General features: G+C 63.4%; 68 protein-coding genes and 1 tRNA gene (1 of these 69 only partly in view). 55 read left to right on the top strand and 14 right to left on the bottom strand.

Going from position 1 to position 53613, the window contains the following annotated elements:
- From rpsJ to bfr, 30 genes are all read left to right on the top strand, one after another.
- Nucleotides 1-257, top strand: partial view of a 30S ribosomal protein S10 gene (gene rpsJ / locus ACODS9_RS22310; RefSeq protein WP_003186070.1) — the 3' portion only. 55 nt of this gene lie to the left of the window's left edge; only the last 257 of its 312 coding nucleotides appear in the window; the start codon falls outside the window, past its left edge; the stop codon is at nucleotides 255-257.
- An 80-nt stretch (nucleotides 258-337) separates the two neighbouring features.
- Entirely contained in the window at nucleotides 338-973 is a 636-nt protein-coding gene (gene rplC, locus ACODS9_RS22305; protein ID WP_011531887.1) for a 50S ribosomal protein L3, read from the top strand.
- A gap of 12 nt (nucleotides 974-985) precedes the next feature.
- Nucleotides 986-1588 carry a 50S ribosomal protein L4 gene (gene rplD / locus ACODS9_RS22300; protein WP_003255485.1) on the top strand — a complete coding sequence of 201 codons (603 nt, stop codon included), beginning with the start codon at nucleotides 986-988 and terminating at the stop codon, nucleotides 1586-1588.
- Complete coding sequence (rplW, locus tag ACODS9_RS22295) at nucleotides 1585-1884, top strand: 50S ribosomal protein L23 (RefSeq protein WP_003255484.1); 300 nt, start codon at nucleotides 1585-1587, stop codon at nucleotides 1882-1884. The genes rplD and rplW overlap by 4 nt, the downstream gene beginning before the upstream one ends.
- Before the next feature lie 14 nt (nucleotides 1885-1898).
- The gene (gene rplB, locus ACODS9_RS22290) at nucleotides 1899-2723 is read left to right on the top strand and encodes a 50S ribosomal protein L2 (protein ID WP_003255483.1); all 825 of its coding nucleotides are present in this window, start codon (nucleotides 1899-1901) and stop codon (nucleotides 2721-2723) included.
- Nucleotides 2724-2739: 16 nt separating this feature from the next.
- Nucleotides 2740-3015: a 30S ribosomal protein S19 gene (gene rpsS, locus ACODS9_RS22285; protein ID WP_003255482.1), complete on the top strand. Its 276-nt coding sequence runs from the start codon at nucleotides 2740-2742 to the stop codon at nucleotides 3013-3015.
- Nucleotides 3016-3026: 11 nt separating this feature from the next.
- Nucleotides 3027-3359 (top strand): 50S ribosomal protein L22, encoded by a 333-nt coding sequence (rplV, locus tag ACODS9_RS22280; RefSeq protein WP_003103908.1) that lies wholly within the window; start codon nucleotides 3027-3029, stop codon nucleotides 3357-3359.
- A 13-nt stretch (nucleotides 3360-3372) separates the two neighbouring features.
- Nucleotides 3373-4059: a 30S ribosomal protein S3 gene (gene rpsC / locus ACODS9_RS22275; RefSeq protein ID WP_011531889.1), complete on the top strand. Its 687-nt coding sequence runs from the start codon at nucleotides 3373-3375 to the stop codon at nucleotides 4057-4059.
- A 12-nt stretch (nucleotides 4060-4071) separates the two neighbouring features.
- Complete coding sequence (gene rplP / locus ACODS9_RS22270) at nucleotides 4072-4485, top strand: 50S ribosomal protein L16 (protein ID WP_009397508.1); 414 nt, start codon at nucleotides 4072-4074, stop codon at nucleotides 4483-4485.
- On the top strand, nucleotides 4485-4676 hold the full coding sequence (gene rpmC, locus ACODS9_RS22265) for a 50S ribosomal protein L29 (RefSeq protein WP_002555481.1): 192 nt from the start codon (nucleotides 4485-4487) through the stop codon (nucleotides 4674-4676). Before rplP ends, rpmC begins: the two co-directional genes overlap by 1 nt.
- Nucleotides 4677-4678: 2 nt before the next feature.
- Entirely contained in the window at nucleotides 4679-4945 is a 267-nt protein-coding gene (gene rpsQ / locus ACODS9_RS22260; RefSeq protein ID WP_003255478.1) for a 30S ribosomal protein S17, read from the top strand.
- A 23-nt stretch (nucleotides 4946-4968) separates the two neighbouring features.
- Entirely contained in the window at nucleotides 4969-5337 is a 369-nt protein-coding gene (rplN, locus tag ACODS9_RS22255; RefSeq protein ID WP_008089810.1) for a 50S ribosomal protein L14, read from the top strand.
- Nucleotides 5338-5348: 11 nt separating this feature from the next.
- Nucleotides 5349-5663: a 50S ribosomal protein L24 gene (rplX, locus tag ACODS9_RS22250; protein ID WP_023629180.1), complete on the top strand. Its 315-nt coding sequence runs from the start codon at nucleotides 5349-5351 to the stop codon at nucleotides 5661-5663.
- A gap of 20 nt (nucleotides 5664-5683) precedes the next feature.
- Complete coding sequence (rplE, locus tag ACODS9_RS22245; RefSeq protein WP_003255474.1) at nucleotides 5684-6223, top strand: 50S ribosomal protein L5; 540 nt, start codon at nucleotides 5684-5686, stop codon at nucleotides 6221-6223.
- 13 nt (nucleotides 6224-6236) lie between these two features.
- A complete protein-coding gene (gene rpsN, locus ACODS9_RS22240; protein WP_023629181.1) occupies nucleotides 6237-6542 on the top strand; it encodes a 30S ribosomal protein S14 in 306 nt (101 codons plus the stop codon).
- 210 nt (nucleotides 6543-6752) lie between these two features.
- Complete coding sequence (gene rpsH / locus ACODS9_RS22235; RefSeq protein WP_023629182.1) at nucleotides 6753-7145, top strand: 30S ribosomal protein S8; 393 nt, start codon at nucleotides 6753-6755, stop codon at nucleotides 7143-7145.
- A 12-nt stretch (nucleotides 7146-7157) separates the two neighbouring features.
- The gene (gene rplF / locus ACODS9_RS22230; protein WP_038707244.1) at nucleotides 7158-7691 is read left to right on the top strand and encodes a 50S ribosomal protein L6; all 534 of its coding nucleotides are present in this window, start codon (nucleotides 7158-7160) and stop codon (nucleotides 7689-7691) included.
- Between the two features lie 10 nt (nucleotides 7692-7701).
- On the top strand, nucleotides 7702-8052 hold the full coding sequence (gene rplR, locus ACODS9_RS22225; protein WP_023629183.1) for a 50S ribosomal protein L18: 351 nt from the start codon (nucleotides 7702-7704) through the stop codon (nucleotides 8050-8052).
- 3 nt (nucleotides 8053-8055) lie between these two features.
- On the top strand, nucleotides 8056-8556 hold the full coding sequence (gene rpsE / locus ACODS9_RS22220) for a 30S ribosomal protein S5 (RefSeq protein ID WP_046857343.1): 501 nt from the start codon (nucleotides 8056-8058) through the stop codon (nucleotides 8554-8556).
- Nucleotides 8557-8558: 2 nt separating this feature from the next.
- Complete coding sequence (rpmD, locus tag ACODS9_RS22215; protein ID WP_011531895.1) at nucleotides 8559-8735, top strand: 50S ribosomal protein L30; 177 nt, start codon at nucleotides 8559-8561, stop codon at nucleotides 8733-8735.
- 3 nt (nucleotides 8736-8738) lie between these two features.
- Complete coding sequence (gene rplO, locus ACODS9_RS22210) at nucleotides 8739-9173, top strand: 50S ribosomal protein L15 (protein WP_011531896.1); 435 nt, start codon at nucleotides 8739-8741, stop codon at nucleotides 9171-9173.
- A complete protein-coding gene (gene secY / locus ACODS9_RS22205) occupies nucleotides 9174-10505 on the top strand; it encodes a preprotein translocase subunit SecY (protein ID WP_003257108.1) in 1332 nt (443 codons plus the stop codon).
- 30 nt (nucleotides 10506-10535) lie between these two features.
- Complete coding sequence (gene rpmJ / locus ACODS9_RS22200; protein ID WP_011531897.1) at nucleotides 10536-10652, top strand: 50S ribosomal protein L36; 117 nt, start codon at nucleotides 10536-10538, stop codon at nucleotides 10650-10652.
- Nucleotides 10653-10783: 131 nt separating this feature from the next.
- The gene (gene rpsM / locus ACODS9_RS22195) at nucleotides 10784-11140 is read left to right on the top strand and encodes a 30S ribosomal protein S13 (protein ID WP_003255457.1); all 357 of its coding nucleotides are present in this window, start codon (nucleotides 10784-10786) and stop codon (nucleotides 11138-11140) included.
- Between the two features lie 18 nt (nucleotides 11141-11158).
- Nucleotides 11159-11548, top strand: coding sequence for a 30S ribosomal protein S11 (rpsK, locus tag ACODS9_RS22190; protein ID WP_012270237.1), 390 nt, complete (start codon nucleotides 11159-11161; stop codon nucleotides 11546-11548).
- 15 nt (nucleotides 11549-11563) lie between these two features.
- Nucleotides 11564-12184, top strand: coding sequence for a 30S ribosomal protein S4 (rpsD, locus tag ACODS9_RS22185; RefSeq protein ID WP_027917844.1), 621 nt, complete (start codon nucleotides 11564-11566; stop codon nucleotides 12182-12184).
- 22 nt (nucleotides 12185-12206) lie between these two features.
- Complete coding sequence (locus tag ACODS9_RS22180; protein ID WP_003255452.1) at nucleotides 12207-13208, top strand: DNA-directed RNA polymerase subunit alpha; 1002 nt, start codon at nucleotides 12207-12209, stop codon at nucleotides 13206-13208.
- A gap of 42 nt (nucleotides 13209-13250) precedes the next feature.
- The gene (gene rplQ, locus ACODS9_RS22175) at nucleotides 13251-13637 is read left to right on the top strand and encodes a 50S ribosomal protein L17 (protein WP_003255451.1); all 387 of its coding nucleotides are present in this window, start codon (nucleotides 13251-13253) and stop codon (nucleotides 13635-13637) included.
- A gap of 170 nt (nucleotides 13638-13807) precedes the next feature.
- Nucleotides 13808-15247: a catalase gene (locus ACODS9_RS22170; RefSeq protein ID WP_401109628.1), complete on the top strand. Its 1440-nt coding sequence runs from the start codon at nucleotides 13808-13810 to the stop codon at nucleotides 15245-15247.
- 163 nt (nucleotides 15248-15410) lie between these two features.
- On the top strand, nucleotides 15411-15875 hold the full coding sequence (gene bfr, locus ACODS9_RS22165) for a bacterioferritin (protein ID WP_016715322.1): 465 nt from the start codon (nucleotides 15411-15413) through the stop codon (nucleotides 15873-15875).
- 72 nt (nucleotides 15876-15947) lie between these two features.
- On the opposite strand, the gene uvrA is transcribed toward bfr, so the two are convergent.
- Nucleotides 15948-18782, bottom strand: coding sequence for an excinuclease ABC subunit UvrA (gene uvrA / locus ACODS9_RS22160; protein ID WP_046857340.1), 2835 nt, complete (start codon nucleotides 18780-18782; stop codon nucleotides 15948-15950).
- Nucleotides 18783-18911: 129 nt separating this feature from the next.
- Here uvrA and ACODS9_RS22155 point away from each other — a divergent pair, with 129 nt between their 5' ends.
- On the top strand, nucleotides 18912-20306 hold the full coding sequence (locus ACODS9_RS22155) for an MFS transporter (RefSeq protein ID WP_046857339.1): 1395 nt from the start codon (nucleotides 18912-18914) through the stop codon (nucleotides 20304-20306).
- A gap of 9 nt (nucleotides 20307-20315) precedes the next feature.
- Entirely contained in the window at nucleotides 20316-20864 is a 549-nt protein-coding gene (locus tag ACODS9_RS22150; RefSeq protein WP_023629920.1) for a single-stranded DNA-binding protein, read from the top strand.
- Nucleotides 20865-20952: 88 nt separating this feature from the next.
- Here ACODS9_RS22150 and ACODS9_RS22145 read toward each other — a convergent pair whose 3' ends face one another.
- Complete coding sequence (locus ACODS9_RS22145; RefSeq protein ID WP_489094754.1) at nucleotides 20953-21447, bottom strand: GlcG/HbpS family heme-binding protein; 495 nt, start codon at nucleotides 21445-21447, stop codon at nucleotides 20953-20955.
- Between the two features lie 235 nt (nucleotides 21448-21682).
- Here ACODS9_RS22145 and fdnG point away from each other — a divergent pair, with 235 nt between their 5' ends.
- The 7 genes from fdnG to ACODS9_RS22110 all read left to right on the top strand — a co-directional run bounded on the left by fdnG (nucleotide 21683) and on the right by ACODS9_RS22110 (nucleotide 30881).
- Nucleotides 21683-24751: a formate dehydrogenase-N subunit alpha gene (gene fdnG / locus ACODS9_RS22140; protein ID WP_489094753.1), complete on the top strand. Its 3069-nt coding sequence runs from the start codon at nucleotides 21683-21685 to the stop codon at nucleotides 24749-24751.
- Nucleotides 24751-25701: a formate dehydrogenase subunit beta gene (gene fdxH / locus ACODS9_RS22135; RefSeq protein WP_038707246.1), complete on the top strand. Its 951-nt coding sequence runs from the start codon at nucleotides 24751-24753 to the stop codon at nucleotides 25699-25701. Before fdnG ends, fdxH begins: the two co-directional genes overlap by 1 nt.
- Entirely contained in the window at nucleotides 25698-26348 is a 651-nt protein-coding gene (locus ACODS9_RS22130; protein ID WP_046857336.1) for a formate dehydrogenase subunit gamma, read from the top strand. Before fdxH ends, ACODS9_RS22130 begins: the two co-directional genes overlap by 4 nt.
- A 4-nt stretch (nucleotides 26349-26352) precedes the next feature.
- Nucleotides 26353-27279 (top strand): formate dehydrogenase accessory protein FdhE, encoded by a 927-nt coding sequence (gene fdhE, locus ACODS9_RS22125; RefSeq protein WP_489094752.1) that lies wholly within the window; start codon nucleotides 26353-26355, stop codon nucleotides 27277-27279.
- A gap of 153 nt (nucleotides 27280-27432) precedes the next feature.
- A complete protein-coding gene (gene selA, locus ACODS9_RS22120) occupies nucleotides 27433-28860 on the top strand; it encodes an L-seryl-tRNA(Sec) selenium transferase (RefSeq protein ID WP_046857334.1) in 1428 nt (475 codons plus the stop codon).
- Nucleotides 28857-30779 (top strand): selenocysteine-specific translation elongation factor, encoded by a 1923-nt coding sequence (gene selB, locus ACODS9_RS22115; protein ID WP_489094751.1) that lies wholly within the window; start codon nucleotides 28857-28859, stop codon nucleotides 30777-30779. The genes selA and selB overlap by 4 nt, the downstream gene beginning before the upstream one ends.
- Nucleotides 30780-30785: 6 nt before the next feature.
- Nucleotides 30786-30881, top strand: a tRNA-Sec gene (locus tag ACODS9_RS22110).
- 95 nt (nucleotides 30882-30976) lie between these two features.
- Here the strand turns inward: ACODS9_RS22110 and ACODS9_RS22105 are convergent.
- Together ACODS9_RS22105 and ACODS9_RS22100 are read right to left on the bottom strand one after the other, a co-directional pair.
- Nucleotides 30977-31966 carry an asparaginase gene (locus ACODS9_RS22105; RefSeq protein ID WP_367857268.1) on the bottom strand — a complete coding sequence of 330 codons (990 nt, stop codon included), beginning with the start codon at nucleotides 31964-31966 and terminating at the stop codon, nucleotides 30977-30979.
- Nucleotides 31967-32041: 75 nt separating this feature from the next.
- Nucleotides 32042-33484 carry an alanine/glycine:cation symporter family protein gene (locus ACODS9_RS22100; RefSeq protein ID WP_023632679.1) on the bottom strand — a complete coding sequence of 481 codons (1443 nt, stop codon included), beginning with the start codon at nucleotides 33482-33484 and terminating at the stop codon, nucleotides 32042-32044.
- 181 nt (nucleotides 33485-33665) lie between these two features.
- Between ACODS9_RS22100 and ACODS9_RS22095 the strand changes: the two genes are divergently transcribed.
- A complete protein-coding gene (locus ACODS9_RS22095; RefSeq protein WP_023632678.1) occupies nucleotides 33666-34478 on the top strand; it encodes a helix-turn-helix domain-containing protein in 813 nt (270 codons plus the stop codon).
- 41 nt (nucleotides 34479-34519) lie between these two features.
- On the opposite strand, the gene ACODS9_RS22090 is transcribed toward ACODS9_RS22095, so the two are convergent.
- Complete coding sequence (locus tag ACODS9_RS22090; RefSeq protein ID WP_489094750.1) at nucleotides 34520-35359, bottom strand: alpha/beta hydrolase; 840 nt, start codon at nucleotides 35357-35359, stop codon at nucleotides 34520-34522.
- Nucleotides 35360-35540: 181 nt separating this feature from the next.
- Between ACODS9_RS22090 and ACODS9_RS22085 the strand changes: the two genes are divergently transcribed.
- Both ACODS9_RS22085 and ACODS9_RS22080 read left to right on the top strand, forming a co-directional pair.
- Nucleotides 35541-36425 (top strand): sugar nucleotide-binding protein, encoded by an 885-nt coding sequence (locus ACODS9_RS22085; protein WP_038707252.1) that lies wholly within the window; start codon nucleotides 35541-35543, stop codon nucleotides 36423-36425.
- The gene (locus ACODS9_RS22080) at nucleotides 36418-37350 is read left to right on the top strand and encodes an NAD-dependent epimerase/dehydratase family protein (protein ID WP_139668147.1); all 933 of its coding nucleotides are present in this window, start codon (nucleotides 36418-36420) and stop codon (nucleotides 37348-37350) included. Before ACODS9_RS22085 ends, ACODS9_RS22080 begins: the two co-directional genes overlap by 8 nt.
- 30 nt (nucleotides 37351-37380) lie before the next feature.
- On the opposite strand, the gene ACODS9_RS22075 is transcribed toward ACODS9_RS22080, so the two are convergent.
- Nucleotides 37381-37821 (bottom strand): winged helix-turn-helix transcriptional regulator, encoded by a 441-nt coding sequence (locus ACODS9_RS22075; protein WP_489094749.1) that lies wholly within the window; start codon nucleotides 37819-37821, stop codon nucleotides 37381-37383.
- Nucleotides 37822-37919: 98 nt separating this feature from the next.
- Between ACODS9_RS22075 and ACODS9_RS22070 the strand changes: the two genes are divergently transcribed.
- Nucleotides 37920-39143, top strand: a complete 1224-nt coding sequence (locus tag ACODS9_RS22070) for an MFS transporter (RefSeq protein WP_489094755.1) — start codon at nucleotides 37920-37922, stop codon at nucleotides 39141-39143.
- On the opposite strand, the gene ACODS9_RS22065 is transcribed toward ACODS9_RS22070, so the two are convergent.
- From ACODS9_RS22065 to ACODS9_RS22045, 5 genes are all read right to left on the bottom strand, one after another.
- Nucleotides 39131-39814, bottom strand: coding sequence for an OmpW/AlkL family protein (locus ACODS9_RS22065; RefSeq protein WP_046857328.1), 684 nt, complete (start codon nucleotides 39812-39814; stop codon nucleotides 39131-39133). The two genes, ACODS9_RS22070 and ACODS9_RS22065, sit on opposite strands and share 13 nt — an antisense overlap.
- Before the next feature lie 110 nt (nucleotides 39815-39924).
- Entirely contained in the window at nucleotides 39925-40479 is a 555-nt protein-coding gene (locus ACODS9_RS22060) for a DUF3299 domain-containing protein (RefSeq protein WP_046857327.1), read from the bottom strand.
- An 8-nt stretch (nucleotides 40480-40487) separates the two neighbouring features.
- Nucleotides 40488-41753 carry an ABC transporter permease gene (locus tag ACODS9_RS22055; protein WP_367857264.1) on the bottom strand — a complete coding sequence of 422 codons (1266 nt, stop codon included), beginning with the start codon at nucleotides 41751-41753 and terminating at the stop codon, nucleotides 40488-40490.
- The gene (locus ACODS9_RS22050) at nucleotides 41753-42463 is read right to left on the bottom strand and encodes an ABC transporter ATP-binding protein (protein ID WP_110605257.1); all 711 of its coding nucleotides are present in this window, start codon (nucleotides 42461-42463) and stop codon (nucleotides 41753-41755) included. The genes ACODS9_RS22055 and ACODS9_RS22050 overlap by 1 nt, the downstream gene beginning before the upstream one ends.
- Complete coding sequence (locus ACODS9_RS22045) at nucleotides 42464-43033, bottom strand: DUF2796 domain-containing protein (protein ID WP_489094748.1); 570 nt, start codon at nucleotides 43031-43033, stop codon at nucleotides 42464-42466.
- Between the two features lie 134 nt (nucleotides 43034-43167).
- Here ACODS9_RS22045 and ACODS9_RS22040 point away from each other — a divergent pair, with 134 nt between their 5' ends.
- The gene (locus tag ACODS9_RS22040; RefSeq protein ID WP_198743771.1) at nucleotides 43168-43512 is read left to right on the top strand and encodes a hypothetical protein; all 345 of its coding nucleotides are present in this window, start codon (nucleotides 43168-43170) and stop codon (nucleotides 43510-43512) included.
- A gap of 27 nt (nucleotides 43513-43539) precedes the next feature.
- On the opposite strand, the gene trxA is transcribed toward ACODS9_RS22040, so the two are convergent.
- The 3 genes from trxA to ACODS9_RS22025 are packed head-to-tail and all read right to left on the bottom strand — an operon-like array spanning nucleotide 43540 to nucleotide 45571.
- Nucleotides 43540-44427 (bottom strand): thioredoxin, encoded by an 888-nt coding sequence (gene trxA, locus ACODS9_RS22035; protein ID WP_489094747.1) that lies wholly within the window; start codon nucleotides 44425-44427, stop codon nucleotides 43540-43542.
- Between the two features lie 31 nt (nucleotides 44428-44458).
- Nucleotides 44459-45118, bottom strand: a complete 660-nt coding sequence (locus ACODS9_RS22030) for a class I SAM-dependent methyltransferase (protein ID WP_489094746.1) — start codon at nucleotides 45116-45118, stop codon at nucleotides 44459-44461.
- Nucleotides 45119-45571, bottom strand: a complete 453-nt coding sequence (locus ACODS9_RS22025) for a hypothetical protein (protein ID WP_489094745.1) — start codon at nucleotides 45569-45571, stop codon at nucleotides 45119-45121.
- Between the two features lie 105 nt (nucleotides 45572-45676).
- On the opposite strand from ACODS9_RS22025, the gene nrdR reads away from it, so the two are divergent.
- From nrdR to ACODS9_RS21970, 11 genes are all read left to right on the top strand, one after another.
- Nucleotides 45677-46141: a transcriptional regulator NrdR gene (nrdR, locus tag ACODS9_RS22020; RefSeq protein WP_009685710.1), complete on the top strand. Its 465-nt coding sequence runs from the start codon at nucleotides 45677-45679 to the stop codon at nucleotides 46139-46141.
- Between the two features lie 2 nt (nucleotides 46142-46143).
- Nucleotides 46144-47271 carry a bifunctional diaminohydroxyphosphoribosylaminopyrimidine deaminase/5-amino-6-(5-phosphoribosylamino)uracil reductase RibD gene (gene ribD / locus ACODS9_RS22015; RefSeq protein WP_489094744.1) on the top strand — a complete coding sequence of 376 codons (1128 nt, stop codon included), beginning with the start codon at nucleotides 46144-46146 and terminating at the stop codon, nucleotides 47269-47271.
- Between the two features lie 42 nt (nucleotides 47272-47313).
- Nucleotides 47314-47979, top strand: a complete 666-nt coding sequence (locus ACODS9_RS22010) for a riboflavin synthase (protein ID WP_023632720.1) — start codon at nucleotides 47314-47316, stop codon at nucleotides 47977-47979.
- 18 nt (nucleotides 47980-47997) lie between these two features.
- Nucleotides 47998-49089, top strand: a complete 1092-nt coding sequence (ribBA, locus tag ACODS9_RS22005) for a bifunctional 3,4-dihydroxy-2-butanone-4-phosphate synthase/GTP cyclohydrolase II (RefSeq protein WP_046857318.1) — start codon at nucleotides 47998-48000, stop codon at nucleotides 49087-49089.
- Nucleotides 49090-49180: 91 nt separating this feature from the next.
- Complete coding sequence (ribH, locus tag ACODS9_RS22000; protein ID WP_023631199.1) at nucleotides 49181-49657, top strand: 6,7-dimethyl-8-ribityllumazine synthase; 477 nt, start codon at nucleotides 49181-49183, stop codon at nucleotides 49655-49657.
- A complete protein-coding gene (nusB, locus tag ACODS9_RS21995; protein ID WP_046857317.1) occupies nucleotides 49654-50154 on the top strand; it encodes a transcription antitermination factor NusB in 501 nt (166 codons plus the stop codon). Before ribH ends, nusB begins: the two co-directional genes overlap by 4 nt.
- 18 nt (nucleotides 50155-50172) lie before the next feature.
- Entirely contained in the window at nucleotides 50173-51129 is a 957-nt protein-coding gene (thiL, locus tag ACODS9_RS21990) for a thiamine-phosphate kinase (protein WP_489094743.1), read from the top strand.
- A complete protein-coding gene (locus tag ACODS9_RS21985; protein WP_023632630.1) occupies nucleotides 51126-51629 on the top strand; it encodes a phosphatidylglycerophosphatase A family protein in 504 nt (167 codons plus the stop codon). Before thiL ends, ACODS9_RS21985 begins: the two co-directional genes overlap by 4 nt.
- Before the next feature lie 16 nt (nucleotides 51630-51645).
- Entirely contained in the window at nucleotides 51646-52392 is a 747-nt protein-coding gene (locus ACODS9_RS21980; protein ID WP_401109690.1) for a substrate-binding periplasmic protein, read from the top strand.
- 149 nt (nucleotides 52393-52541) lie between these two features.
- The gene (gene ribA / locus ACODS9_RS21975; protein ID WP_489094742.1) at nucleotides 52542-53159 is read left to right on the top strand and encodes a GTP cyclohydrolase II; all 618 of its coding nucleotides are present in this window, start codon (nucleotides 52542-52544) and stop codon (nucleotides 53157-53159) included.
- Nucleotides 53156-53575 carry a hypothetical protein gene (locus ACODS9_RS21970; RefSeq protein ID WP_023631164.1) on the top strand — a complete coding sequence of 140 codons (420 nt, stop codon included), beginning with the start codon at nucleotides 53156-53158 and terminating at the stop codon, nucleotides 53573-53575. Before ribA ends, ACODS9_RS21970 begins: the two co-directional genes overlap by 4 nt.
- Nucleotides 53576-53613 lie beyond the last annotated feature (38 nt).

Below are 53613 nucleotides of genomic sequence, written 5' to 3'. Positions count from 1 at the left end.
ACCAATCCACCCAGGAAATCGTGGAAACCGCGAAACGTACTGGTGCACAAGTGCGTGGTCCAATTCCACTGCCTACCCGCAAAGAGCGTTTCACCGTTCTGGTCTCCCCGCACGTCAACAAAGACGCGCGTGACCAGTACGAGATTCGCACTCATAAGCGTGTTCTGGACATCGTCCAGCCAACGGATAAAACCGTTGACGCGCTGATGAAGCTCGATCTGGCGGCCGGCGTGGAAGTACAGATCAGCCTCGGCTAAGACTTCGGTCTGGTCGTGTAACGCTCTGAAATGGGCGGCCATAGCGGGTGAAAGCCCCGTACACTCATGAGGTTTACAACATGACTATTGGTGTAGTCGGTCGGAAAGCGGGCATGACCCGTATTTTCACCGAAGAAGGTGTCTCCATTCCGGTCACGGTCATCGAGATCGAGCCGAATCGCGTCACCCAGTTCAAAACCGAAGAAACTGATGGCTACCGTGCAGTGCAAGTCACTGTCGGCGAGCGTCGTGCTTCGCGTGTGACCGCCGCTCAGGCAGGCCACTTTGCCAAGGCCAACGTTGCCGCTGGTCGCGGTGTCTGGGAGTTCCGTCTTGAAGAAGGCGATTTCCAGGCTGGCGATCTGATCAAAGCTGAACTCTTCACTGCAGGCCAGCTGGTAGACGTAACCGGTCAGTCCAAAGGTAAAGGCTTCGCCGGTACCATCAAGCGCTGGAACTTCCGTGGTCAAGATAACACCCACGGTAACTCCGTATCGCACCGTGTCCCTGGCTCCATCGGCCAGTGCCAGACTCCTGGTCGTGTATTCAAGGGCAAGAAAATGTCCGGTCACATGGGCGCTGAGCGCGTGACTGTGCAGTCCCTGGAAGTAGTACGCGTAGACGCTGAACGCAACCTGCTGCTGATCAAGGGTGCCGTTCCAGGCGCTACTGGCGGCGACGTGGTTGTGCGTCCAGCTGTCAAGGCTCGCGGGTAAGGGGAAACTGACATGCAACTTAATGTAAATGACGCTCAGGCGATCGAAGTTTCCGAACTGACTTTCGGTGGCGAATTCAACGAGACGCTGGTACACCAAGCAGTCGTGGCCTACATGGCCGGCGGCCGTCAGGGCACCAAGCAGCAGAAGACCCGTTCTGACGTGGCCGGTGGCGGTAAGCGCCCATGGCGTCAGAAAGGTACTGGCCGTGCTCGTGCCGGTACTACCCGTGGCCCGATCTGGCGTGGCGGTGGTGTAACCTTCGCAGCTCGTCCTCAAGATCACTCGCAAAAGCTCAACAAGAAGATGTATCGCGCAGCCCTGCGCTCCATCCTCGCCGAGCTGGTGCGTAGCGACCGTCTGGTCGTGGTTCAGGACTTCGCTGTTGAAGCACCGAAAACCAAAGATCTGCTGAACAAGCTGAACGGCATGGGTCTGAGCGACGTACTGATCGTTTCGGATGCTGTTGATCAGAACCTGTACCTGGCTGCTCGTAACCTGCCGCACGTCGACGTACGTGACGTTCAAGGTTCCGACCCGGTCAGTCTGATCGCATACGAGAAAGTGTTGATCACTGTCTCGGCCGTGAAGAAATTCGAGGAGCTGCTGGGATGAACCAGGAACGCGTATTCAAAGTCCTCCTTGGCCCGCACGTTTCCGAGAAGGCTACCGTTCTGGCTGAGAAAAAAGGCCAGTTCGTATTCAAGGTTGCTACCGATGCAACCAAGCTGGAAATCAAGAAAGCTGTCGAAGGCCTGTTCAACGTAAAAGTTGAAAACGTGTCGACCGTTAACGTTCTGGGTAAAACCAAGCGTACCGCACGTGGTCTGGGCAAGCGTAATGACTGGAAGAAGGCGATCGTCTCCCTTCAGCCAGGCCAAGATCTCGATTTCAGCAGCAGTGCTGAGTAAGGAAGGGGTGCATCATGGCAATCGTTAAATGCAAACCGACTTCCCCTGGCCGCCGTTTCGTGGTCAAGGTGGTCAACAAGGAGCTGCACAAAGGCGCTCCTCACGCACCGCTGATCGAGAAGAAATCGAAGTCTGGTGGTCGTAACAACAATGGCCGCATCACCACGCGTCACGTGGGTGGTGGTCATAAGCAGCACTACCGTCTGGTCGACTTCCGTCGCAACGACAAAGATGGCATCCCAGCCACTGTCGAGCGTATCGAATACGATCCAAACCGTACTGCTCACATCGCCCTGCTGTGCTACGCAGACGGCGAGCGTCGCTACATCATCGCCCCTAAAGGCGTGAGTGCTGGCGACCAGCTGATCGCAGGTGCCCTGGCCCCAATCAAGGCCGGTAACTCCCTGCAACTGCGCAACATTCCAGTAGGTAGCACCATTCACGGCATCGAACTGAAGCCGGGTAAAGGTGCTCAGATCGCTCGTTCCGCTGGTGCCTCGGCTCAGCTGATCGCTCGCGAAGGTGTCTACGTGACCCTGCGTCTGCGCTCTGGTGAAATGCGTAAAGTCCTGGCTGAGTGCCGTGCGACCCTGGGCGAAGTCTCGAACTCCGAGCACAGCCTGCGTTCGCTGGGTAAAGCTGGTGCCAAACGCTGGCGCGGCGTTCGCCCAACCGTTCGTGGTGTTGCCATGAACCCGGTTGACCACCCGCATGGTGGTGGTGAAGGTCGTACCTCCGGTGGTCGTCATCCGGTATCGCCATGGGGCTTCCCAACCAAGGGTGCTAAAACCCGTGGTAATAAGCGTACCGACAACATGATCGTCCGTCGTCGCAAGTAACTAGAGGGATACGACAGTGCCACGTTCTCTGAAAAAAGGTCCTTTTATCGATCTTCACCTGCTGAAGAAGGTCGAAGTGGCGGTGGAGAAGAACGATCGCAAGCCAGTTAAAACCTGGTCGCGCCGTTCGATGATCCTGCCACAAATGGTCGGTCTGACCATCGCGGTACACAACGGTCGCCAACACGTCCCAGTTCTCGTGAACGAAGACATGGTCGGCCACAAACTGGGCGAGTTCGCCGGTACCCGCACCTACCGCGGGCACGTGGCTGACAAGAAAGCCAAGCGTTAAGGGGTAAGGAAATGGAAGTAGCCGCTAAGTTGTCGGGCGCTCGCATCTCCGCCCAGAAAGCCCGCTTGGTCGCCGACCAGATCCGCGGGAAGAAGGTGGGCGAAGCGCTCAACCTGTTGGCCTTCAGCAGCAAAAAAGCCGCTGAAATCATGAAGAAAGTCCTCGAGTCGGCCGTTGCCAACGCCGAACACAACGAAGGCGCAGACGTTGATGACCTGAAGGTCTCCACCGTCTTCGTCAACGAAGGGCGTTCGCTGAAGCGCATCATGCCACGTGCCAAAGGCCGTGCTGATCGCATCGTCAAGCGGTCTTGCCATATCACTGTCAAGGTTGCGGACAAGTAACGGAGTCGATCAGATGGGTCAGAAAGTACATCCCACTGGCATTCGCCTGGGAATCGTCAAGGAGCACACCTCCGTCTGGTACGCAGACGGCGCGACTTACGCAGATTACCTGCTGAAGGATCTGCAAACTCGCGAGTACCTCCAAGACAAACTAAAAAGCGCGTCCGTTAGCCGTATCGATATTCATCGCCCGGCTCAAACTGCACGCATCACCATCCACACCGCTCGTCCCGGTATCGTTATCGGCAAGAAAGGTGAAGATGTTGAGAAGCTGCGTCAGGACCTGACCAAGCAGATGGGTGTGCCTGTGCACATCAACATCGAAGAGATCCGCAAGCCGGAACTCGACGCTATGCTGGTTGCTCAGAGCGTAGCCCAGCAGCTGGAACGCCGCGTAATGTTCCGTCGCGCCATGAAGCGCGCCGTGCAGAACGCCATGCGTATTGGTGCTAAGGGCATCAAGATCCAGGTGAGCGGTCGTCTCGGCGGCGCCGAGATCGCACGTACCGAGTGGTATCGCGAAGGTCGTGTGCCCCTGCACACCCTGCGTGCCGATATCGACTACAACACCTACGAAGCTCACACCACCTACGGTGTGATCGGTGTGAAGGTTTGGATCTTCAAAGGCGAAGTTATTGGTGGTCGCCAGGAAGAGCTGAAGCCGCAAGCACCAGCGCCTCGTAAAAAAGCTGCTAAGTAAGGGGTACGCCAAATGTTGCAACCAAAGCGTACAAAATTCCGCAAGCAGATGACCGGCCACAACCGTGGTCTGGCACTGCGCGGTAGCAAGGTCAGCTTCGGCGAGTTCGCTCTGAAAGCTGTCGCCCGCGGTCGTCTCACCGCTCGCCAGATCGAGTCGGCACGTCGTGCCCTGACCCGTCACGTTAAGCGTGGCGGCAAGATCTGGATCCGTGTGTTCCCGGACAAGCCGGTTACCAAGAAGCCTCTCGAAGTGCGGATGGGTAAAGGTAAGGGTTCCGTGGAATACTGGGTTGCCCAGATTCAGCCAGGCAAAGTCCTGTACGAGATCGAGGGTGTTTCTGAAGAGCTGGCGCGCGAAGCTTTCGCCCTGGCCGCTGCAAAGCTGCCTCTCGCCACCTCCTTTGTTAAGCGGACGGTGATGTGATGAAAGCGAATGAACTTCGTGAAAAATCCGCACAGCAACTGAATGAGCAACTGCTCGGCTTGCTGCGCGACCAGTTCAATCTGCGCATGCAGAAAGCAACTGGCCAGTTGGGGCAGTCGCACCTGCTCTCGCAAGTTAAGCGTGACATCGCTCGCGTGAAAACTGTGCTCAACCAGCAGGCAGGTAAGTGATCATGGCTGAAGCTGAAAAAACCGTCCGTACGCTGACTGGCCGTGTCGTCAGCGACAAAATGGACAAGACCATCACCGTTCTGATCGAGCGTCGCGTAAAGCACCCGATCTACGGTAAATACGTTAAGCGTTCGACTAAGCTGCACGCGCACGACGAAGCCAACCAGTGCAAGATCGGCGACAAGGTTTCCATCCGTGAAACCCGTCCGCTGGCCAAGACCAAGTCCTGGGCACTGGTTGAAGTCCTCGAACGCGCTGTTGAAGTCTAAGGGCTAGGGGTCGGAGAAATTTTATGATTCAGACTCAATCCATGCTCGATGTGGCCGATAACAGCGGCGCTCGTCGCGTCATGTGCATCAAGGTGCTCGGCGGTTCCCACCGTCGTTACGCCGGTATCGGTGACATCATCAAAGTTACCGTCAAGGAAGCAATTCCTCGCGGTAAGGTCAAAAAAGGCCAGGTGATGACCGCTGTTGTCGTCCGTACCCGTCACGGTGTACGTCGCGCTGACGGTTCCATCATTCGTTTCGACGGCAACGCTGCTGTTCTGCTGAACACCAAGCAAGAGCCGATCGGTACTCGCATCTTCGGGCCAGTGACCCGTGAACTTCGTACCGAGAAGTTCATGAAGATCGTTTCGCTCGCCCCTGAAGTGCTCTAAGGAGATCCGACATGCAAAAGATTCGTCGTGACGACGAGATCATCGTGATCGCCGGCAAAGACAAGGGTAAGCGCGGTAAGGTGCTGAAGGTTCTGGCTGATGACCGTCTGGTCATCGGTGGTGTGAACCTGGTCAAGCGTCATACCAAGCCTAACCCGATGGCGGGCGTTCAGGGCGGTATCGTCGAAAAAGAAGCGCCACTGCACGCTTCCAACGTTGCCATCTTCAACAGCGAAACCAACAAGGCTGACCGCGTTGGCTTCAAAGTAGAAGAAGGCAAGAAAATTCGTGTCTTCAAGTCGACCCAAAAAGCGGTTGATGCTTGAACACTGCTAGGTAGAAGACCATGGCACGACTGAAAGAGATTTACCGGAACGAAATCGCTCCCAAGCTTAAGGAAGAACTTAAGCTGTCGAACGTGATGGAAGTTCCGCGCGTTACCAAAATCACCCTGAACATGGGTCTGGGCGAAGCGATCGGCGACAAGAAAGTCATCGAGCACGCTGTTGCTGACCTGGAAAAGATCACCGGTCAAAAGCCGGTCGTGACTTTCGCTCGTAAATCCATCGCGGGCTTCAAAGTCCGTGAAGGCTGGCCGATCGGCGTCAAGGTGACCCTGCGTAGCGACAAGATGTACGAATTCCTGGACCGCCTGCTGGCGATCTCCCTGCCTCGGGTTCGCGACTTCCGCGGCCTGAATGCCAAGTCCTTCGATGGTCGTGGCAACTACAGCATGGGCGTGAAAGAGCAGATCATCTTCCCGGAAATCGACTACGACAAGATCGATGCTCTGCGCGGTTTGGACATCACCCTGACCACCACTGCTCGTTCGGACGACGAAGGCCGCGCTCTGCTGCGTGCTTTCAAGTTCCCGTTCCGCAACTGATTGGAGTAGGAAAATGGCCAAGAAGAGCATGAAAAACCGCGAGCTGAAGCGTCAGCTCACGGTAGCCAAGTACGCCAAAAAGCGTGCCGAGCTGAAAGCGACCATCGTCAACCTGAACGCCTCTCCTGAAGAGCGTTTCGCTGCCGTTGTCGCCCTGCAGAAGCAACCACGTGACGCCAGCGCTTCGCGCATGCGTAACCGTTGCCGCATCACCGGTCGTCCGCACGGCGTGTATCGCAAGTTCGGCCTCGGCCGTAACAAGCTGCGCGAAGCCGCCATGCGTGGTGACGTGCCAGGTCTGGTCAAGGCCAGCTGGTAATCCCGGTTGGCGTGACCACCGGTGGAAGGGGAGTGATCTTCCGACCGCCGGTGACCTCGCATTGAAACAAGCCCCTATATGGGGCTTGTTTCGTTTCTGCCTTGTGTCTAGAATGACCGGCTCACCTGAGCCCGGGTTTTTTGCCCTGCCTGCTCGGGTGGTTGTGATAGCCGCAAGGCTAATAATTCTTGTATCAGGAGCATCTAGCCCATGAGTATGCAGGACCCGTTAGCGGACATGCTAACTCGCATCCGTAATGCCCAGATGGCTGAAAAGTCTGTCGTAAGCATGCCTTCTTCTACCCTGAAGGTCGCGGTTGCCAAAGTACTGAAAGACGAAGGTTACATCGCTGGCTACGAAGTCAACGGCGAAGCCAAGCCTTCCCTGTCGATCGAACTCAAGTACTTCGAAGGCCGTCCGGTCATCGAGGAACTGAAGCGTACCAGCCGTCCTGGCCTGCGCCAGTACAAGGCCGTCTCTGAGCTGCCGAAAGTACGTGGCGGCCTGGGCGTGTCTATCGTCTCCACCAACAAAGGTGTGATGACTGACCGCGCTGCGCGCGCTGCCGGTGTCGGCGGCGAAGTTCTGTGCACAGTGTTCTAAGGGGAGATAGGCATGTCTCGCGTCGCTAAGAACCCCGTTAAGCTGCCAGCAGGCGTCGAAGTCAAATTCGCCGGTCAGCAGCTTTCGGTAAAGGGTGCCAAGGGCACTCTCGAACTGAACGTTCACTCGTCTGTTGAAGTTACCGAAGAAGCTGGTGAGCTGCGTTTCGTCGCTCGCAACGGTGACCAGCAAGCTCGCGCCATGGCCGGTACCACCCGCGCCCTGGTGAACAACATGGTCCACGGCGTAAGCCAAGGCTTCGAGCGCAAGCTCCAGCTGGTCGGTGTTGGTTACAAAGCTCAGGCCAAAGGCACCGTCCTGAACCTGGCTCTGGGCTTCTCGCACCCAGTGGATTACGAACTGCCAGCCGGTATCACCGCTGAAACCCCAAGCCAGACCGACATCCTGATCAAGGGTATCGACAAGCAGCTGGTGGGTCAGGTGGCCGCTGAAGTCCGCGGTTTCCGTCCGCCAGAGCCTTACAAGGGCAAGGGTGTGCGTTACGCGGACGAAGTAGTCCGTCGTAAAGAAGCCAAGAAGAAGTAGGGCCTAGCAAATGACCGACAAAAAAGTTATTCGACTGCGTCGCGCTCGCAAAGCACGCCTGAAAATGCACGAGCTCGAAGCCGTGCGTCTGTGCGTGTTCCGCTCCTCGCAGCACATCTATGCCCAGGTCATTTCGGCCGACGGCAGCAAGGTTCTGGCAAGCGCCTCGACCTTGGACAAAGAACTGCGTGATGGCGCCACTGGCAACATCGACGCGGCCACTAAGGTTGGCAAGCTGGTAGCTGAGCGCGCGAAAGCCGCCGGTGTATCTCAAGTTGCCTTTGACCGTTCCGGCTTCAAGTACCATGGCCGCGTCAAGGCGCTGGCTGATGCTGCTCGTGAAGGCGGGCTGGAGTTCTAAGTTATGGCAAATAACGATCAAAAGCGCGACGAAGGCTACATCGAGAAGCTGGTTCAAGTTAACCGCGTAGCCAAAACCGTTAAAGGCGGCCGTATCTTCACCTTCACCGCGCTGACCGTGGTAGGTGATGGCAAGGGTCGTGTTGGCTTTGGCCGTGGCAAGTCGCGCGAAGTACCTGCCGCGATCCAGAAAGCCATGGAAGCTGCTCGTCGCAACATGATTCAGGTTGACCTGAAGGGCACCACCCTGCAGTACGCCACCAAGGCCGCCCACGGCGCCTCGAAGGTCTACATGCAGCCTGCCTCGGAAGGTACCGGTATCATCGCCGGCGGCGCAATGCGTGCCGTCCTGGAAGTTGCTGGTGTTCAGAACGTCCTGGCCAAGTGCTACGGTTCGACCAACCCGGTGAACGTGGTTCACGCCACCTTCAAGGGTCTGAAAGCCATGCAATCCCCTGAGTCCATTGCTGCCAAGCGCGGCAAGACTGTTGAGGAGATCCGCTGATCATGGCAACCGTCAAAGTTACGCTGATCAAGAGCGTCTCGGGCCGTATCCCTAACCACAAGCTGTGCGTGAAGGGTCTGGGTCTGCGTCGTATCGGTCACACTGTAGAAGTCCAGGATACTCCCGAGAACCGCGGGATGATCAACAAGGCTTACTACATGCTGAAGGTCGAGGGTTAATCGATGAAACTCAATGATCTGAGTCCAGCGCCGGGTTCCCGTCGCGAGAAGCACCGTCCGGGCCGTGGTATCGGTAGCGGTCTGGGCAAGACTGGTGGCCGTGGTCACAAAGGTCAGACTTCCCGTTCCGGTGGCTCCATTGCTCCAGGCTTCGAAGGCGGTCAACAGCCGCTGCACCGTCGCCTGCCGAAGTTCGGCTTCGTTTCCCTGAAAGCCATGGACCGCGCAGAAGTGCGTCTGTCCGAGCTGGCCAAGGTGGAAGGCGATCTGATCACCGTTCAGTCCCTGAAGGACGCCAACGTGATCGGCCAGCACGTACAGCGTGTGAAAATCATGCTGTCGGGCGAAGTCACTCGCGCAGTCACCCTCAAGGGTATCGCCGTCACCAAAGGTGCACGTGCGGCTATCGAAGCAGCTGGCGGCAAGTTCGAGGAATAAATGGCTAAGCAAGGTGCTCTCTCTTCGCTCGGTAAGGGCGGGATGTCGGAACTCTGGGCTCGTCTGCGTTTTCTGTTCATGGCGATCATCGTCTATCGGATTGGCGCGCACATCCCGGTACCAGGCATTAACCCGGACCGTCTCGCGGATCTGTTCCGGCAGAATGAGGGGACCATTCTTAGCTTGTTCAACATGTTTTCCGGCGGCGCGCTGGAGCGCATGAGCATCTTTGCACTGGGGATCATGCCGTACATCTCGGCATCGATCATCATGCAGCTCATGACCGCTGTCAGCCCGCAGCTGGAGCAGTTGAAGAAGGAAGGTGAAGCTGGCCGTCGCAAGATCAGCCAGTACACCCGCTACGGCACCGTTATCCTGGCGCTGGTTCAAGCCATTGGCATGTCCATTGGCCTGGCCAACCAGGGCGTGGCGTTTTCTGTTGGCCTCGGCTTCCATGTCGTCGCTGTCTCCACCTTCGTGGCGGGCGCGATGTTCATGATGTGGCTGGGCGAGCAGATCACCGAGCGCGGTGTGGGCAACGGTATCTCGATGTTGATTTTCGCAGGTATCGTTGCCGGTCTTCCGAGAGCAATCGGGCAGTCTTTCGAGTCTGCACGCACAGGCGATATCAACATCTTCGCCCTGGTCGCAATCGGTTTGCTGGCAGTAGCGATTATCGGCTTCGTGGTGTTCATCGAGCGTGGTCAGCGTCGTATCGCCGTTCACTACGCCAAGCGTCAGCAGGGCCGCAAGGTCTTCGCTGCGCAGACCAGCCACCTGCCGCTGAAAGTGAACATGGCGGGCGTAATCCCGGCCATTTTCGCGAGCAGCATCTTGCTGTTCCCGGCTTCGCTGGGTGCCTGGTTCGGTCAGTCTGAAGGTATGGGCTGGCTGCAGGACATCTCGCAGTCGATCGCTCCTGGTCAGCCGTTGAACATTCTGCTGTTTAGTGCAGGGATCATTTTCTTCTGCTTCTTCTACACAGCGTTGATGTTCAACCCGAAAGACGTAGCGGAAAACCTGAAGAAGTCCGGTGCCTTTATTCCGGGCATCCGTCCTGGTGAGCAGTCGGCGCGCTACATTGATGGCGTTCTGACCCGTTTGACCATGTTCGGTGCTCTTTACATGATGGCCGTGTGCCTTCTGCCCCAGTTCCTGGTGGTAGCAGCAAACGTGCCGTTCTACCTTGGCGGGACCTCGTTGCTGATTGTGGTAGTGGTTGTGATGGACTTCATGTCCCAAGTACAATCGCACCTCGTTTCGCACCAGTACGAATCCCTGATGAAGAAAGCCAACCTGAAAGGCTACGGCGGCAGCGGTCTGCTGCGCTGATTTAGCCCCTTAAGGTTCGAGGAGTCGGTAATGAAAGTTCGTGCATCGGTGAAAAAGCTGTGCCGCAACTGCAAGATCATTCGTCGCGAAGGTATCGTGCGCGTGATCTGCAGCGCGGAACCGCGTCACAAGCAGCGCCAAGGCTGAGTGTGATCCGCGCTTCAAACCCAGCAGCTAGTGTGCTGCTGGGTTGATTATTCGTTTCTACAGCGATATTATCTCGCGCCCTATTTCTTGGCTTCCGGGGCGTAGGTAGCTGTCAATTGGAGTCCCACTGAATGGCCCGTATTGCAGGCGTCAACATTCCAGATAACAAGCATACTGTTATCTCGCTGACCTACATCTATGGTGTCGGTCGCACAACTGCACAGAAAATCTGTGCGGATGCTGGTGTAAACCCAGCCGCTAAGATCAAGGATCTGAGCGACGAGCAAATCGAAACCCTGCGTGGCGAAGTCGCGAAGTTCACCACCGAAGGTGACCTGCGCCGTGACATCAACATGAAGATCAAGCGCTTGATGGACCTGGGTTGCTACCGCGGCCTGCGTCATCGTAAAGGTCTGCCGGTTCGCGGTCAGCGCACCAAGACCAACGCACGCACCCGTAAGGGCCCGCGTAAGCCGATCCGCAAGTAATCGCCCAGGAATATAGACATGGCAAAACCTGCTGCTCGTCCTCGTAAAAAAATCAAAAAGACAGTGGTTGATGGCATCGCCCACATCCATGCGTCTTTCAACAACACCATCGTGACCATCACCGACCGTCAGGGCAACGCACTGTCCTGGGCTACTTCCGGTGGTTCGGGTTTCCGTGGTTCGCGCAAATCCACCCCGTTCGCAGCACAGATCGCTGCTGAGCGTGCTGGTCAAGCTGCGCTGGAATACGGTCTGAAGAACCTCGACGTGAACGTCAAGGGTCCAGGTCCAGGTCGTGAGTCCGCCGTTCGTGCACTGAACAGCTGCGGCTACAAGATCGCCAGCATCACCGACGTGACGCCAATCCCGCATAACGGGTGCCGTCCGCCGAAGAAGCGTCGCGTGTAATCAGGAGACAGATAAATGGCACGTTACATTGGTCCAAAATGCAAACTGTCTCGCCGTGAAGGCACTGACCTGTTCCTGAAGAGCGGCGTTCGCGCTCTGGAATCGAAGTGCAACATCGAAGCAGCCCCAGGTATCCACGGCCAGCGCCGTGGCCGTCAGTCCGACTACGGTACCCAGCTGCGCGAGAAACAAAAAGTCCGTCGTATCTACGGTGTTCTGGAGCGTCAGTTCCGCGGTTACTACCAAGCTGCTGCCTCGAAAAAAGGCGCAACCGGTGAGAACCTGCTGCAACTGCTCGAGTGCCGTCTGGATAACGTCGTTTACCGTATGGGCTTCGGCTCGACTCGTTCCGAGTCCCGTCAGCTGGTTTCGCACAAAGCGATCAGCGTCAACGGTAAAACCGTAAACATTCCATCCTACCAAGTTCGTCCGGGTGACGTGGTCGCCGTTCGCGAGAAATCGCTGAACCAGCTGCGCATTGTTCAAGCCCTTGAACTGTGCGCCCAGCGTGGCCGCGTTGAGTGGGTAGACGTAGATTCCGCTAAGAAGTCGGGCGTTTTCAAGAACGTTCCTGCTCGCGGCGACCTGTCTGCCGACATCAACGAAAACCTGATTGTCGAGCTCTACTCCAAGTAAGGGCTAGAAAATAGGTGCATCCATGCAGATTTCGGTAAATGAGTTTCTGACACCCCGCCACATTGATGTGCAGGTTGTCAGTCCAACCCGCGCCAAGATCACGCTCGAGCCTCTCGAGCGTGGCTTCGGCCATACCCTGGGCAACGCGCTGCGCCGCATCCTGTTGTCCTCCATGCCTGGCTGTGCAGTAGTCGAGGCCGAGATCGATGGCGTACTCCACGAGTACTCCGCGATCGAAGGTGTACAGGAAGACGTCATTGAAATCCTGTTGAACCTGAAAGGCCTGGCTATCAAACTGCACGGTCGTGACGAAGTTACGCTGACCTTGTCGAAAAAGGGTTCGGGGGTGGTTACCGCTGCCGATATTCAGCTGGATCACGATGTCGAGATCGTCAACCCCGATCACGTAATCGCGAACCTGGCGTCCAACGGCGCCCTGAACATGAAGCTCACCGTAGCTCGTGGTCGCGGTTACGAGCCGGCCGACTCCCGTCAGACCGACGAAGACGAAAGCCGCAGCATTGGCCGTCTCCAGCTGGACGCCTCGTTCAGCCCGGTGCGTCGTATCGCCTACGTGGTCGAGAACGCCCGTGTTGAGCAGCGTACCAACCTGGACAAGCTGGTCATCGATCTGGAAACCAACGGTACCCTGGATCCTGAAGAGGCCATCCGTCGTGCCGCGACCATCCTGCAACAGCAGCTGGCCGCGTTCGTCGACCTCAAAGGTGACAGCGAGCCGGTTGTGGTCGAGCAGGAAGACGAGATCGATCCGATCCTGCTGCGCCCGGTTGACGACCTGGAACTGACCGTACGTTCGGCCAACTGCCTCAAGGCGGAGAACATCTACTACATCGGCGACCTGATTCAGCGTACCGAAGTAGAGCTGTTGAAGACTCCTAACCTGGGCAAGAAGTCCCTGACTGAAATCAAGGACGTCCTGGCCTCCCGTGGTCTGTCTCTCGGCATGCGCCTCGACAACTGGCCGCCTGCAAGCCTTAAGAAAGACGACAAGGCGACTGCCTGATCGTCGTAATCACCGAACGTTGTGTTTGGTAAGGAATGAATCATGCGTCATCGTAAAAGTGGACGTCACCTGAGCCGTACCAGCTCTCACCGCAAAGCTATGTTCCAGAACATGGCTGTGTCGCTGATCGAGCACGAGCTGATCAAAACCACCCTGCCGAAAGCCAAGGAACTGCGCCGCGTTGCCGAGCCGCTGATCACCCTGGCCAAGGAAGACAGCGTTGCCAACCGTCGTCTGGCCTTCGACCGTACCCGTTCGAAGTCCGCCGTTGGCAAACTGTTCAACGACCTGGGCAAGCGCTACGCCACCCGTCAGGGCGGCTACCTGCGTATCCTGAAGTGCGGTTTCCGCGCTGGCGACAACGCGCCTATGGCGTACGTCGAGCTGGTTGATCGTCCGGTCGGTGGTGCTGTAGAAGCTGCCGAGTAAGACGTTCTGTCTGCTACAAGAAACCGGGCCTAGGCCCGGTTTTTTGTTGTCTGGTGAATTGTTATTTTCTATTGATGTAAGTCATCTAATGAATTTGTTCTTGTAACTTCGCTCGACAATACTCTCCTCAAGCCGATTAGCCGGCAATTCAAGACCGATCAGGAGAGCCCATGAGCAAGATTCTCACTACCGCCAGCGGTGCACCCGTAGCCGACAACCAGAACTCCCGTTCCGCAGGCCCCCGTGGCCCACTGCTGCTCGACGACTTCCACCTGCTCGAGAAGCTTGCCCACTTCAACCGCGAGAACATCCCGGAGCGTCGCGTGCACGCCAAGGGCTCCGGCGCCTACGGTACCTTCACCGTCACTCGTGATATCACCGAGCTCACCAGTGCCAGGCTGTTCGAGGCTATCGGCAAGCAGACCGAGACGTTCCTGCGATTCTCCACCGTGGGTGGTGAGCGCGGCTCCGCGGACACCGAGCGAGACCCACGTGGTTTCGCGGTGAAGTTCTACACCGAGGAAGGTAACTGGGACATCGTCGGCAACAATACCCCGGTGTTTTTCATTCGTGATCCGCTGAAGTTCCCCGACTTCATCCACACCCAGAAGCGCCACCCGCAGACCAACCTGAAGAACGCGCAAATGATGTGGGACTTCTGGTCGCATTCGCCCGAGGCACTGCACCAGGTCACCATCCTGTTCTCCGATCGCGGCATTCCCGATGGCTACCGCCACATGCACGGCTTCGGCAGCCACACCTACAGCCTGATCAACGCCCAGGGCGAGCGGAGCTGGGTCAAATGGCACTTCAAGACCCAGCAAGGCATCAAGAACCTGGCGCCGGCCGATGCCGCCCGCCTGGCCGGGAGCGACCCGGACTACGCCCAGCGTGACCTGTTCGAAGCAATCGAGCGCGGCGATTTCCCGCGTTGGACCGTGTGCATCCAGGTGATGAGCGAGGCCGAGGCGGCCAGCCGCGACGAAAACCCGTTCGATGTGACCAAGACCTGGTCGCAGAAGGACTACCCGTTGATCGAAGTCGGTGTGCTGGAGCTCAACCGCAACCCGCTCAACTACTTCGCCGAAGTCGAGCAGGCGGCGTTCGGGCCCAGCAACATGGTCCCCGGGGTTGGCCTGTCGCCAGATCGCATGCTGCAGGGCCGTGTGTTCGCCTATGCCGATGCGCATCGCTACCGCGTAGGCACCAACCACCAGCAACTGCCGGTCAATGCGCCGCGCAGCCCGGTGAACAGCTATCAGCGCGACGGCTCCATGGCCGTCGGCGCATACGGCGGCGCTCCTAACTACGAGCCCAACAGCCATGCAAGCGCGCCGAAGCAATCGCCGCGGCATGCCGAGCCCGCACTGGCCCTGAACGGCTCGGCGGATCGTTACGATCACCGTGAGGACAACGATTACTACAGCCATGCCGGGGCGTTGTTCCGCCTGATGAGCGATGAGCAGCAGGCGCTGTTGATCAACAATATCGCCGGGACCATGGCCGGTGTCAGCGACGATGTCATTCAGCGTCAGCTGCAGTACTTCTTCAAGGCTGATCCGGCCTATGGAGAAGGGATCGCCAAGGCATTGGGTGTGAATCTCGGCTAAGTCGAAGTGATAAGAAGAACCGCCCTCATTTGGGCGGTTTTTCAATGAATATCACTACTGTTTAGCCGATTTTTTGCTTCTAATTGCGCGTTTTTCAGTGACCGCGAGCAAAACCTGGTTCACACTAGGCTCTATTGACGTATTCACACGGAGAAGCAGGGCGATGCAAGGTCACCCGGACGTAATCAACTATCTCGTCACGTTGCTGAAGGGCGAACTGGCAGCACGCGATCAGTACTTCATCCACTCGCGCATGTACGAAGACTGGGGCCTGACCAAGCTCTACGAGCGTATCAACCATGAGATGGAAGAAGAGACGCAGCACGCCGATGCCCTGATGCGCCGTATCCTCATGCTCGAAGGCACGCCGGACATGCGCGCCGACGACCTGGAAGTGGGCAGCACCGTACCGGAGATGATCGAGGCCGATCTCAAGCTCGAGTACAAGGTACGTGGCGCGCTGTGCAAGGGCATCGAGCTGTGCGAACTGCACAAGGACTACATCAGCCGTGACATCCTGCGCGCGCAGCTGGCCGACACCGAAGAAGATCACACCTACTGGCTGGAGAAGCAGCAGGGGCTGATCAAGGCCATCGGCCTGGAGAACTACCTGCAGTCGCAGATGTAAGTTATCCACAGCCCTACGAAAAAGCCCCTGGCACCGACGGTACCAGGGGCTTTTTCATGTCAGCGACTCCACTCAGGCCCGGTCACGTTCCAGCAGTGGCTTGAGGTAGTGGCCGGTGTACGACTGCTTCATCTTGCTGAGCTCCTCTGGGGTGCCACAGGCAATGATCTGGCCGCCCTTGGACCCGCCTTCCGGCCCCAGGTCCACCAGCCAGTCGGCGGTCTTGATCACATCCAGATTGTGCTCGATCACCACCACGGTGTTGCCGTGGTCACGCAGGCGGTGCAGTACATCCAGCAGTTGCTGGATATCGGCGAAGTGCAAGCCAGTGGTCGGCTCGTCGAGGATGTACAGGGTCTTGCCGGTGTCGCGCTTGGACAGCTCGCGGGACAGCTTGACCCGCTGCGCTTCGCCGCCCGACAGCGTGGTCGCCGATTGCCCCAGCTTGATGTACGACAGGCCCACATCCATCAGGGTCTGCAGCTTGCGCGCCAGGGCAGGCACTGCGTCGAAGAACTCGCGGGCATCCTCGATGGTCATTTCCAGCACCTCGTGGATGTTCTTGCCCTTGTACTTGATCTCCAGGGTCTCGCGGTTGTAACGCTTGCTCTTGCATACGTCGCACGGCACGTAGATGTCCGGCAGGAAGTGCATCTCCACCTTGATCAGGCCGTCGCCCTGGCAGGCCTCGCAGCGCCCACCCTTGACGTTGAACGAGAAACGCCCCGGGCCGTATCCGCGTGAGCGCGATTCCGGCACGCCGGCGAACAGCTCGCGGATCGGCGTGAAGATGCCGGTGTAGGTAGCCGGGTTCGACCGTGGCGTACGGCCGATCGGGCTCTGGTCGATATCGACCACCTTGTCCAGGTGCTGCAGGCCATCGACGCTGGCGTGCGGCGCCGCTTCCAGGCTGCTGGCCCCGTTGAGCGCAGTGGCGGCCAGGGGGAACAGGGTGTTGTTGATCAGCGTCGACTTGCCCGAGCCGGACACACCGGTCACGCAGGTCAGCAGGCCGATCGGCACTTCCAGGTCGACGTTCTGCAGGTTGTTGCCGCGCGCGCCCTTGAGCTTGAGCGACAGCTTCTTGTTGCGCGGGGTGCGCTTGGCCGGCACGACGATCTTCTTGCGCCCGGACAGGTATTTGCCGGTCAGCGAGTCGGGATGCGCCATCACCTCCTCGGGCGAGCCCTCGGCGACGATCTGCCCGCCATGCACGCCAGCGCCCGGGCCGATGTCCACCACGTAGTCGGCCAGGCGAATGGCGTCCTCGTCGTGCTCGACCACGATCACCGTGTTGCCGAGGTCGCGCAGGTGGTTGAGCGTCGCCAGCAAGCGGTCGTTATCGCGCTGGTGCAGGCCGATCGAGGGCTCGTCGAGGATGTACATCACGCCCACCAGGCCTGCACCGATCTGGCTGGCCAGGCGGATGCGCTGGGCCTCGCCGCCAGACAGGGTATCGGCGCTGCGGTCGAGGGTCAGGTAGTCGAGGCCTACGTTGACCAGGAACTGCAGGCGCTCGCAGATCTCCTTGAGGATCTTCGCCGCGATCTCGCCACGCCGACCGGTGAGGCTCAGCGCGCCGAAGTAATTGCTGGCTTCGCCGATCGGCAGGTTGGTCACTGCCGGCAGGGTCTTCTCGCCCACCCAGACATGGCGCGCTTCGCGGCGCAGGCGGGTGCCGCGGCAATCAGGGCAGGGCTGGGTGCCGAGGAACTTGGCCAGCTCTTCACGCACGGTGGCCGACTCGGTCTCGCGATAGCGACGCTCAAGGTTCGGCACGATGCCTTCGAACGGGTGCGAGCGCTTGACGATGTCGCCACGGTCGTTGAGGTACTTGAAGTCGACACTCTGCTTTCCGCTGCCTTGCAGGATGACCTTCTGGTGCTCGGCGGACAGCTCGCCGAACGGTTCCTCCAGGCTGAAGCCGTAATGCGCGGCCAGCGAGCCGAGCATCTGGAAGTAATAGACGTTGCGCCGGTCCCAGCCGCGAATCGCGCCTTCGGCCAAGGTCAGCTCGGCGTTGACCAGGCGCTTGGTGTCGAAGAACTGCTTCACCCCCAGGCCGTCGCAGGTCGGGCAGGCGCCAGCCGGATTGTTGAAGGAAAACAGCTTCGGCTCCAGCTCGCTGATCGCGTGGCCGCACACCGGGCAGGCGAAGCGCGCCGAGAAGATCACTTCTTCGCCTTCCTCGTCGTCCATCGGCGCCACCAGGGCGATGCCGTCGGCCAGCTTGAGCGCGGTCTCGAAGGACTCGGCCAGGCGCTGCTGCAGGTCGGCGCGGACCTTGAAGCGGTCTACCACCACATCAATGCTGTGTTTCTTCTGTTTGTCGAGCTTGGGCAACTCGTCGAGTTCGTACAGCTTGCCGTTGACCCGGGCGCGTACGAAGCCCTGGGCGCGCAGCTCGTCGAACACCGCCAGGTGCTCACCCTTGCGCTCGCGGATCACCGGCGCCAACAGCATCAGCTTGCTGCCTTCGGGCTTTTCCAGCACCAGGTCGACCATCTGGCTGATCGTTTGCGCCTCAAGCGGGATGTCATGGTCCGGGCAGCGTGGGGTGCCGACGCGGGCATAGAGCAGGCGCAGGTAGTCGTAGATCTCGGTGATGGTGCCGACGGTCGAGCGCGGGTTGTGCGAGGTCGACTTCTGCTCGATGGAGATGGCCGGCGACAATCCTTCGATGGTGTCGACGTCGGGTTTCTCCATCATCGACAGGAACTGCCGGGCATAGGCCGACAGCGACTCGACATAGCGGCGCTGGCCTTCGGCGTACAGCGTGTCGAACGCCAGCGAGGACTTGCCGGACCCGGACAGGCCGGTGATCACGATCAGCTTGTCCCGGGGCAGGGTCAGGTCGATGTTCTTCAGGTTGTGGGTACGCGCCCCACGGATCAGGATCTTGTCCACTACGGCCTCGCTCGGCGGGCATAAACAAAGCAGTATACGGCGCGCTGCCAGTACGCGGCAAAGCGTCGCGTATATGCCGTCAAGGCGTCGGACTGATAGAATCGCCGCCGGTTCACACGAGGTTAATCCATGCACGACACCCACAACGAGCGCATGAGTGGCAGCGAAACCCGCGCCGCGAGCGGCCTGGCCCTGGTCTTTGCCTTTCGTATGCTGGGCATGTTCATGGTGCTGCCGGTGCTGGCCACCTACGGCATGGACCTGGCCGGCGCCACACCGGCCCTGATCGGCCTGGCCATCGGCGCCTATGGTCTGACGCAAGCGGTGCTGCAGATTCCGTTCGGGGTGATTTCCGACCGCATCGGTCGCCGGCCGGTGATCTATGTGGGGCTGGTGATCTTCGCCCTGGGCAGTGTGCTGGCGGCCCAGGCCGACTCGATCTGGGGGGTTATCGCCGGACGCATCCTGCAGGGTGCGGGGGCAATTTCCGCGGCGGTCATGGCGCTGTTGTCCGACCTGACCCGCGAACAGCACCGGACCAAGGCCATGGCCATGATCGGCATGAGCATCGGCTTGTCGTTCGCCGTGGCGATGGTGGTCGGCCCGCTGTTGACCCGCGCCTTTGGTTTGTCAGGATTGTTCCTGGCCACTGCAGGACTTGCCTTGGTCGGCATCGCGCTGATCGCCTTCGTCGTGCCCAGCTCGCACAGTGTGCTGAGCCATCGCGAGTCCGGTGTCGCCCGCCAGGCCCTCGGCCCGACCCTGCGCAATCCGGACCTTCTACGCCTGGACATCAGTATTTTCGTGCTGCACGCGATCCTGATGGCCAGCTTCGTGGCGCTGCCCCTGGCCTTCGTCGAGCGAGGCGGGCTGCCCAAGGAGCAGCACTGGTGGGTGTACCTGACCGCGCTGCTGGTTTCATTTTTTGCAATGATCCCCTTCATCATCTACGGGGAAAAGAAGCGCAAGATGAAACGCGTGTTGCTCGGCGCGGTCAGTGTCCTGCTGCTGGTGGAGGTGTTCTTCTGGCAGTGGGCTGACAACTTGCGCGGACTGGTGATCGGCACCGTGGTATTCTTTACTGCATTCAACCTGCTGGAGGCATCCTTGCCTTCGCTGGTCAGCAAGGTGTCGCCTGCCGGCGGCAAGGGCACGGCGATGGGGGTGTACTCCACCAGCCAGTTCCTTGGCGCGGCACTGGGTGGCATCCTCGGTGGCTGGTTGTTCCAGCACGGTGGCTTGAGCATGGTGTTCCTCGGCTGCGCTGGCTTGTGCGCCTTCTGGCTGCTGACGGCGTTGCGCATGAACGAGCCGCCGTACGTGACCAGCCTGCGCATGCCGCTGACGCCGGAAGCGGTCCGGGAAGCCGGGCTGACCGAGCGTCTGATGGCCGTGCCGGGTGTGACCGACGCCGTGGTGGTGGCAGAAGAAGCCGCCATCTATATCAAACTGGATACGAAAATTTTGGACCGTGCGACCCTCGAGCGTCTGGTGAACCCAGCCTCTGCGGCGTGCGAAGCCTAGGAGAACGTTATGGCCCGTGGGGTTAACAAAGTCATTCTGGTCGGTACCTGCGGTCAGGATCCCGAAGTCCGCTACCTGCCCAACGGTAACGCCGTGACCAACCTGAGCCTGGCCACTAGCGAGCAGTGGACCGACAAGCAGTCGGGCCAGAAGGTCGAGCGCACCGAGTGGCACCGTGTCTCGCTGTTCGGCAAGGTCGCCGAAATCGCCGGCGAATACCTGCGCAAGGGTTCGCAGTGCTACATCGAGGGCAAGCTGCAGACCCGCGAGTGGGAAAAGGACGGCATCAAGCGCTACACCACCGAGATCATCGTCGACATCAACGGCACCATGCAGCTGCTCGGCGGTCGTCCGCAGGGCCAGCAGGGCGGTGGCGACCAGTACAACCAGGGTGGTGGCAACAACTACAACCAGGGCGGTCAGCAGCAACAGTACAATCAGGCTCCGCGCCAGCAGGCCCAGCGCCCGCAACAAGCGCCGCAGCGCCCAGCGCCGCAACAGCCGGCTCCACAGCCTGCCGCTGACTTCGACAGCTTCGACGACGATATTCCGTTCTGATCCTTGCCTGTGGGCACCAGGTGCCACAGGTGAACGGAGCTGAGACAAGAAACCCGCTTCAGGCATGAAGCGGGTTTCTTTTTGCCTGTCAGCTTTCTTCGAGCGCCGCCTGGGCAAACTGTGCATCTAGCTCTGGTGTTGCTCCGCTGATGCCTATACCGCCGATATGCCTGCCGTTCGCATCCATGATTGGCAACCCGCCTTCCAGCAAAGTGAAGCCGGGCAGCGAAGCGTAGGGATTGGCTGGCAACCCGGCGCTGCGTTCACCCAGTGAGCGGGATGAAAGTGGAAAGCGTGCAGATGTAGCGGCTTTGAGCTGCGCGACCTGGATGCTGCCGCTGCTGGCGCCGTCCATGCGGTGGAAGTGCTTCAGGTTGCCGTGGTTGTCGACGATGCTGATGACGATGGCGAAGCCCTGGGCACGGGCGGCACGCTCGGCGGCGGCGGCCATGCTTCGCGCTTTCTCGGCGCTGATGGGCGAAATGACAGGGGCGTCAGGCCGGTTGGCTGGAGTCGCCAGTGTGGGCGTTACGTGCATCGGGAGGGCGAGCAAGAGCCCGACCATGAAGTGTTTCGTGTTCATTCATACGTGCCTCGTCCATGTGGATTCAGCAACCTAGCAAGCAAAAGCTGGTTTGCGGTGTAGTCCGTTTCTGATCGCGATGTGGGATTGCATTACCTTTCCATGATCCAGATCACCCCACTTCCCAGATTCTTGACTAGGCTTAACAGTTGGCGGTCTCTGTCCACCGCCACCGTGAAGTCCCTGAGGCGCCGGCCAAGTCCCGTGCGCCCGAGAACCTGATCAGGAGTGCACGATGGACCTCAACCGTCGGCAATTCTTCAAGGTCGCCGCCGTCGGCCTTGGAGGCTCGAGCCTCGCGGCGTTGGGCATGGCCCCGACCCCCGCGTTCGCCGAGCAGGTGCGCCACTTCAAGCTGGCGCACACCAAGGAAACCCGTAACACCTGCCCCTACTGCTCGGTCGGCTGCGGCCTGATCATGTACAGCCAGGGTGACGCGGGCAAGAACGTCAAACAGAACATCATCCATATCGAGGGCGACGCGGACCATCCGGTCAACCGCGGCACCCTATGCCCGAAAGGCGCGGGCCTGCTGGACTTTATCCACAGCCCGAGCCGCCTGCAGTACCCCGAGGTGCGCAAGCCGGGCAGCAACGAGTGGACCCGCATCGAGTGGGACGAAGCCCTCGACCGCATCGCCGACCTGATGAAACAGGACCGTGACGCCAACTTCATCGAGAAGAATGCCCAGGGCCAGACGGTCAACCGCTGGCTCACCACCGGGTTCCTTGCTGCGTCCGCCGCTTCCAGCGAAGCGGGCTACCTGACGCACAAGGTGATCCGTGCAACCGGCATGCTGGGGTTCGATAACCAGGCGCGTGTCTGACACGGCCCGACGGTGGCAAGTCTTGCCCCGACGTATGGCCGTGGCGCGATGACCAATCACTGGTCTGATATCGCCAACGCAAACCTGATCCTGGTGATGGGCGGCAACGCCGCTGAAGCGCACCCGTGCGGCTTCAAGTGGGTGACCGAAGCCAAGGCGCACAACAAGGCGCGGCTGATCGTGGTCGACCCGCGGTTCACCCGTACCGCCTCGGTGGCCGATTACTACGCGCCGATCCGTACCGGCAGCGACATCGCCTTCATGGGCGGGCTGATCAACTACCTGCTGAGCAACGACAAGATCCAGCACGAGTACGTGCGCAACTACACCGATGTGTCGTTCATCGTCAAAGAGAGCTATGGCTTCGAGGACGGGCTGTTCAGCGGCTACGACGCGGCCAAGCGCGTGTATGCCGACAAGTCTGGCTGGGGCTATGAGCTGGGCGAGGACGGTTTTGCCAAGGTCGACCCGACCCTGCAGCACCCGCGTTGCGTGTACCAGCTGATGAAGCAGCACTACAGCCGCTACACGCCAGAGCTGGCGAGCATGACCTGTGGCATGCCCCAGGACCAGATGATGAAAGTCTGGGAAGAGATCGCCACCTGCTCGGTGCCGGGCAAGACCATGACGATCCTCTATGCCCTGGGCTGGACCCAGCACTCGATCGGTGCGCAGATCATCCGCAGCGCGGCGATGGTGCAGTTGCTGCTGGGCAACGTCGGCATGCCCGGTGGCGGGGTCAACGCCCTGCGCGGGCACTCCAACATCCAGGGCCTGACCGACCTGGGCCTGCTGTCGAACTCGCTGCCGGGTTACCTCACGCTGGCCGGCGACGCCGAGCAGGACTACGCCACCTACATCGACAAGCGCGCCTCCAAGCCGTTGCGTCCGGGGCAGCTGTCGTACTGGCAGAACTACGGCAAGTTCCATGTCAGCCTGATGAAGGCCTGGTACGGCGCCAACGCCACGGCGGAGAACAACTGGGGCTATGACTGGCTGCCCAAGCTCGACGTGCCGGCCTACGACGTGCTGCGCATGTTCGAGATGATGGGCCAGGGCAAGGTCAACGGCTACATGTGCCAGGGCTTCAACCCGATCGCCGCGTTGCCGGACAAGAACCGCGTCACCGCCGCGCTGGCCAAGCTCAAGTGGCTGGTGATCATGGACCCGCTGGCCACCGAAACCTCCGAGTTCTGGCGCAACGCCGGCCCGTTCAATGATGTCGACACGGCCAACATCCAGACCGAGGTGATCCGCCTGCCCACCACCTGCTTCGCCGAAGAGGACGGTTCGCTGGTCAACAGCAGCCGCTGGCTGCAGTGGCACTGGAAGGGCGCCGATGGGCCGGGCCAGACCCGTACCGACGTGCACATCATGAGCGAGCTGTTCCTGCGCCTGCGCAAGCGCTACCAGGCCGAGGGCGGCGCCTATCCGGACCCGCTGCTCAACATCAGCTGGCCGTACAAGGTCCCTGAGGAGCCTTCGCCGGAAGAACTGGCCAAGGAGATGAACGGCTGGGCGGTCAGTGATCTCACCGACGCCACCGGCGCCACGCTCAAGGCCGGGCAACAGCTCGCCGGCTTCGCCCAGATGAAGGACGACGGTAGCACCGCGTCGGGCTGCTGGATCTTCGCCGGCAGCTGGACCGAGCAGGGCAACCAGATGGCCCGTCGCGACAATAGCGACCCCTATGGCATGCACCAGGTGCAGAACTGGGCCTGGGCCTGGCCGGCCAACCGCCGCATCCTCTACAACCGCGCCTCCAGCGATCCGCAAGGCAAGCCGTGGGACCCGGAGAAGAAGCGGCTGGTGTGGTGGAACGGCAAGGCCTGGACCGGCACCGACGTGCCCGACTTCAAGGTCGACTCGCCGCCGGAAGCGGGGATGAACCCGTTCATCATGAACCCCGAGGGCGTGGCGCGCTTCTTCGCCATCGACAAGATGGCCGAGGGGCCGTTCCCCGAGCACTACGAGCCATTCGAGACGCCGATTGGCATCAACCCGCTGCACCCGCAGAACAAGAAGGCCACCAGCAACCCGGCCGGGCGGATCTTCGATTCGGTGTGGGACACCTTGGGCACCCACGACGAGTTCCCCCATGCGGCGACCACCTACCGGCTGACCGAGCACTTCCACTTCTGGAGCAAGCATTGCCGGCTCAACGCCATCGCCCAGCCCGAGCAGTTCGTCGAGATCGGCGAGGTGCTGGCGAACGAGAAGGGCATCAAGGCCGGTGACCGGGTGCGGGTGTCGAGCAAGCGCGGGCATATCGACGCGGTGGCCGTGGTGACCAAGCGGATCCGCCCGCTGCAGGTCAACAACCAGACCGTGCACCAGATCGGCATCCCGTTGCACTGGGGGTTCACCGGCGCCACGCGGCACGGTTACCTGACCAACACCCTGGTGCCGTTCCTCGGTGATGGCAATACGCAGACGCCGGAGTCCAAGTCGTTCCTCGTCAAAGTGGAGAAACTCTGATGGCCAGCCAAGACATCATTGCCCGCTCGGCCACCACCACCGTGCCGCCTTCGGTACGCCAGCAGCAGGAAGTCGCCAAGCTGATCGACACCACCAAGTGCATCGGCTGCAAGGCCTGCCAGGTGGCGTGCTCGGAGTGGAACGAACTGCGTGACGAGGTCGGCCACAACCATGGCACCTACGACAACCCTCAGGACCTCAGTGCCGAAACCTGGACCTTGATGCGCTTCACCGAGCACGAGCGCGACGACGGCAACCTGGAGTGGCTTATCCGCAAGGACGGCTGCATGCACTGTGCCGATCCGGGATGTCTGAAAGCGTGCCCGAGCCCGGGGGCGATCATCAAGCATGCCAACGGTATCGTCGACTTCAACCAGGACCACTGCATCGGTTGCGGCTACTGCATCACCGGCTGCCCGTTCAACATCCCGCGCATTTCGCAGAAGGATCACAAGGCGTACAAGTGCACCCTGTGTTCCGACCGCGTGAGCGTGGGCCTGGAGCCGGCCTGCGTGAAGACCTGCCCGACCGGGGCAATCGTCTTCGGCAGCAAGGAGGAGATGAAGGTGCACGCCGACGAGCGCATCGTCGATCTGAAGTCGCGGGGCTACGACAACGCCGGGTTGTACGACCCGGACGGTGTCGGCGGCACCCACGTGATGTACGTGCTGCACCATGCCGACACGCCGCGGATCTACGCCGGCCTGCCGGACCAACCGGTGATCAGCCCGCTGGTCGGGCTGTGGAAGGGCTTCAGCAAGCCGCTGGCGCTGCTGGCCATGGGCGCGGCGGTGCTGGCCGGGTTCTTCCACTACGTGCGTGTCGGCCCGCAGCGGGTCGAGGAAGACGAGCATCCGGCACCTGTGGATAACGATGTCCACCAGGTGGACCCGGCGGTGCATGTCTATGATCCGAACCGCCCGGGCGGGCAGGGGGAGCAGCGGCCATGAACGACAACAAGCCTATCCTGCGCTACAACGCCAACGAGCGGAGCAACCACTGGATCGTCGCGATCCTGTTCGTGCTGGCCGGCCTGTCGGGGCTGGCGCTGTTCCACCCGGCGCTGTTCTGGCTCAGCCACCTGTTCGGCGGCGGGCCGTGGACGCGGATCCTCCACCCGTTCATCGGTGTGGCGATGTTCGTGTTCTTCCTTGGCCTGGTGCTGCGCTTCTGGCGCGCCAACTTCATCACCGCCAACGACCGCCTGTGGCTGCGCCGCATCGACCGGGTGATGCTCAACAAGGAAGAGGGCGTGCCGCCGATCGGCAAGTACAACGCCGGGCAGAAGCTGCTGTTCTGGACGCTGCTGGCGTGCATGCTGGTGCTGCTGGTCAGTGGCGTGGTGATCTGGCGCGCGTATTTCAGCCATTGGTTCGGCATCGACGTCATTCGCCTGTCGGCGCTGCTGCATGCCCTGGCGGCGTTCGTGCTGATCCTCAGCATCATCGTGCACATCTACGCCGGGATCTGGATCAAGGGCTCGATCGGCGCCATGCTGCATGGCTGGGTCAGCCGCGCCTGGGCACGCAAGCACCATGAACTGTGGTACCGGGAAGTCACCGGCGATAAGACGCCGCACAGTAGAAAAGAAGGATGAGCGTTTGAGCACGATTCTCGAACCCGGGCAGATCGAAGCGTCGGCGGTAATGCCGCCGTTCCTGCATCTGCCGCCCGCCAACCTGTTCGCGGTGCGGGCCGCGCGCCTGGAGCACCTGGCCGAGGGCAATGCCCTTGGTGAGTATCTGCATCTGGTCGCGCGGCTGTGCCGGATCCAGCAGCAGCTTGTGGATAACCCGCCCGGTGGCTTGCCGGTGGCCGAGGAGCGTCAGCGCCTGTGCATAAGTCATGGCCTGCCACCCCTGGCAGCGGACGGCCTGGTGCGCGAAGGGCAGTGGCTGGTGTGGCTGCAAGCGCTGCTCGATCGCTTCGAACCGGCGCCCGAAGGGCCACTGGCAGTGGCGCTGGGCAGCCTGCGCGAGAGTGGTGACGAGCAGCGCAAGGGCTGGGCCGTCGCGCTGCTCGGTGGCCAGTACGACGCCGTACCGGCGGCCTTGGTGCCCTTCCTGGGCGCGGCGTTGCAGGCCGCCTGGTCGAGCTGGTTGCTGGCGCTGCCAGAGCCTGAGCTCAAGCCCGCTGGCAGCCTGGCCCAGTGCCCGGCCTGCGGCTCGCCGGCCATGGCCGGTGTGGTGCGCAATCGTGGCAAGCACAACGGCCTGCGCTACCTGGCCTGTTCGCTGTGTTCCTGCGAATGGCATGTGGTGCGGGTCAAGTGCGTGTACTGCGAGTCGAGCAAGGACCTGCGCTACACCAGCCTCGAGGATGACCGCCATGCGCCGGGCAAGGCACCGCTGCGCGCCGAGTGCTGTCCAGGGTGCCAGAGCTACCTGAAGCAGAGCTACCTGGAGAACGACGCGGCGGCCGAGCCGTTGGCCGATGACTTGGCGAGCCTGGCGCTGGACATGCGGCTGGACGAGGAGGGCTTCCATCGGCTGGCGCCGAACCTTATGTTGGCGCCGGGTGGTGGGTGAGTGTCTACACTTCGCTATCGAGTTGCCCCCATCTCCGGCAAGCCGGCTCCCACAGGTACAGCGCAAGCCTCGAGTCTGGCGCTGGAGCTGTGGGAGCTGGCTTGCCAGCGATAGGGCCCGAACAGACAACGGATCAGTCACAGGTAGTACCGCATGTCTCCAAGCCCCGCCAGCGACACCCCACGCTTGCCCTCCATCGACACCCTGCTGCGCCATCCGGCCTGCCAGCCGCTGCTCGACCGTCATGGCCGCGACGCTACTCTGGCCACCCTGCGCCAGCTCCTCGACGACTTGCGCGAACCAGCTCGTCTGGGTCAGCTTGGCGCCGTGGAACTGAGCGCCGACGTCCTGCTCGGGCGCACGGGCGAGCGCCTGGCCATCCAGCAACGCAGCCAGGTGCGTCGGGTCTTCAACCTCACCGGCACGGTGCTGCATACCAACCTCGGCCGCGCCTTGCTGCCGGAGGAGGCGGTGGAGGCGATGCAGGTCGCTGCCCGCTATCCGCTGAACCTGGAGTTCGACCTGGCCACCGGCAAGCGGGGTGACCGCGACGACCTGATCGAAGGCCTGATCCGCGAGCTGACCGGCGCCGAAGCCGTCACCGTGGTCAACAACAATGCCGCCGCCGTGCTGCTGGCGCTCAACAGCCTGGGCGCACGCAAGGAGGGCATCATCTCCCGCGGCGAGCTGATCGAGATCGGCGGTGCGTTCCGCATCCCCGACATCATGGCCCGCGCCGGGGTGAAGCTGCACGAGATCGGCACCACCAACCGCACCCACGCCCGCGACTACGAAGGTGCGATCAACCCGCGTACCGGCCTGCTGATGCGCGTGCATTGCAGCAACTACAGCATCCAGGGCTTCACCACCCAGGTACCCACCGCCGAGCTGGCGCGCATCGCCCACGACCATCAGTTGCCGCTGCTCGAAGACCTGGGCAGCGGCAGCCTGCTCGACCTGACCCGCTGGGGCCTGCCGGCCGAGCCGACGGTGCGCCAGGCGCTGGCCGACGGCGCCGACATCGTCACCTTCAGCGGCGACAAGCTGCTGGGCGGCCCGCAGGCGGGGATCATCGTCGGGCGCAAGGAATTGATCGCGAAGATCAAGAAGAACCCGCTCAAGCGTGCCCTGCGGGTCGACAAGATCACCCTTGCCGCGCTGGAGGCGGTGCTGCAGCTTTATCGCAACCCCGATCGCCTGGCCGAGCGCCTGCCCAGCCTGCGCCTGCTGACCCGTGCGCAAGCCGAGATCGCCGCCCAGGCCGAGCGTCTGGCGCCTGAGTTGGCTGCTCGTCTCGGCGCGCAATGGGTGGTGAGCGTCGAGCCGGCCCTGGGCATGATCGGCAGCGGCAGCCAGCCGGTGGCGCGGCTGCCCAGCGCGGCGCTGTGCCTGCGCCCGCAGGTGTCGAAGAAACTGCGCGGGCGTAGCTTGCATGTGCTGGAGCGCGCGTTGCGCGACCTGCCGGTGCCGGTGCTCGGGCGTATCGACGACGATGCTCTGTGGCTTGACCTGCGCCAGCTGGACGACGAGGCCCAGTGGCTGGCGCAACTGCCGGCGTTGCAACTGGGGCCGGTGCAGTGATTGTCGGGACTGCCGGCCACATCGACCATGGCAAGACCGCGCTGCTCCAGGCCCTGACCGGCCAGGCCGGCGACACCCGCCGGGAGGAGCGCGACCGGGGCATGACCATCGACCTCGGTTATCGCTACGCGGCGCTGGCGCAAGGGGCGCCGCTGACAGGCTTCATCGATGTGCCGGGCCACGAGCGGTTTATCCACAACATGCTGGCCGGTGCCCATGGCATCGACCTGGTACTGCTGGTGGTGGCCGCTGACGATGGGGTGATGCCGCAGACCCGTGAGCACCTCTCGATCATCGAGTTGCTGGGCATTCCCCAGGCGTTGGTGGTGATCAGCAAGTGCGACCGGGTCGAGCCGTCGCGGTTGAGCGAAGTCCGGGCCCAGGTCATTGAGCTGCTCGCGCCCGGCCCCTACGCCGGGGCCAGGCAGTTTGCGGTTTCGAGCCTGTCCGGCGAGGGGATCGAGGCCCTGCGCGAGGCTTTGCTGGCGGCTGAAGCGCATGTTCGCCAGCGCAGCGTGCGTGGCGGTTTCCGCCTGGCGGCAGACCGAGCTTTCGCGGTTTCCGGAGCGGGAGTCGTGGTCACCGGCACGGCGCTGGCCGGGCAGGTCAGCGTCGGTGATACCTTGCTGCTGGGCAAGGCCGGCAAAGTGGTGCGGGTGCGTGGCCTGCATGCCCAGAACCAGGCGGCCCTGGTCGCCGCAGCCGGGCAGCGGGTGGCCTTGAACATCAGCGCGGAAAAACTTTCGGCCGAGCAGGTGCATCGTGGCGACTGGCTTGTGCCGCAGTGGCTGCATGCGCCCAGCGTGCGGGTCGATATCGACTTCACCCTGCTGCCGGGCGAAACCCGCGCCTTCGAGCATTTCAGCGCAGTGCACGTGCACCTGGGCACCCAGGATGTCACCGCCCGGGTTGCCTTGCTCGAGGGTGAGCGGCTCGCCGCCGGCCAGCGCATGTTCGCCCAGTTGCTGCTCAATGCCCCGCTGCAGGCGGTGCACGGGGATCGCCTGGTACTGCGTGACCAACGCGCCCAGCGCACGCTGGGTGGTGGGCGTGTGCTCGACCCGTTCGCCCCGAGCCGGCAACGGCGCAGCGAGGCGCGTTTGCGTCAGTTGCAGGTGCTGCGCGAAGCCGACAATCTCGAGCAAGCGCTGTCGGCCCTGCTCGAGGCGGCCCCCGGCGGTCTCGAGCCCCGGCGTCTGGAGCGCCAGTTCAACCGCCTGCGCGAGACCTGGCAGTTGCCGGATTCGGTGCTGGTGATTGCCACCCGTCAAGGTCAGCTGTTGTTCGATCGCTTACAGTGGCAGGCGCTCAAGCGACAGGTGCTGGAGCGTCTGGCGCAGTTCCATGAGCAGGAGCCCGACCAGCTTGGCCCGGACCGGGACCGCTTGCGCCGCTTTAGCGCCTTGCCATTGGAGCGCCCCGCGTTTGTCAGCTTGCTGGATGAGTTGCTGGGCGCAGGCGAGATCAGCAGCAGCGGCCCATGGCTGCACCTGCCGGACCACCGGGTCCAGTTGAGCGCCGCGGACAATGCGTTGTGGGAGCGTCTGCTGCCGCGCCTGCTGGCAGGTGAGTTCGACCCGCCCTGGGTACGGACCCTGGCCAGCGAGGAGGGCTGCGAAGAGGCTGATGTCCGGCTGTTGTTGCGCAAGCTGGCCCGATTGGGCGTTGTGCATCAGGTGGTGCGTGACCTGTTCTACCCGGAGACGACGCTCAGGCGCATGGCAGAGCTGTTGTTGCGCCAGGCTGCGACATCGCCGATAGTGCAGGTCGCGGCGTTTCGCGATGGTTTGGCCATCGGTCGCAAGCGCAGTGTGCAGATCCTCGAGTACTTCGACCGCATCGGCCTGACCCGACGGGTCGGTGACCTGCGGCAGGTTCGTGCTGACAGCGCCCTGGCCCAGCCGCAACACGGGCCCTGATTTCAAGGAAGGCAATCGCGCCCGGTGGCGCGGCCGGGCTTCAAACCCGGTTGGGGACGGCAGCCGTTCCCGGGCAGGTTCGACTCCCGCTGCCTTCCGCCACTTTTCCAGATGCTGAAACGATCGCGGGGCAAGCCCGCTCCCATGGATTTGTGGGAGCGGGCTTGCCCCGCGATGGCGAACGGAAGATCTGCGAGTCAGGCGCGCTCGCCGCACAGGTCCAGCGCGAACCAGTGCTCCGCCGCCTGTACATCCAGCCCCGAGCCCAGCAACGCGAACAGCTTGCCCAGCGCCGCCTCGCGGGTCATGCCGCCGCCACTGACCAGCCCGGTGTCGCGCAGGCGGCTGCCGGCGGCGTAGGTGTCGAATACCACCGAGCCTTCCGGGCACTGGCTGATGGCAACGATCATCACGCCGCCCTGGCGGGCGTCGTGCAGCGCGTCGAGCAGCGCCTGATCATCCGACGGGCCGGTGCCGCTGCCGTAGCACTCCAGCACCAGGCCCTGGATGCCGCTGTCGAACAGGCCGCGCAGGTGTTCGGCCGCAAGGCCCGGGAACACCGGCATGACCGCAAGCTTGACCGGCTGGCGTGGCTGGCGGTAGTCCAGGCGGGTCGGCAGTTCCGGGGCACGCTCGCCATCACGATGGCGCGGCAGCACGGTGAAGGCGTCGAACGCCTCACTGCGCAGTTTCGAGGCGCGGCAGCCGTGCAGCAACTGGCCATGGAAATACAGCTGCACGCCATCTTCCAGGCCGTTTTCGAACAGATTGAGCGCGCCGACCAGGTTGGCCCAGGCATCGCTGTCCGGCGCGCCGGCCGGCAGCATCGAGCCGGTAAGCAGCACCGGCACCGGCAGGCCCAGCAGCAGGAACGACAGGGCAGCGGCGCTGTACGCCAGGGTGTCGGTGCCATGCAGCACCAGCACGCCGTCATGCCCGTCGCGTTCGACCGCCTCGACGATGGCATCGCGCATCGCCAGCCAGTTGGCCTGTTGCATGTTGGCGCTGTCGATCAGCGGATTCAGTTCACGCAGCGCCCATTGCACCTTGGGCGCATCGCCGCAGGCGGCAAAGTGTTCGCGCATGCGCGCTTCGAAGCCACCGGCCGGCGCGAGGCCTTCGGCGGTCTGCAGCATGCCGATGGTGCCGCCGGTGTAGAGGACGAGGAGATTCTTGACTGCACGCATGGGAGTATTCCGTAGCGATGTAGCGAAGGAAAGAGACAGCCGCCCCGAGTGGGGCGGCTGTGGCAGGGCAGGGTGTCAGTGCTGCGCTGGCGCCGGGGCGGCGGCTTTGTCAGCGGCTGTTTCAGCCTGCGGGTTGGCCGGCCAGGCGGCGCGGTCCAGGTCCAGGTCGGCGAACTTGCTGGAGTCGAACACCGGCTGCTTGATCCCCGCCTTGCGTTGTGCGTCGTAGTCGCGCATCACGCGCAGGCCGACCTTGAACAGCATGGCCAGGGCGATCAGGTTGACGAAGGCCAGGCAGGTCATGGTGATGTCGGCGAAGGCGAACACGGTCGACAGGTCCTGGGTCGAACCCCACACTACCAGCGCCAGCACCAGGCCACGGAAGGTCATCAGCACGGCACGGTTGCGGCTGAGGAACTGCAGGCTGTTCTCGCCCAGGTAGTAGTTGTAGAGGATGCAGGTGAAGACGAACAGCGACAGCGCGACGCTGACGAAGATGCGGCCCCAGTCACCAACCACGGCGGCCAGCGAGTTCTGGGTCAGGACGATGCCGTCACCTTCGAAGCCTGGGGTGTAGAAGCCCGACAGCAGGATCAGCAGCGCGGTGCAGGTGCAGATCACGAAGGTGTCGAGGAACACGCTGAAGGCCTGGACCACGCCCTGGGCGCCCGGGTGCTTCACGGCGGCCACGGCGGCCACGTTCGGCGCGCTGCCCAGGCCCGCTTCGTTGGCGAACACGCCACGCTTCACGCCCATGACGATGGCGCTGCCGAGCAGGCCGCCGAACGCCGGGTCGAGGCCGAAGGCGCTCTTGAAGATAGTTTCCAGCATGGCTGGCACGTGTTCGATCTGGGTGCCGATCACGTACAGGGTCACGCCGATGTAGGCCAGGGTCTTGACCGGTACCAGCAGGTCGGACACGGCGGCGATGCGCTTGATGCCGCCGATGAAGGTGATGGCCAGCAGCACGGCGAGGACGATGCCGGTTTGCTTGGGATCGAAGGCGAAGGCGTTCTGCAGCGAGTGGGTCACGGTGTACGACTGCAGACCGATGAAGGCGAAGCCGTAGGTGACCAGCAGCAGGATCGAGAACACGATGGCCATGCTTTTCAGCTTCAGGCCGTGCTGGATGTAGTACGCCGGGCCGCCGCGGTACAGGCCGTCGCCGTCGGCGCGCTTGTAGACCTGGGCCAGGGTGCATTCGAAGAAGCTGCTGGACATGCCCACCAGTGCGGTGACCCACATCCAGAACACGGCGCCTGGGCCGCCGAGGGTCACGGCGATACCGACACCGGCGATGTTACCGGCGCCGACGCGGCCGGCGAGGCTCAGCATCAGGGCCTGGAACGAGCTCAGTTGGCCTGCCTGGCCGCGAAGGGATTCCTTGAAGACGCCGAACATGTGGCCGAAGTGACGGAACTGGACGAACCGCGAGCGGATGGTGAAGTAACCGCCGAGTCCGACGATCAGCACGATGAGGAGTTTCCCCGAAAGGAAATCGTTGAGTGCTTCGAGCATTGGAAAATGACCTCGATTCTTATTCTTCGCATGGAAAGACCAGCGGACGGCAGGCGCACCGCTATTCATTGGGGGCGCATGGTTGGCTATGACAACTATGGTTACAATTTCGCGGGTTGCTCCATTTTGGTGCGAGTTGATGCTAGAATGGCGTCACTCGCATCACCTGGACCCGCGTATCATGGGCGATCATTTCGCTATCAACCTCAAATTGGCCTGCAGCCATTACCGCTCTATCTCCGAGGTTTGCCGGCAGCTGTCGATCAACCGGGCGCAGTTCAACAAGTATCTGAGCGGCCAGAGCCGCCCGACGGCCTACAACCTCAAGCGCATTGGCGACTTCTTCGGTGTGGAGGACTACGAGCTGGGCCTGCCGCCCGAGCAGTTCGCCCGCCTGATCGGCGCACGCAACCAGCAGCAGCCTGTTGGCCCCCAGGACGACCCCATCAGCGAGCTGTTCAAGCCACTGCATAAAGAAGCCGGCAACCTCTCGCGCTATTGCGGCTACTACTTCGAATACTCCAACTGCATGTCGGTGCCCGGTTCGATCCTGGTGTCGCTGGTGCACCTGTGGGAGGAGCGCGGCAGTTTCCTGTTCGAGCGCCAGGAACGCCAGGAGCGCAGCAGCGGCCTCGACCGGCATGCCGAGGTGCGCTGCCGCTATCTGGGCGCGGCGTTCCAGCTGCAGGACCGGATGTTCCTGATCGACTACGAGTCGCTGACCCTCAACGAGATGAGTCAGACCGTGCTCATCCCCAGCTTCAAGAGCCGGATCAGCCGCCTGAACGGCCTCAAGACCGGGGTTTCCAGCGGTGACCGGCGCAACCCGGCCTGCACCCGCGTGGTGTGGGAATACCTCGGCGAGGAGATCAACCGCATCAACGCCTTCCGCCAGATCAAGCTTTACCGCCCGGACGATCCGCGCATCGACGACGATATCCGCGACCGCCTCAGTGCGGGGATGATCAGCAACGGGTTGTTCGAGATCGAGTGAATCAACGTTGATGGCGCATTGACTCGTGGGCGCCCGCAGAACTAGTCGAGAATGAACGCCGCCACCGCATTGGCCACCTGATCCGCCACTTGTGGCCGGTCTCGCAGGTGCGCGGCGATGCCGTGGTCGCAGTCGGTGAGCATCAGGCATTCCACATGGGGCGCCGGCACCGAGCGCAACAAGGCGTGGGTGACTTCCTCGGGGATCGGGCTGTAGCGCTCGACACCCGCCAGGCGCCGGGTCCCGGCCGAGGTCCCGGGGCCCTGGCCGTGGACCTTGGAGTTGAGCCCGTCATATTCGCCGATCACCAGCAGCACTCGGCCCTGGAACTGGCGCAGGAAGGCATAGCTGTCGCAGTCGAGGAACGCAAAAGGCTTGCGAATCGCTTCGCTGAAGGCCGGCCCGAAGGGCGCGCAATGGGCTGCATCGGGATACACCGCCGGGCAGATCAGCACCAGCTTGCGAACGTTGGGGCGCTGGGCGGCCAGCTTGAGGGCGATGGCGGCGCCCAGGCTGTGGCCGACCAGGGTGTCGCTGCGCGCATCCAGATGCTGGTGGAAGCGCAGGGCTTCCTGCAGGTTGCTGGCCAACGACGCGTCCTTTGCACCAGGCTCGCTGGCCAGGCTGTGGCCGGAGAGGTTGCCGGTCAGCGAACCGATCCCCTGCTGTTGCAGGCGATAGAGCAAAGGGTTCAGGCGGGTGAAATCGGAGCGGGCGCCGCCGACAACAAAGACCGTGGGGGCACACTCATGTGCCGGGAGCAGCAGGCGGGCCTGTTGCCGATAACCGTCGAAAGCCTCGTCGATGAAGCGTTCCGGGCCGGGAGCGGGTTCGTCGTATTGCCATCTGGCGCGCAGCGCGGTGTTCGACTCGGCATCCATGTTGATCTCCTTGAACAGGCCATGCGCAGTATAAGTAGCTGTCGGCAAAGGCGGAACACCCGTCCGATCGGTGCCAATAGGCACGCGGCACGCGCCAGGCCTTGCCTGGGTTGGACTTCCCCTGTCGGAAACAGCAAAATGAACCCTTTCCTCCATCGACCAGACCGGACCTGTTGACTCTATGCGTATGCGCCTGATGCTGTTGGGTGGTGGCAATGCCCTCGGGCAAGCGCTGATTCGTCTCGGGGCCGAGGAAGACATCGCGTTCCTGGCGCCTCGCCCTCCGGAAAACGGCTGGGATCCGGCCAGCCTGACCCTGCTGCTCGACGAGCAGCGCCCGCACACCGTGATCAACCTGGCCTACTACTTCGACTGGTTCCAGGCCGAGTCGGTCAGCGAGCAACGCCTGGCCCAGCAGGAGCGGGCGGTGGAGCGGCTTGCCGAACTGTGCCAGCACCACGAGATGATCCTCGTGCAGCCGTCCAGCTATCGGGTGTTCGATGGTTCGCGCGCCACGGCCTACAGCGAGAAGGACGAGCCGGTACCGCTCGGCCTGCGTGGCCAGGCGTTGTGGCGCATCGAGCAGAGTGTGCGCGCCACCTGCCCGCAGCATGTGCTGCTGCGTTTCGGCTGGCTGCTGGATGAAAGCCTCGATGGCGCGCTCGGGCGTTTCCTGACCCGTGCCGAACAGCCCCAGGAGCTGCTGCTGGCCGATGACCGCCGCGGCAACCCGACACCGGTGGACGACGCGGCGAGGGTGATCCTCTCGGTGCTCAAGCAGCTCGATTGCCAGGCGCCGCTGTGGGGTACCTACCACTACGCCGGCAACGAGGCCACCACGCCGCTGGTGCTCGGCCAGGCGATCCTCACCGAGGCCACCCAGTGGCGCAAGCTGGCCGTGCAGGCGCCTACCGCCCAGGCCCACGCCGCCCGCCCGGATGCCAGCGAGGAGCCGCAACACGCGGTACTGGCCTGCAAGAAGATCCTTCATACCTTCGGCATCAAGCCACGCGCCTGGCGCGCCGGCTTGCCGCCCCTACTGGACAGATTCTACCGACATGGCTGACGCCCCCATCCTGATCACCGGCGGTGCCGGCTTCATTGGCTCGCACCTGTGCGATGCGTTGCTGGAGAAAGGCTACGCGGTGCGTATCCTCGACGACCTGTCGACCGGCAAGCGCGACAACCTGCAGCTTGGCCACCCGCGCCTGGAACTGCTCGAGGGCGATGTCGCCGATGCCGCGCTGGTGGCCCGTGCCGCCAGTGGCTGCCAGGCAGTGGTGCACCTGGCCGCGGTGGCCTCGGTGCAGGCCTCGGTGGAAGACCCGGTGAAAACCCACCAGAGCAACTTCATCGGCACGCTGAACGTGTGCGAGGCGATGCGCCTGAACGGCATCCGCCGCGTGCTGTTCGCCTCCAGCGCGGCGGTGTACGGCAACAACGGCGAAGGCCAGTCGATTGCCGAAGACACGCCCAAGGCGCCGCTGACCCCCTACGCGGTGGACAAGCTGGCCAGCGAGCAGTACCTGGACTTCTACCGCCGCCAACACGGGTTGGAGCCGGTGGTGTTCCGCTTCTTCAACATCTTCGGGCCACGCCAGGACCCTTCCTCGCCGTATTCCGGGGTGATCAGCATCTTCTGCGAGCGCGCCACCAGTGGCAAACCGATCACGGTGTTCGGTGATGGCGAGCAGACCCGCGACTTCCTGTTTGTCGGTGACCTGGTCCAGGTAATGGTGCAGGCGCTCGAGCAGCAGGCGGTGGAAGAGGGCGCGGTGAACATCGGCCTCAACCAGGCGACCTCGCTGAACCAGTTGCTCAAGGCGCTGGAACAGGTGGTGGGCGGTTTGCCTGCAATCAGCTACGGCCAGGCACGCTCGGGGGACATCCGCCATTCGCGGGCGGACAACTCGCGTTTGCTGGCACGTTTCGCATTTCCCGAGCCAACGCCGTTTGTCGAAGGTCTGGCCCGCTTGCTCGGCAAAGCTTGAGCCTCTCGCGGGGCTTGCCCCGCGATGACGTCACGAATGCCGGTTCAGCTGTCGCCGGCAATCCTCCGGCCCCAGCACTCGCCCGTCCCGGGCCCGCACCTGCAACGTCTCCAGCCCCTGGCCGCGATCATCGACCAACTGCGAGCGTGACTCTCCTGACGTGAACAGGTACCGCTCCCCCCATTGGCGCAAGCCGATCACGATCGGAAACACCGAGCGGCCCTTTTCCGTCAGCACATATTCCTTGTAGGCACTGCCATCGGATGCAGGCTGCTTTGCCAGTAGCCCGGCCTCCACCAGCAGTTTCAGGCGCGAAGCGAGGATGTTCTTCGCCAGCCCGAGGTTTTTCTGCAATTCGCTGAAACGGCACGGGCCATCGAAGGCATCGCGCAGGATCATCAGCGCCCAGCGCTCGCCGAGCACCTCCAGGGCGCGGGCCACTGGGCATTGCTGGTTGTTTTCGTCGAGCATGAGGCGTTCCTTAAACGTGATCTGGTTGCAGAATAAAACCATGTTTGCTAGAAATCCAGCTTCATGGTTTTAAATTGAAACCAGATCTGGAGGGATTGCTGATGCCACCGCTCACCCGTGGATTGACGCTGTTGTTGGCTGCCGCCTGCGCCCTGGCCGTGGCCACGGTGTACCTCGCCCAGCCGCTGCTGGAGGCCATGGCCGCAAGCCTCGGCGTAAGCGCTGCGCGCGCCGGCCTGGTGGTGGGCATGACCCAGGCCGGCTATGCCTTGGGTCTGTTGCTGATCGTGCCGCTGGGCGACCTGGTCGATCGCCGCCGGCTGATTGTTGGCCAGTTGCTGGCATCGGCCGGCGCGTTGTTGGCCGTGGCGTTTGCCGTGGACTGGGCCATGTTGCTGGCGGTGATGGCCATGGTCGGCCTGGCTGCGGTGGTGGTGCAGGTGATGGTCGCGCATGCAGCCACACTGGCCACGCCAGCTCAGCAGGGGCAGGCGGTGGGGACTGTCACCAGTGGCGTGGTGCTGGGCATCCTGTCAGCGCGCCTGGTTTCGGGCGCACTGGCTGACCTGCTGGGCTGGCACGGCGTATACGTCGTGGCGGCGGGGCTGGCGTTGGTCATGGCGTTGTTGCTGGCCTGGCGCTTGCCTGCTGTCAGGCCGCAGGGGCCGAGGCAGCGCTATCGGGTACTACTGGTTTCAGTGCTGCGCTTGTACCGGCATGACCGTCTGCTGTGTCAGCGCGGTGTGTTTGCGGTACTGGTCTTCGCGGCGTTCAGCGTGCTGTGGAGCGCGATGGTGTTGCCCCTGAGCGCCGCGCCCCTGGCTCTGGACCATACACAGGTCGGGCTGTTCGGTCTGGCCGGAGTGGCTGGCGCGCTGGCGGCGTCGCGTGCCGGGCGACTGGCGGATCAGGGGCAGGGCCGGCGGGTGAGCGGATGGGCGCTCGGGCTGTTGACGTTGTCATGGCTGCCCAGCGCCTACCTGGAGCAGTCATTGCTGGCGCTGGTGATCGGGGTGCTGATGCTGGACCTGGCCGTGCAGGCCGTGCATGTGACCAACCAGAGCTTGTTGCTGGCGGGGCGCGGCGAGATGGCCAGCCGGCTGATCGGTGCCTACATGTGCTGCTATTCGGTCGGCAGCGGGGTGGGTGCGGTCGTGGCGACCTGGGTGTATGGGCAGTGGGGCTGGGTGGCGGTGTGCGGGTTGGGGGCGGGGATAAGCGCGGTTGCCTGGGGCTACTGGGGGTACCTGTGGTGGGGTGAGACGGCGCGGGGCAAGCCCGCTCCAGAAGGAACGGGCTTGCCTGCGGATCAGAACTTGTAGCCGATGCCGACCATGTAGACCCATGGATCGACGTCCACGTCGACCTTGGTCTTGCCGACGCCCAGCGCGCTCGGGCCATCGATGCTGGCCTTGGTGTCGATGTCGACGTACCAGACCGCGGCGTTGAGCAGCAGGTTGTCGGTGAGCATGTAGTCCATGCCCAGCTGGCCGGCGATGCCTACCGAGTCCTTCAGCTTCATGTTGCTGAAGCCCTGGGCCTTGCGGTTGCTGCTCAGGTCTTCATCGAAGAACATCGTGTAGTTGATGCCCACGCCAGCGTAGGGCTGGAATTTGGAGCTTGGCTCCATCGGGTAGTACTGCAGCGACAGGGTCGGTGGCAGCTGCTTGATGTCGGCCAGCTTGCCATCCAGGCCTGGGCCGAGGCCCTTGACGCCGACTTTGTGCTGGAACGGCGTGGCGGCCAGCAGCTCGAGGCCGATGTGGTCGGTAAGCATGTAGGCGAAGGCCAGGCCCAGCTGGGTGTCGCTGTCCAGGGTCGCCTTGGTGCCCGAGACCTTGGCGCCATCGAGCTTGATGTCACCGCTGCTTTCGTTCGGCGCAGTGGTGATGGCGCCGGCGCGGAGGATGAAATCCCCCGCCTGGTGGGCGTGGGCAACAGGGGCTGCGAGCGCCAACGCGACGAGCGAGGCACTGAGCAAGGACTTGTTCATGGAAGCTCCCAGAGGACGTGAGTAATCGAGTAGTCCAATGGTACGAAGCTGACTAAACAGAAAGTTTGACCCAGCTCAACGAAGCCTCTTCAAACGGGCGTGCACAGTTCTCACTTCAGCTCATAAGCGTAGATTTTCTCGGCTTCCATCTGGTAGCCCGCATCGGCCAGCTCGCTGCTGGACGCCTTGACCTGCATCGTGCCTTCGATCCAGTAGGGTTGATAGAGGTCTTCGATACGCACGCCCATCTCGCTGAAGATGTGCACGATCTGGTTCGAGGGCGGCGGTGGCACGTGGATGCAGGCGCCGTAGTAGGGCACCAGGAGAAACTCGGTGGTGCGGCCTTCATCGCTGACTTCCAGTGGCACGATGTAGCCGGGGATCTTCACCGGCTGGCCGTCCAGCGCCTTTACCACTGGCGCGTTGGGCGCCTGCTGGCGCGCGGCGGGGGCGGCCTCGGCAGCCAGCGCGTCGCTGATCTGCGACAGGTCGTGCAGCGGCGTCAGTTGCGGCGGGATGATCGGCGCGCCTTCGGGGATCAACGCGGGCCAGTCCAGTTCACGAGGTTCGGCGGCACACACCGTGGATGCCAGCAATACCACTGCCAGTAACAGGTAATGCCAAGCAGTGGAAGCCTGCCTGTTGTCCATGGATGTCGCGCTCATGAAGGTTCTCAAAGGTGAATCGACAGGCCATCGGCCAGCGACTGTCGGTAAGCGCGCCAGGCCGGCACGCTGCCCATCAGCAGCGCCGCGCCAAGGATGATAGCCAGCAGCGTCCACTCATGGGCGCTTGGCCAGGCCAATGGCAGGTACAGCCCGTAATTGGCCTGCACATAGCCCTGTGCCAGGGCTATGCCGGCATACAGCAAGCCAAGCCCGGCGGCGATGCCCGACAATGCCAGGGCCAGTGCCTCGAGCACCAGCAGCCCGGCGATGTGCCAGGGACGGGCCCCCACCGAGCGCAGGATGGCCATTTCCCGGCGGCGTTCGTTGAGGCTGGTGAGAATCGCGGTGAGCATGCCGATCAGGCCGGTGAGCACGACGAACAACGACACCACGAACAATGCCTGCTCGGCCGTGCCCATCAGGCTCCACAGCTCCTGCAGGGCCACACCGGGCAGGATCGCCAACAGGGGCTCGGCACGGTACTCGTTGATTTCGCGCTGCAGGCTGAAAGTGGCGATCTTGCTGTTGAGCCCGAGCATGAAGGCGGTGATGGCGGTGGGTTGCAGGTCCATGGCGCGGGCCTGCTCGGCACTGATGCGTCCGGCGCCACGGGCCGGGACGCCGTTGTGCCAGTCGATGTGAATCGCTTCCATCCCTGCCAGGCTGATGTGCAGCGTGCGGTCCACCGGGGTGCCGGTGCGCTCGAGCACGCCGACCACGGTGAATGGCTTGTCGTCGTGCTTGACCAGGCTGATGGCGGCCACGCCGTGCGCCAGCACCAGCTTGTCACCCAGTTTGTAGTGCAGCGCTTCGGCGACTTCGGCACCCAGCACCACTTCGAATGGATCGTCGGCAAACGCCCGGCCCTGGTCGAGTGCCAGGTGCTGGCGGCGACCGAACTGGTAATGGCTGAAGTAGTCGGCGCTGGTGCCCATCACCCGGTAGCCACGGTGTGAATCGCCCAGTGAAATCGGGATCGCCCACTTCACCCGTGGATCCTTGGCGTAATGCTCGTAGCTGTCCCAGCGGATGTTGTTGGTGGCATTGCCGATGCGGAACACCGAGTACAGCAGCAGATTCACCGACCCCGAGCGGGCGCCGACGATCAGGTCGGTGCCACTGATGGTGCTGGCGAAACTGGCGCGGGCTTCGGTGCGTACCCGCTCGACGGCCAGCAGCAAGCACACCGACAGGGCGATGGCGAACGCGGTGAGCAGGGCGGTGAAACGGCGGTTGGCCAGGCTGGCCAGGGCAAGGCGAAGCAGGTACATCAGGCCTCCCGGGGCTTGGCGGCGCGATTGAGCTCGGCCAGGGACAGGTGGCGGTCGAACAGCGGCGCCAGGCTCTGGTCATGGCTGACGAACAGCAGGCTGGCGCCGGCGTCGCGGCACTCGTCGAACAACAGGCGGATGAAGGCCTCGCGGGTGTCGGCGTCGAGGGCCGAGGTCGGCTCGTCGGCGATCACCAGCTCGGGCTGGCCGATCAGCGCCCTGGCCGCGGCGACCCGCTGCTGTTGCCCGATCGACAGGCTGTCGGCGCGGCGGGCGAGCAGGGCCGGATCGTCCAGGCCCAGGTGGGCGAGCAACTGGGCCGCGGCCTGGTCGATGCTGCCGTGGCGCTGGGCGGCGCGAACGGCACGGCTTTTCGAGAAGCGGCAGGGCAGCTCGACGTTTTCGCGCACCGAGAGGAACGGCAGCAGGTTGAACTGCTGGAAGATGTAGCCGGTGTGATCGACCCGGAAGCGGTCGCGCGCGCCCTGGCCCAAGGTCGCCAAGTCCTGGCCGAGCAGGCGGATGCTGCCCTGGCCTGGGCGGTTGACCCCGCCCAGCAGGCCGAGCAGGGTGGTCTTGCCACTGCCGCTGGGGCCCTTGAGGAACAACGCCTCGCCGGGCTCCAGGCGAAACGCCGGGATCTCCAGCAGCGGCGCCTGGCCAGGCCAGGCGAACACCAGGTCATGCAGTTCGATCAGCGGCTGGCTCATTCAGAACTCGACCACGGCCTTGGCGGGGGTGGCTTCCACGCCTTTCTGGCCATTCGGGCCGATCAGTTGCACGTTGATCTTCTGGGTTTGCGGGAAGGTTTTGAACAGGCGGCCGAGGTCGATCTGGGTGAGTTTGCCCGGGGTGGCGCAGGTCAGCTGGTAACGGGCATTGATGTCGGCGTGCTGGTGCGCGTCGCCGCCAGCCTCGGGGGCATTACCGAACAGCGGGCTTTCCAGCTCCTGCGCCTCCTCCTTGCAACCGGCGGCCTGGGTAATGGCGAACAGCTTCAGGGGTTGCTCGAGCTGCTGACGTGCGGCGGCGACCTTGGCTTTGTCGGCGTCGCTGTTGGCGGCGTGTTCGAAGCCGACCAGGTTCATCGCCGGGCTGTCCAGCGCCAGCTCGAGGACGTTGCCGTCGAGTACCGCGTTGAGCTTGGCCACGCCGTGCTCATGGGCGCCGAGGGTGCCATGGGCGTGATCGTGGTCATGTTCATGGTCGTGATCGTCGTGGGCATGGGCCACGGCCAGGGGAAGCAGGGCAAAGGGCAGGGCGAGCAACAGACGACGCATGGACGGCTCCACAGGCGGCTTGGGATGAATTTGTGATGTTATAACAATTTGCATTTGCGCCGCCAGCCTGCCTGGCACAGGTTTCATGTTCGTGGGAGCATGGCGTAATCGAGCCTGGAAACAAGGAAATAATCGTGAGAATTCGTGGACAGATCGGCGAGTGGCCGGTGGACCTGACTGTCGAGCTGGAGCCGCATGAGTGGGCGCAGCTGGGGCGTAGGATGGATGTCCAGGCCCCGGTGGAAGCTGCGCCGGTCAGCGCCAGCCCCGTACCCCGACAGGATGACGGACAGTGGGCGGCGGCGCGTGAAGTGCTGCGTCAGGCGGGGCAGATGGGTGGTCCGGAGCTGCTGGAGCGTCTGGAAGGTTTGGCCGGAAGCGTGGCGGCAGGCAAGCGGCTGCTGGTGCGCTTGCGCCATAGCAGTGAGGTGAAGGTGGAAAGTGGCGTGGATGCGCCGGTGTATCGCTGGGTGGGATGAGGGGCTGCATAGCAGCCCCCAGCAGCCTCAGAACAACGCTGAGGACAGCTTGCGGCGGTACACACTGACCAGCGGATGCTCGTTGCCCAACAGATCGAACACCTGTAGCAGCGCCTTCTGCGGCAGGCCGTTCTCGTAGGTGCGGTTGCGCTGGAACAGCTTCAGCAGACCATCCATCGCGGCCTCGTACTGCTGGCGTGCCAACTGCTGGATGCACAGCTGGTAGGCTGCTTCGTCATCCTGCGGATTCTGCGCCAGGCGGCTCTTCAGCTCCGCGGCTTCCGGCAGGCTGGCGGCCTGGCGCAGGAAGGTCAGCTGGGCCTTGGCGCCGGCCAGTGCGGCCTTGTGCTCGTCGGTCTTGACCGCGTCGAGCACCACCTGGGCCTCGCCCAGCTCGCCGCGCTCGGCCAGGCAGCGGGCGTAGAGGATCAGCGCCTCGGCATTGCTGTTGTCTTCACCCAGCAGCACCTGCAGCAGGGCCTCGGCCTCGCTGAAACGACTCTCGGCGAACAGCGCCTTGGCCTGCTCCAGCGGCGCGGCGGCGGGCGGCGCGGGCATCTGCACATGGGGTTCGAGCATGGCGCGTATGGCCGACTCGGGCTGCGCGCCGGCAAAGCCGTCGACCGGTTGGCCATCCTTGAACAGCACCACGGTCGGCAGGCTGCGGATGCCGAACTGGGCGACGATCTGCTGCTCGACGTCGCAGTTGATCTTGGCCAGCAGCAGCTCGCCCTGGTAACCCTCGGCGATCTTCGCCAGCAGCGGCATCAGCGCCTTGCACGGCGCGCACCATTCGGCCCAGAAGTCGACCAGCACCGGCTTGTGGAAGGAGTTCTCGATGACCAGTTGCTGGAAGTTGGCATCGGTGGCATCGAAGATATAGGGCAGGCTTTGGTTAACTGGCGCTTGGCTCATCGCAACTCTCGCAAATCCGTGAATGCCCCCACTATAAGGGCTCGCGGCTGGCGTGGTACAGGCTGACCCGGCGGAATTCGTGCGGCTCGGCCAGATCCGGCAGGGTCAGCGCCTCCAGCACGCCGAGCGGGCGGTACAGCGGATGGTTGAAATCGCGCACCCGCGAGTCGGCCACCAGCGCCTGGCGGCCACGGCCGAGGAATGCGTCCAGCAACGGCAGGTTGGCGCGGTCGTAGAGCACATCGGCGACCAGGATCAGGTCGAAGCGGTCGGCCTCGGCGAAAAAATCGCTGCTGTAGCCCAGCGTCACGCCGTTCAGCGCGGCGTTGGCGCGGCAGGCGTCCAGGGCCAGCAGGTCGAGGTCGCAGGCCACCACCTCCAGCGCGCCGGCCCGGGCGGCGGCGATACCGGCGATGCCGGAGCCGGCGCCGAAGTCCAGCACGCGCTTGCCACGCACCCAGTGCGGCTGCTCGGCCAGGTAGCGCGCCATGGCCAGGCCGCTGGCCCAGCAGAAGCTCCAGTAGGGCGGCTCTTCGAGAATGCGCCGGGTTTCCTCGCTGCTGAATGCGCGATCCATGTTCTGGTCGTCGATCAACCAGAGCTTCAGGTCGCACTCGGGCAGTTCACTGACGATCAGGCGTGCTTCGCCGATCAGGCCGCTCAAGGCCTGTTGCAGGGCCAGCGGGGCCATCTATGGTGCCTTTTCGAAACGCAGCGGGCCGGTGGCCTGGGTCTGGGCCTGGGCGATGGGTACCGGAGGCAGGTGCAGGATCAACTGGCCGGAGCGGCTGGCGCGGCCGCGCAGTTCGACCCGCGCGCCGGCCGGGAAGGCTTCGGGGTTGAAGCGCAGGCGGTAGGGCAGGGCCTGGCCGGTGCCGCTCAGGGTGCTGCTGGCCAGCAGTTGCTGCGGGCGGCCACGCTCGTCGATCACCAGCAGGGCCAGCTCCACATCGGCACCTGCCGGGATTTCCATCAGGGTACCGCTCAGCTCGCGCTGGTAGGCCGGTAGCGGGCCCAGGGGTTCGGTCTTCTTTACCACCTTGGCCGGCACCGGCGCCGGGGCTTGTTCCGGCTTGGGGCGGTCGCTGCCGCAGGCGGCGAGCAGGGCGGCGCAACACAGCACGACGAGCGCTCGAGGGTACATGGGGTCGTCCTTCACGGGCAGATTTGCATGGATGGTAACCCCTTTGGCTTGTCTTGCCAGTGCAATGCGCTACCATGGCCCTCCCTTTTTTTGTTGCCTGCCACCATGCACTGTCCGTTTTGCGGCGCCAACGACACCAAGGTCATCGACTCGCGCCTGGTCGCCGAGGGCGAACAGGTGCGTCGCCGTCGCGAGTGCGTCGCCTGCGGCGAACGTTTCACCACCTTCGAAACCGCCGAGCTGGTGCTGCCGCGGCTGATCAAGCAGGACGGCACCCGCCAGCCCTTCGATGAAGACAAGCTGCGCGCCGGCATGCAGCGCGCGCTGGAAAAGCGCCCGGTCAGCGTCGAGCGCCTGGAAGCGGCGCTGGCGCACATCAAGAGCCGCCTGCGTGCCACCGGCGAGCGCGAAGTGAAGTCGTTGGTGGTCGGCGAGATGGTGATGGCCGAACTGCGCAAGCTCGACGAAGTGGCCTACATCCGATTCGCCTCGGTCTACCGACGTTTCCAGGACCTCGACGAATTCCGCGAAGAAATCGACCGCCTGGCCCGCGAGCCAGCCAAAGAGTAAGCATGTCCAGCCAAGCCATTCTCGACGCCCACTACATGGCCCGGGCCGTGGAACTCGCCCGCAAGGGCCTGTACAGCACCCACCCCAACCCCCGCGTGGGCTGCGTGATCGTGCGCGATGGCGAGGTGGTCGGCGAGGGCTGGCATGTGCGTGCCGGCGAGCCGCACGCCGAGGTCCACGCCCTGCGCCAGGCCGGCGAGCGCGCCCGAGGCGCCTGTGCCTACGTCACCCTCGAGCCCTGCAGCCACCATGGGCGCACGCCGCCGTGCGCCGAAGCCTTGGTCAACGCCGGGGTGGCGCGGGTGGTGGCGGCCATGCAGGACCCCAATCCGCAAGTGGCCGGCAATGGCCTGCGCCGTCTGCGCGAGGCCGGCATCGAGGTTGCCAGCGGGGTGCTCGAAGCCGAGGCCCGCGCCCTCAACCCAGGCTTCCTCAAGCGTATGGAGCACGGCCTGCCATTCGTGCGCGCCAAGCTGGCCATGAGCCTGGACGGTCGTACTGCCATGGCCAGTGGCGAGAGCCAGTGGATCACCGGCCCCGCCGCTCGCGCCGCGGTCCAGCGTCTGCGCGCCCGGTCCAGCGTGGTGCTGACCAGCGCCGAGAGCGTGCTGTTCGACAACGCCCGCATGACCGTGCGTGGCGAGGAACTGGGCCTGGATGAGGCGTTCACCGCCCTGGCCGTGTCGCGCCCGCCGCTGCGCGTGCTGATCGACGGGCGCCTGCGCCTGCCACTGGACGCGCCGTTCTTCCAGGCCGGCCCGGCGCTGGTGGTGACCGCCGCCGGCGAGGACCCTCGTTATGCCGCCGCCGGTCATGAGCTGCTCGACCTGCCCGGCAGCGACGGCCGCGTCGACTTGCCGGCCCTGCTGCGGGTGCTGGCCGGGCGCGGCGTCAACGAGATCCTCCTGGAAGCCGGCGCCGGCCTGGTCGGCGCCTTCGCCCGCCAGGGCCTGGTCGACGAGTACCAGTTGTTCGTCGCTGGCACCTTCCTCGGCTCCGACGCCCGTCCGCTGCTGGACTGGCCGCTGTCGAAAATGAGCGAGGCGCCGCGGCTGAAGATCACCGACATGCGCGCGGTCGGCGATGACTGGCGAGTCACTGCCATCCCCTTGCCGGCCCCCGGCGTATAATGCCTGGCTTGCTACGCGCAGCCCGTACTTGAGGAGAACAGCATGTTCACCGGCATCATCGAATCCATCGGCACCATCCGCAGCCTCACCCCCAAGGGCGGTGACGTGCGCGTCTACGTTGAAACCGGCAAGCTCGACCTGGCCGACGTCAAGCTCGGCGACAGCATCGCGGTCAACGGCGTGTGCCTGACCGCCGTCGAGCTGCCCGGCGACGGCTTCTGGGCCGATGTCAGCGTCGAGACCCTCAAGCGTACCGCCATGGTCGACCTCAAGAGCGGCAGCCGGGTCAACCTGGAAAAGGCCCTGACCCCGACCACCCGCCTGGGCGGACACCTGGTCAGCGGCCACGTCGACGGTGTCGGCGAGATCGTCTCGCGCGCTGATAACGCCCGCGCCATCCAGTTCCGCGTGCGTGCGCCCAAGGAACTGGCCAAGTACATCGCCCACAAGGGCTCGATCACCGTCGACGGTACCAGCCTGACGGTCAACGAAGTCGATGGCGCCGAGTTCGAGCTGACCATCGTCCCGCACACCCTGTCCGAAACCATCATGGCCGACTACCGCGCAGGGCGTCGGGTGAACCTTGAGGTCGACCTGCTGGCCCGTTACCTGGAGCGTCTGCTGCTGGGCGACAAGGCCGCCGAGCCGAGCAAAGGCAGTGGCATCACCGAAAGCTTCCTGGCCGCCAACGGCTTCTTGAAATCCTGATTGAGAAGGGGGTGCCGCGTGGCGCTCAACAGCATCGAAGAACTGGTCGAAGACATCCGCCAGGGCAAAATGGTCATCCTCATGGATGACGAAGACCGCGAGAACGAAGGCGACATCATCATGGCGGCCGAGTGCTGCCTGCCCGAGCACATCAATTTCATGGCCAAGCACGCCCGTGGCCTGATCTGCATGCCGATGACCCGCGAGCGCTGCGAAACCCTGAAGCTGCCGCTGATGGCGCCGCGCAACGGTTCGGGCTTCGGCACCAAGTTCACCGTGTCGATCGAGGCCGCCGAAGGCGTCACCACCGGCATCTCCGCCGCCGACCGCGCCCGCACCGTGCAGGCTGCCGCGGCCAAGGACGCCAAGGCCGAGGACATCGTCAGCCCTGGGCATATCTTCCCGCTGATGGCCCAGCCCGGCGGCACCCTGGCCCGCGCCGGCCATACCGAGGCCGCCTGCGACCTGGCGCGCATGGCCGGTTTCGAGCCGAGCGGGGTGATCTGCGAGGTGATGAACGACGACGGCACCATGTCGCGTCGCGCCGAGCTGGAAGTGTTCGCTGCCGAGCATGGCTTGAAGATCGGCACCATCGCCGACCTGATCCACTACCGCATGATCCACGAGCGCACCGTGCAGCGCGTTTCCGAGCAGTCGGTCGAGAGCGAGCTGGGCGAATTCAACCTGGTCACCTACCGTGACGCGGTGGAAGGCGACGTGCACATGGCCCTGACGCTGGGCAAGATCTGCGCTGAAGAGCCGACGCTGGTGCGGGTGCACAACATGGACCCGCTGCGCGACCTGCTGCTGGTCAAGCAGCCGGGGCGCTGGAGCCTGCGCGCGGCCATGGCCGCGGTGGCCGAGGCCGGCAGCGGCGTGGTCCTGCTGCTGGGCCACCCGCTGGACGGCGACGTGCTGCTGGCGCACATCCGCGAAAGCGCGGGCGATGCGCAGCCCAAGGCACCCACCACCTACAGCACCGTCGGTGCCGGTTCGCAGATCCTGCGCGACCTCGGTGTGCGCAAGATGCGCCTGATGAGTTCGCCGATGAAGTTCAATGCGATATCCGGATTCGATCTGGAAGTTGTAGAATACGTGCCCTCCGAGTGACTTGAGGCGGCCTGATCGCCCTTAAGCTCGAGTCAAAACCCTCCCGAGGCCGCCACAGCGCGGCCTCGCTCTTGAAGATGAGAACTCCGGAATGACCCTGAAGACCATCGAAGGTACCTTCATCGCCCCCAAAGGTCGCTATGCTTTGGTGGTTGGCCGCTTCAACAGCTTCGTCGTCGAAAGCCTGGTAAGCGGTGCAGTCGATGCCCTGGTACGCCACGGCGTCAGCGAAAGCGACATCACCATCATCCGTGCCCCGGGCGCGTTCGAAATCCCGCTGGTGGCACAGAAAGTCGCCCAGCAAGGCGCTTATGACGCGATCGTCGCCCTGGGCGCGGTGATCCGTGGCGGTACCCCGCACTTCGAATACGTGGCGGGCGAGTGCACCAAGGGCCTGGCCCAGGTGTCCATGGAGTTCGGTGTTCCGGTGGCCTTCGGCGTACTGACCGTCGACTCCATCGAACAGGCCATCGAGCGTTCCGGCACCAAGGCCGGCAACAAAGGTGCCGAAGCTGCCCTGTCCGCTCTGGAAATGGTCAGCCTGCTGGCGCAGTTGGAGGCCAAGTGATTAGCGACGAAAGCGATCGTTTCAACCCGCGCGATCCAAAACCCGCGGATGCCGGCAAGCCCTCGAAGAGCGCCAAGCGTCGCGAAGCCCGCAAGCTCGCCACGCAAGCGCTCTACCAGTGGCACATGGCCAAGCATTCGCTGAACGAGGTCGAAGCGCAGTTCCGGGTCGACAACGATTTCACCGATATCGACGGCGCCTACTTCCGCGAGATCCTGCACGGGGTCCCAGCGAAGAAGGCCGAGATCGACGAGGCGCTCAAGCCTTGCCTGGACACGCCGCTGGAAGAGCTCGACCCGGTCGAACTGGCCGTGCTGCGCCTGTCCACCTGGGAGTTCATGATGCGCGCCGACGTACCGTACCGCGTGGTCATCAACGAAGGTGTGGAACTGGCGAAAGTCTTCGGCGCCACCGACGGTCACAAGTTCGTCAACGGCGTGCTCGACAAGCTGGCTCCGCGTCTGCGTGAGGCGGAAGTCAAGGCGAACAAGCGCTGATCGCGGTGCTGACCAGCCATGGGTGAGTTCGAGCTGATCCGTCACTACTTCGCCGCCGCGCCCTGTGCGCAGGGCGGCGAGGGCGTGGCCCTGGGGATCGGCGATGACTGTGCCCTGCTGGACCTGCCTGCCGGCGAGCAGCTGGCGATCTCCACCGACACGCTCGTGGCCGGTGTGCATTTCCCCGCAGTCTGCGACCCGTTGCTGCTCGGCCAGCGCGCGCTGGCCGTGGCGGTCAGCGACCTGGCGGCCATGGGCGCCACGGCCATCGGCTTCACCCTTGCCCTCACCTTGCCCCAGGTCGGCGCGCAATGGCTTGCCGGCTTTGCCGACGGCCTCGGCCGCATGGCCGCGCGCTGCGGTATCAGCCTGATTGGTGGTGACACTACACGCGGCCCGTTGAGCATTACCGTGACCGTGTTCGGCCGGGTGCCGACCGGCCAGGCGCTGCGCCGCAGCGGCGCGCAGCCGGGCGACCTGCTGTGTGTCGGTGGTTTTCTGGGCAACGCGGCAGGGGCCTTGCCGTTGGTGCTGGGCGAACGCCAGGCGGCAGCCGATGTGGCCGGGCCATTGCTCGAGCATTACTGGTCGCCCTTGCCGCAACTGCAACTGGGCGAGCGCCTGCGCGGCCTGGCCACGGCGGCGCTGGATATTTCCGACGGCCTGCTGGCTGACTGCGGGCATATCGCCAAGGCGTCCGGCGTAGCGCTGCAGGTGAACCTGGCGCAGGTCCCCGTGTCTGCTCCTTTACAGGCTTTCCTCGGTCGAGAAGCGGCCTTGCAGGCAGCGCTCACCGGTGGTGACGACTACGTGCTGGCGTTCACCGTGCCGGAAAGCGCACTGACCGCCCTGGCCCGTGAGGTGCACGTCATCGGCCGGGTATTGGAAGGCCAGGGCGTGACCTTGCGTGACCCGCAAGGCCAGGACATCACCCCCGTGCAACGGGGCTATCAACATTTCAGGGAGACACCGTGACCGACCACCCCAACCAGGTGCCTGCGGAGTTCGTTCCGCCTTCGGTCTGGCGCAACCCGTGGCACTTCATCGCCTTCGGCTTCGGCTCGGGCACCCTGCCCAAGGCACCGGGGACCTGGGGTTCGCTGGTGGCGCTGCCGTTCATCCCGCTGTGGCAGATGCTGCCCGACTGGGGCTACTGGCTGTTGCTGGGCATCAGCATGCTGTTCGGCGTGTGGCTGTGCGGCAAGGTGGCCAACGACTTGCGCGTGCACGACCATGAGGGCATTGTCTGGGACGAGATCGTCGGCATGTGGATTACCCTGTGGCTGGTGCCGGAAGGTTGGCAGTGGCTGCTGGCGGGGTTCCTGATGTTCCGCTTCTTCGACATCCTCAAGCCGTGGCCGATCCGCTGGGTCGACCGCCATGTGCATGGTGGGTTCGGGATCATGCTCGACGATATCCTGGCCGGCGTGTTCGCCTGGCTGGGCATGCAGGTTCTGGTGTGGGCGGTGGCCTGATACAGGGAGCGTTGCGATGGGCCTGAAGGCTGTGGTGCTGGCATCGATGCTGTTGGTCGCGGGGCCGGGTGCGATGGCCCAGGAGGCGCCGGCGCAGGTGCGTCTGGTCAGCGAGGCGTGGGTCGACTACACCAATGCCGATGGCACCGGGCTGGCCTGGGACGTGTTGCGCAAGGTGTTCGAGCCGGCCGGGGTCAAGGTCGTGGTCAAGAGCGTGCCCTACAGCCGCGCCGTCGGGCTGGTGAAGCGCGGCGAGGCGGATGCCTGGGTCGGCTCCTACAAGGAAGAGAACGCCGACAACCTGTATCCACAGTGGTACTTCGACCAGGACCATATCTATGCCCTGGGCCTGGTCGACAAGCCGGTGCCAACGCTCGAGACCATCGGCCAGTACCGGCTGGCCTGGGTGCGCGGCTACGACTACGCCAGCTATCTGCCCGAGGTCCACAACTTCCGCGAGATCCAGCGTCGCGAGGGCATCCTGCCGATGCTCGAGCATGACCGGGTCGACTTCTACATCGATGCGCTCGCCGAGGTCGACTATGTGCTTGGCCAGGCGCCCGATGCCACGCGCTTTCGCCGCACCCACGTCGCCGAGCTGCCGTTGTACCTGGCCTTCACCCACAGTGAACAGGGAAAAGTCCTGCGCGACCTGTTCGACCAGCGCATGGAGCAACTGGTGCGCAGCGGCGAGCTGAAGCCGATCTTTGAGCGCTGGAAGCAGCCTTACCCGTTTACGGTTGATCACCTGCCCCATCAGTAAGTGCCCGCAGTCCGCTGCCGCAGGGGGCGGTGTGGGGCCATATGCATCTAACTTTTCGATCTTAAGCCACGATATTCCTCCTGCGCACCTGCGCCGGGCTGCTGATACAATCGGCCGATCTGAAAAAACCTACTGCCCAGGAGCACAACGTGCCCGTCGTCTTTGTTGCCGCCTCGAAACTCCCGACTCCCTTTGCGACCTTCACCATGCATGGCTTCCTCGACGAAGCCACTGGCCGCGAGCACGTGGTGCTCAGCCTGGGTGATATCGCCGACGGCGAGCCGGTGCTGGGGCGTCTGCACTCCGAATGCCTGACCGGCGATGCGCTGTTCAGCCAGCGTTGCGACTGCGGCTCGCAGCTGGAGGCCGCATTGCAGGCCATCGCCCGTGAAGGCCGTGGCGTACTGCTGTACCTGCGCCAGGAAGGCCGTGGCATCGGCCTGCTGAACAAGATCCGCGCCTACGAGTTGCAGGACGGCGGTGCCGATACCGTCGAGGCCAACGAGCGCCTGGGCTTCGCCGCCGATCAGCGTGACTACGCCATGTGCCTGCCGATGCTCGAGCACCTGGGCGTGAAGTCGCTGCGCCTGATGACCAACAACCCGCGCAAGGTAAAGGCCCTGACCGACATGTGCATCAAGGTCGCCGAGCGCGTGCCGCTGCACACTGGCCACAACCCGCACAACCGCCTGTACCTGGCCACCAAGGCCGACAAGCTCGGCCACATGATGGGCAACAAGCACCAGGGCGAGGTGCCCCAGGCGTGACGCGCACAGAGGTGAAGCGGCGGCTGGCGCTGGCCTGGTGGCAGTACCTGGCCGTGGGATTGCTGCCGCTGCCGGTGATGGCCTGGGCCTTCGGTGGCGGCGAGGCGCTGATCCCGGTGTTGGCCATGCCGCTGTTCATCGCCGGTGCCGCCAGCATGTTCCTCAGCCTGCCGCGCTTCAGCGCGTACAAGCGGGCGTTGATCGCCACCGACAAGGCGCTGGGCAGCGCCGAAGAGCCGGCCGCCTGGATCGAGCTGGCGCGAGTGCGCCGCCTGGCCATGCTGTTCGCCTGCTTCCCGGCCTGGGTTGCCGCGCTGTCGGTGCTGGTCGGGCTGGAGGCAGTGCCGCAGATTCTCCTTGCCCTGTCCACCGTGGTGCTGCTGTACCTCTATCGCATCCCGCGCCAGCTCGGTTGATGCGGGCGCTGCTCGCCGGTGTATCGCTGCTGTGGCTC

It is taken from the genome of Pseudomonas sp. FG36 (assembly GCF_057809275.1).
The sequence above is the reverse complement of the archived record's forward strand: the minus strand, read 5'-3'. Positions and strand labels throughout refer to the sequence as shown.

Coding starts and splice junctions, on each gene's coding strand:
- rplC (WP_011531887.1), top strand. CDS start 338: ATGACTATTGGTGTAGTCGGTCGGAAAGCGGGCATGACCCGTATTTTC.
- rplD (WP_003255485.1), top strand. CDS start 986: ATGCAACTTAATGTAAATGACGCTCAGGCGATCGAAGTTTCCGAACTG.
- rplW (WP_003255484.1), top strand. CDS start 1,585: ATGAACCAGGAACGCGTATTCAAAGTCCTCCTTGGCCCGCACGTTTCC.
- rplB (WP_003255483.1), top strand. CDS start 1,899: ATGGCAATCGTTAAATGCAAACCGACTTCCCCTGGCCGCCGTTTCGTG.
- rplV (WP_003103908.1), top strand. CDS start 3,027: ATGGAAGTAGCCGCTAAGTTGTCGGGCGCTCGCATCTCCGCCCAGAAA.
- rpsC (WP_011531889.1), top strand. CDS start 3,373: ATGGGTCAGAAAGTACATCCCACTGGCATTCGCCTGGGAATCGTCAAG.
- rplP (WP_009397508.1), top strand. CDS start 4,072: ATGTTGCAACCAAAGCGTACAAAATTCCGCAAGCAGATGACCGGCCAC.
- rpmC (WP_002555481.1), top strand. CDS start 4,485: ATGAAAGCGAATGAACTTCGTGAAAAATCCGCACAGCAACTGAATGAG.
- rpsQ (WP_003255478.1), top strand. CDS start 4,679: ATGGCTGAAGCTGAAAAAACCGTCCGTACGCTGACTGGCCGTGTCGTC.
- rplN (WP_008089810.1), top strand. CDS start 4,969: ATGATTCAGACTCAATCCATGCTCGATGTGGCCGATAACAGCGGCGCT.
- rplX (WP_023629180.1), top strand. CDS start 5,349: ATGCAAAAGATTCGTCGTGACGACGAGATCATCGTGATCGCCGGCAAA.
- rplE (WP_003255474.1), top strand. CDS start 5,684: ATGGCACGACTGAAAGAGATTTACCGGAACGAAATCGCTCCCAAGCTT.
- rpsN (WP_023629181.1), top strand. CDS start 6,237: ATGGCCAAGAAGAGCATGAAAAACCGCGAGCTGAAGCGTCAGCTCACG.
- rpsH (WP_023629182.1), top strand. CDS start 6,753: ATGAGTATGCAGGACCCGTTAGCGGACATGCTAACTCGCATCCGTAAT.
- rplF (WP_038707244.1), top strand. CDS start 7,158: ATGTCTCGCGTCGCTAAGAACCCCGTTAAGCTGCCAGCAGGCGTCGAA.
- rplR (WP_023629183.1), top strand. CDS start 7,702: ATGACCGACAAAAAAGTTATTCGACTGCGTCGCGCTCGCAAAGCACGC.
- rpsE (WP_046857343.1), top strand. CDS start 8,056: ATGGCAAATAACGATCAAAAGCGCGACGAAGGCTACATCGAGAAGCTG.
- rpmD (WP_011531895.1), top strand. CDS start 8,559: ATGGCAACCGTCAAAGTTACGCTGATCAAGAGCGTCTCGGGCCGTATC.
- rplO (WP_011531896.1), top strand. CDS start 8,739: ATGAAACTCAATGATCTGAGTCCAGCGCCGGGTTCCCGTCGCGAGAAG.
- secY (WP_003257108.1), top strand. CDS start 9,174: ATGGCTAAGCAAGGTGCTCTCTCTTCGCTCGGTAAGGGCGGGATGTCG.
- rpmJ (WP_011531897.1), top strand. CDS start 10,536: ATGAAAGTTCGTGCATCGGTGAAAAAGCTGTGCCGCAACTGCAAGATC.
- rpsM (WP_003255457.1), top strand. CDS start 10,784: ATGGCCCGTATTGCAGGCGTCAACATTCCAGATAACAAGCATACTGTT.
- rpsK (WP_012270237.1), top strand. CDS start 11,159: ATGGCAAAACCTGCTGCTCGTCCTCGTAAAAAAATCAAAAAGACAGTG.
- rpsD (WP_027917844.1), top strand. CDS start 11,564: ATGGCACGTTACATTGGTCCAAAATGCAAACTGTCTCGCCGTGAAGGC.
- ACODS9_RS22180 (WP_003255452.1), top strand. CDS start 12,207: ATGCAGATTTCGGTAAATGAGTTTCTGACACCCCGCCACATTGATGTG.
- rplQ (WP_003255451.1), top strand. CDS start 13,251: ATGCGTCATCGTAAAAGTGGACGTCACCTGAGCCGTACCAGCTCTCAC.
- ACODS9_RS22170 (WP_401109628.1), top strand. CDS start 13,808: ATGAGCAAGATTCTCACTACCGCCAGCGGTGCACCCGTAGCCGACAAC.
- bfr (WP_016715322.1), top strand. CDS start 15,411: ATGCAAGGTCACCCGGACGTAATCAACTATCTCGTCACGTTGCTGAAG.
- ACODS9_RS22155 (WP_046857339.1), top strand. CDS start 18,912: ATGCACGACACCCACAACGAGCGCATGAGTGGCAGCGAAACCCGCGCC.
- ACODS9_RS22150 (WP_023629920.1), top strand. CDS start 20,316: ATGGCCCGTGGGGTTAACAAAGTCATTCTGGTCGGTACCTGCGGTCAG.
- ACODS9_RS22145 (WP_489094754.1), bottom strand. CDS start 21,447: ATGAACACGAAACACTTCATGGTCGGGCTCTTGCTCGCCCTCCCGATG.
- fdxH (WP_038707246.1), top strand. CDS start 24,751: ATGGCCAGCCAAGACATCATTGCCCGCTCGGCCACCACCACCGTGCCG.
- ACODS9_RS22130 (WP_046857336.1), top strand. CDS start 25,698: ATGAACGACAACAAGCCTATCCTGCGCTACAACGCCAACGAGCGGAGC.
- selA (WP_046857334.1), top strand. CDS start 27,433: ATGTCTCCAAGCCCCGCCAGCGACACCCCACGCTTGCCCTCCATCGAC.
- ACODS9_RS22105 (WP_367857268.1), bottom strand. CDS start 31,966: ATGCGTGCAGTCAAGAATCTCCTCGTCCTCTACACCGGCGGCACCATC.
- ACODS9_RS22100 (WP_023632679.1), bottom strand. CDS start 33,484: ATGCTCGAAGCACTCAACGATTTCCTTTCGGGGAAACTCCTCATCGTG.
- ACODS9_RS22095 (WP_023632678.1), top strand. CDS start 33,666: ATGGGCGATCATTTCGCTATCAACCTCAAATTGGCCTGCAGCCATTAC.
- ACODS9_RS22090 (WP_489094750.1), bottom strand. CDS start 35,359: ATGGATGCCGAGTCGAACACCGCGCTGCGCGCCAGATGGCAATACGAC.
- ACODS9_RS22085 (WP_038707252.1), top strand. CDS start 35,541: ATGCGTATGCGCCTGATGCTGTTGGGTGGTGGCAATGCCCTCGGGCAA.
- ACODS9_RS22080 (WP_139668147.1), top strand. CDS start 36,418: ATGGCTGACGCCCCCATCCTGATCACCGGCGGTGCCGGCTTCATTGGC.
- ACODS9_RS22075 (WP_489094749.1), bottom strand. CDS start 37,821: ATGCTCGACGAAAACAACCAGCAATGCCCAGTGGCCCGCGCCCTGGAG.
- ACODS9_RS22065 (WP_046857328.1), bottom strand. CDS start 39,814: ATGAACAAGTCCTTGCTCAGTGCCTCGCTCGTCGCGTTGGCGCTCGCA.
- ACODS9_RS22060 (WP_046857327.1), bottom strand. CDS start 40,479: ATGAGCGCGACATCCATGGACAACAGGCAGGCTTCCACTGCTTGGCAT.
- ACODS9_RS22055 (WP_367857264.1), bottom strand. CDS start 41,753: ATGTACCTGCTTCGCCTTGCCCTGGCCAGCCTGGCCAACCGCCGTTTC.
- ACODS9_RS22050 (WP_110605257.1), bottom strand. CDS start 42,463: ATGAGCCAGCCGCTGATCGAACTGCATGACCTGGTGTTCGCCTGGCCT.
- ACODS9_RS22045 (WP_489094748.1), bottom strand. CDS start 43,033: ATGCGTCGTCTGTTGCTCGCCCTGCCCTTTGCCCTGCTTCCCCTGGCC.
- trxA (WP_489094747.1), bottom strand. CDS start 44,427: ATGAGCCAAGCGCCAGTTAACCAAAGCCTGCCCTATATCTTCGATGCC.
- ACODS9_RS22030 (WP_489094746.1), bottom strand. CDS start 45,118: ATGGCCCCGCTGGCCCTGCAACAGGCCTTGAGCGGCCTGATCGGCGAA.
- ACODS9_RS22025 (WP_489094745.1), bottom strand. CDS start 45,571: ATGTACCCTCGAGCGCTCGTCGTGCTGTGTTGCGCCGCCCTGCTCGCC.
- nrdR (WP_009685710.1), top strand. CDS start 45,677: ATGCACTGTCCGTTTTGCGGCGCCAACGACACCAAGGTCATCGACTCG.
- ribD (WP_489094744.1), top strand. CDS start 46,144: ATGTCCAGCCAAGCCATTCTCGACGCCCACTACATGGCCCGGGCCGTG.
- ACODS9_RS22010 (WP_023632720.1), top strand. CDS start 47,314: ATGTTCACCGGCATCATCGAATCCATCGGCACCATCCGCAGCCTCACC.
- ribH (WP_023631199.1), top strand. CDS start 49,181: ATGACCCTGAAGACCATCGAAGGTACCTTCATCGCCCCCAAAGGTCGC.
- thiL (WP_489094743.1), top strand. CDS start 50,173: ATGGGTGAGTTCGAGCTGATCCGTCACTACTTCGCCGCCGCGCCCTGT.
- ACODS9_RS21980 (WP_401109690.1), top strand. CDS start 51,646: ATGGGCCTGAAGGCTGTGGTGCTGGCATCGATGCTGTTGGTCGCGGGG.